The sequence below is a fragment of the Rhodococcus sp. ACS1 genome (assembly GCF_002300155.1).
Classification (GTDB): domain Bacteria; phylum Actinomycetota; class Actinomycetes; order Mycobacteriales; family Mycobacteriaceae; genus Rhodococcus_F; species Rhodococcus_F koreensis.
The window spans coordinates 288,357-346,027 of record NZ_NSDZ01000001.1 but is presented as its reverse complement, the minus strand read 5'-3'; the positions used below and the strand labels follow the sequence as shown (position 1 = coordinate 346,027).

Annotated in this window: 46 protein-coding genes and 1 pseudogene (2 of these 47 cut by a window edge); 30 read left to right on the top strand and 17 right to left on the bottom strand. The window is 63.7% G+C overall.

Annotation, left to right across the window (positions count from 1 at the left end; all coding sequences use genetic code 11):
- A protein-coding gene (locus CJ179_RS01595; RefSeq protein WP_095860530.1) for an AMP-binding protein crosses the window boundary here: on the bottom strand, positions 1-1,349 show its 5' portion. 313 nt of this gene lie to the left of the window's left edge; the window shows 1,349 of its 1,662 coding nt (coding positions 1-1,349); it begins with the start codon at positions 1,347-1,349; its stop codon lies off the left edge, out of view.
- A gap of 206 nt (positions 1,350-1,555) precedes the next feature.
- On the opposite strand from CJ179_RS01595, the gene CJ179_RS01590 reads away from it, so the two are divergent.
- The 3 genes from CJ179_RS01590 (at position 1,556) to CJ179_RS01580 (ending at position 4,340) form a co-directional block, all read left to right on the top strand.
- The gene (locus tag CJ179_RS01590) at positions 1,556-2,725 is read left to right on the top strand and encodes an acyl-CoA dehydrogenase family protein (RefSeq protein ID WP_095860529.1); all 1,170 of its coding nucleotides are present in this window, start codon (positions 1,556-1,558) and stop codon (positions 2,723-2,725) included.
- Positions 2,726-2,793: 68 nt separating this feature from the next.
- On the top strand, positions 2,794-3,648 hold the full coding sequence (locus CJ179_RS01585) for a MaoC/PaaZ C-terminal domain-containing protein (RefSeq protein WP_073362286.1): 855 nt from the start codon (positions 2,794-2,796) through the stop codon (positions 3,646-3,648).
- A gap of 2 nt (positions 3,649-3,650) precedes the next feature.
- A complete protein-coding gene (locus CJ179_RS01580; protein ID WP_095860528.1) occupies positions 3,651-4,340 on the top strand; it encodes an alpha/beta fold hydrolase in 690 nt (229 codons plus the stop codon).
- A gap of 410 nt (positions 4,341-4,750) precedes the next feature.
- On the opposite strand, the gene CJ179_RS01575 is transcribed toward CJ179_RS01580, so the two are convergent.
- Positions 4,751-5,920 carry a MaoC family dehydratase N-terminal domain-containing protein gene (locus CJ179_RS01575; RefSeq protein WP_095861027.1) on the bottom strand — a complete coding sequence of 390 codons (1,170 nt, stop codon included), beginning with the start codon at positions 5,918-5,920 and terminating at the stop codon, positions 4,751-4,753.
- Positions 5,921-6,192: 272 nt separating this feature from the next.
- Between CJ179_RS01575 and CJ179_RS01570 the strand changes: the two genes are divergently transcribed.
- From CJ179_RS01570 to CJ179_RS01560, 3 genes are all read left to right on the top strand, one after another.
- A complete protein-coding gene (locus CJ179_RS01570; protein ID WP_143048771.1) occupies positions 6,193-6,879 on the top strand; it encodes a TetR/AcrR family transcriptional regulator in 687 nt (228 codons plus the stop codon).
- A gap of 137 nt (positions 6,880-7,016) precedes the next feature.
- Positions 7,017-7,808: an enoyl-CoA hydratase-related protein gene (locus CJ179_RS01565; protein WP_073362279.1), complete on the top strand. Its 792-nt coding sequence runs from the start codon at positions 7,017-7,019 to the stop codon at positions 7,806-7,808.
- A 3-nt stretch (positions 7,809-7,811) separates the two neighbouring features.
- Complete coding sequence (locus CJ179_RS01560) at positions 7,812-8,510, top strand: TetR/AcrR family transcriptional regulator (protein ID WP_073362277.1); 699 nt, start codon at positions 7,812-7,814, stop codon at positions 8,508-8,510.
- 59 nt (positions 8,511-8,569) lie between these two features.
- On the opposite strand, the gene CJ179_RS01555 is transcribed toward CJ179_RS01560, so the two are convergent.
- A complete protein-coding gene (locus CJ179_RS01555) occupies positions 8,570-9,739 on the bottom strand; it encodes a CaiB/BaiF CoA-transferase family protein (protein ID WP_205415322.1) in 1,170 nt (389 codons plus the stop codon).
- A 133-nt stretch (positions 9,740-9,872) separates the two neighbouring features.
- On the opposite strand from CJ179_RS01555, the gene CJ179_RS01550 reads away from it, so the two are divergent.
- The 4 genes from CJ179_RS01550 to CJ179_RS52095 all read left to right on the top strand — a co-directional run bounded on the left by CJ179_RS01550 (position 9,873) and on the right by CJ179_RS52095 (position 15,832).
- Positions 9,873-11,087, top strand: coding sequence for an acyl-CoA dehydrogenase family protein (locus tag CJ179_RS01550; RefSeq protein WP_073362274.1), 1,215 nt, complete (start codon positions 9,873-9,875; stop codon positions 11,085-11,087).
- A 57-nt stretch (positions 11,088-11,144) separates the two neighbouring features.
- A complete protein-coding gene (locus CJ179_RS01545) occupies positions 11,145-12,785 on the top strand; it encodes a class I adenylate-forming enzyme family protein (protein WP_095860527.1) in 1,641 nt (546 codons plus the stop codon).
- A 1,617-nt stretch (positions 12,786-14,402) separates the two neighbouring features.
- The gene (locus CJ179_RS01530) at positions 14,403-15,578 is read left to right on the top strand and encodes an amidohydrolase family protein (RefSeq protein WP_073362267.1); all 1,176 of its coding nucleotides are present in this window, start codon (positions 14,403-14,405) and stop codon (positions 15,576-15,578) included.
- Complete coding sequence (locus tag CJ179_RS52095; RefSeq protein WP_073362266.1) at positions 15,575-15,832, top strand: hypothetical protein; 258 nt, start codon at positions 15,575-15,577, stop codon at positions 15,830-15,832. Before CJ179_RS01530 ends, CJ179_RS52095 begins: the two co-directional genes overlap by 4 nt.
- A gap of 732 nt (positions 15,833-16,564) precedes the next feature.
- Here CJ179_RS52095 and CJ179_RS01520 read toward each other — a convergent pair.
- A complete protein-coding gene (locus tag CJ179_RS01520; protein ID WP_073362265.1) occupies positions 16,565-17,314 on the bottom strand; it encodes an SDR family NAD(P)-dependent oxidoreductase in 750 nt (249 codons plus the stop codon).
- 195 nt (positions 17,315-17,509) lie between these two features.
- On the opposite strand from CJ179_RS01520, the gene CJ179_RS01515 reads away from it, so the two are divergent.
- Positions 17,510-17,896 carry a putative quinol monooxygenase gene (locus CJ179_RS01515; RefSeq protein WP_143048772.1) on the top strand — a complete coding sequence of 129 codons (387 nt, stop codon included), beginning with the start codon at positions 17,510-17,512 and terminating at the stop codon, positions 17,894-17,896.
- Positions 17,897-17,926: 30 nt separating this feature from the next.
- Here CJ179_RS01515 and CJ179_RS01510 read toward each other — a convergent pair whose 3' ends face one another.
- A complete protein-coding gene (locus CJ179_RS01510) occupies positions 17,927-18,184 on the bottom strand; it encodes a hypothetical protein (protein ID WP_073362261.1) in 258 nt (85 codons plus the stop codon).
- Between the two features lie 145 nt (positions 18,185-18,329).
- Between CJ179_RS01510 and CJ179_RS01505 the strand changes: the two genes are divergently transcribed.
- Entirely contained in the window at positions 18,330-19,154 is an 825-nt protein-coding gene (locus tag CJ179_RS01505; protein ID WP_257015244.1) for an enoyl-CoA hydratase/isomerase family protein, read from the top strand.
- 73 nt (positions 19,155-19,227) lie between these two features.
- Here CJ179_RS01505 and CJ179_RS01500 read toward each other — a convergent pair whose 3' ends face one another.
- A complete protein-coding gene (locus CJ179_RS01500; protein ID WP_095860525.1) occupies positions 19,228-20,427 on the bottom strand; it encodes an acyl-CoA dehydrogenase family protein in 1,200 nt (399 codons plus the stop codon).
- A gap of 260 nt (positions 20,428-20,687) precedes the next feature.
- On the opposite strand from CJ179_RS01500, the gene CJ179_RS01495 reads away from it, so the two are divergent.
- The 7 genes from CJ179_RS01495 (at position 20,688) to CJ179_RS01465 (ending at position 28,854) form a co-directional block, all read left to right on the top strand.
- Entirely contained in the window at positions 20,688-21,095 is a 408-nt protein-coding gene (locus CJ179_RS01495) for a Zn-ribbon domain-containing OB-fold protein (RefSeq protein ID WP_095860524.1), read from the top strand.
- Positions 21,096-21,105: 10 nt separating this feature from the next.
- Complete coding sequence (locus CJ179_RS01490) at positions 21,106-22,311, top strand: thiolase family protein (RefSeq protein WP_373560130.1); 1,206 nt, start codon at positions 21,106-21,108, stop codon at positions 22,309-22,311.
- A 38-nt stretch (positions 22,312-22,349) separates the two neighbouring features.
- Positions 22,350-23,291, top strand: a complete 942-nt coding sequence (locus CJ179_RS01485) for an SDR family NAD(P)-dependent oxidoreductase (protein ID WP_095860522.1) — start codon at positions 22,350-22,352, stop codon at positions 23,289-23,291.
- Positions 23,292-23,467: 176 nt separating this feature from the next.
- Positions 23,468-24,583: an acyl-CoA dehydrogenase family protein gene (locus CJ179_RS01480; protein ID WP_095860521.1), complete on the top strand. Its 1,116-nt coding sequence runs from the start codon at positions 23,468-23,470 to the stop codon at positions 24,581-24,583.
- A gap of 466 nt (positions 24,584-25,049) precedes the next feature.
- Positions 25,050-26,198: a substrate-binding domain-containing protein gene (locus CJ179_RS01475; protein WP_179377500.1), complete on the top strand. Its 1,149-nt coding sequence runs from the start codon at positions 25,050-25,052 to the stop codon at positions 26,196-26,198.
- The gene (locus CJ179_RS01470) at positions 26,195-27,706 is read left to right on the top strand and encodes a sugar ABC transporter ATP-binding protein (RefSeq protein WP_095860519.1); all 1,512 of its coding nucleotides are present in this window, start codon (positions 26,195-26,197) and stop codon (positions 27,704-27,706) included. Before CJ179_RS01475 ends, CJ179_RS01470 begins: the two co-directional genes overlap by 4 nt.
- A gap of 38 nt (positions 27,707-27,744) precedes the next feature.
- Complete coding sequence (locus CJ179_RS01465) at positions 27,745-28,854, top strand: ABC transporter permease (protein WP_095860518.1); 1,110 nt, start codon at positions 27,745-27,747, stop codon at positions 28,852-28,854.
- Between the two features lie 160 nt (positions 28,855-29,014).
- On the opposite strand, the gene CJ179_RS01460 is transcribed toward CJ179_RS01465, so the two are convergent.
- Both CJ179_RS01460 and CJ179_RS01455 read right to left on the bottom strand, forming a co-directional pair.
- Positions 29,015-30,022: a nitronate monooxygenase family protein gene (locus tag CJ179_RS01460; protein ID WP_095860517.1), complete on the bottom strand. Its 1,008-nt coding sequence runs from the start codon at positions 30,020-30,022 to the stop codon at positions 29,015-29,017.
- A gap of 119 nt (positions 30,023-30,141) precedes the next feature.
- Positions 30,142-30,894, bottom strand: coding sequence for a hypothetical protein (locus tag CJ179_RS01455; RefSeq protein WP_095860516.1), 753 nt, complete (start codon positions 30,892-30,894; stop codon positions 30,142-30,144).
- 168 nt (positions 30,895-31,062) lie between these two features.
- On the opposite strand from CJ179_RS01455, the gene CJ179_RS01450 reads away from it, so the two are divergent.
- The 3 genes from CJ179_RS01450 to CJ179_RS01440 all read left to right on the top strand — a co-directional run bounded on the left by CJ179_RS01450 (position 31,063) and on the right by CJ179_RS01440 (position 34,399).
- Positions 31,063-32,586: an AMP-binding protein gene (locus CJ179_RS01450; protein WP_095860515.1), complete on the top strand. Its 1,524-nt coding sequence runs from the start codon at positions 31,063-31,065 to the stop codon at positions 32,584-32,586.
- Positions 32,587-32,800: 214 nt separating this feature from the next.
- Positions 32,801-33,790 carry a PDR/VanB family oxidoreductase gene (locus CJ179_RS01445; RefSeq protein WP_257015243.1) on the top strand — a complete coding sequence of 330 codons (990 nt, stop codon included), beginning with the start codon at positions 32,801-32,803 and terminating at the stop codon, positions 33,788-33,790.
- 87 nt (positions 33,791-33,877) lie between these two features.
- A complete protein-coding gene (locus tag CJ179_RS01440) occupies positions 33,878-34,399 on the top strand; it encodes a VOC family protein (RefSeq protein ID WP_095860514.1) in 522 nt (173 codons plus the stop codon).
- A gap of 839 nt (positions 34,400-35,238) precedes the next feature.
- Here CJ179_RS01440 and CJ179_RS01430 read toward each other — a convergent pair.
- The 4 genes from CJ179_RS01430 to CJ179_RS01415 form a co-directional block, all read right to left on the bottom strand.
- Positions 35,239-35,832, bottom strand: coding sequence for a cysteine hydrolase family protein (locus tag CJ179_RS01430; protein WP_095860513.1), 594 nt, complete (start codon positions 35,830-35,832; stop codon positions 35,239-35,241).
- Positions 35,833-36,595: 763 nt separating this feature from the next.
- Positions 36,596-36,997, bottom strand: a complete 402-nt coding sequence (locus CJ179_RS01425; RefSeq protein ID WP_179377498.1) for a putative quinol monooxygenase — start codon at positions 36,995-36,997, stop codon at positions 36,596-36,598.
- 141 nt (positions 36,998-37,138) lie between these two features.
- The gene (locus CJ179_RS01420) at positions 37,139-38,668 is read right to left on the bottom strand and encodes an aldehyde dehydrogenase family protein (RefSeq protein WP_095860511.1); all 1,530 of its coding nucleotides are present in this window, start codon (positions 38,666-38,668) and stop codon (positions 37,139-37,141) included.
- A 124-nt stretch (positions 38,669-38,792) separates the two neighbouring features.
- Positions 38,793-39,533, bottom strand: coding sequence for a hypothetical protein (locus tag CJ179_RS01415; protein WP_143548863.1), 741 nt, complete (start codon positions 39,531-39,533; stop codon positions 38,793-38,795).
- Positions 39,534-40,268: 735 nt separating this feature from the next.
- Here CJ179_RS01415 and CJ179_RS01410 point away from each other — a divergent pair.
- Both CJ179_RS01410 and CJ179_RS01405 read left to right on the top strand, forming a co-directional pair.
- Positions 40,269-41,096 (top strand): SDR family NAD(P)-dependent oxidoreductase, encoded by an 828-nt coding sequence (locus CJ179_RS01410; protein ID WP_179377496.1) that lies wholly within the window; start codon positions 40,269-40,271, stop codon positions 41,094-41,096.
- Positions 41,097-41,190: 94 nt separating this feature from the next.
- Positions 41,191-42,027 (top strand): mycofactocin-coupled SDR family oxidoreductase, encoded by an 837-nt coding sequence (locus CJ179_RS01405; RefSeq protein ID WP_095860508.1) that lies wholly within the window; start codon positions 41,191-41,193, stop codon positions 42,025-42,027.
- A gap of 74 nt (positions 42,028-42,101) precedes the next feature.
- Here CJ179_RS01405 and CJ179_RS01400 read toward each other — a convergent pair whose 3' ends face one another.
- Together CJ179_RS01400 and CJ179_RS01395 are read right to left on the bottom strand one after the other, a co-directional pair.
- Positions 42,102-42,647: a cupin domain-containing protein gene (locus CJ179_RS01400; RefSeq protein ID WP_257015240.1), complete on the bottom strand. Its 546-nt coding sequence runs from the start codon at positions 42,645-42,647 to the stop codon at positions 42,102-42,104.
- Positions 42,644-43,825: an alpha-hydroxy acid oxidase gene (locus tag CJ179_RS01395; RefSeq protein ID WP_095860506.1), complete on the bottom strand. Its 1,182-nt coding sequence runs from the start codon at positions 43,823-43,825 to the stop codon at positions 42,644-42,646. Before CJ179_RS01395 ends, CJ179_RS01400 begins: the two co-directional genes overlap by 4 nt.
- Positions 43,826-44,143: 318 nt before the next feature.
- Between CJ179_RS01395 and CJ179_RS51225 the strand changes: the two genes are divergently transcribed.
- Together CJ179_RS51225 and CJ179_RS01390 are read left to right on the top strand one after the other, a co-directional pair.
- Positions 44,144-44,314, top strand: a complete 171-nt coding sequence (locus CJ179_RS51225) for a hypothetical protein (RefSeq protein ID WP_179377495.1) — start codon at positions 44,144-44,146, stop codon at positions 44,312-44,314.
- 438 nt (positions 44,315-44,752) lie between these two features.
- Positions 44,753-45,847, top strand: a complete 1,095-nt coding sequence (locus CJ179_RS01390) for a CaiB/BaiF CoA-transferase family protein (RefSeq protein ID WP_095860505.1) — start codon at positions 44,753-44,755, stop codon at positions 45,845-45,847.
- A 280-nt stretch (positions 45,848-46,127) separates the two neighbouring features.
- Here CJ179_RS01390 and CJ179_RS01385 read toward each other — a convergent pair.
- Positions 46,128-46,541: pseudogene (locus tag CJ179_RS01385) on the bottom strand (hypothetical protein); the annotation flags it as partial.
- Between the two features lie 303 nt (positions 46,542-46,844).
- On the opposite strand from CJ179_RS01385, the gene CJ179_RS01380 reads away from it, so the two are divergent.
- Together CJ179_RS01380 and CJ179_RS01375 are read left to right on the top strand one after the other, a co-directional pair.
- Positions 46,845-50,114 carry a protein kinase gene (locus CJ179_RS01380; protein WP_095860504.1) on the top strand — a complete coding sequence of 1,090 codons (3,270 nt, stop codon included), beginning with the start codon at positions 46,845-46,847 and terminating at the stop codon, positions 50,112-50,114.
- Positions 50,115-50,261: 147 nt separating this feature from the next.
- The gene (locus tag CJ179_RS01375; RefSeq protein WP_257015237.1) at positions 50,262-50,537 is read left to right on the top strand and encodes a hypothetical protein; all 276 of its coding nucleotides are present in this window, start codon (positions 50,262-50,264) and stop codon (positions 50,535-50,537) included.
- Between the two features lie 828 nt (positions 50,538-51,365).
- Here the strand turns inward: CJ179_RS01375 and CJ179_RS01360 are convergent.
- Positions 51,366-51,935: a TetR/AcrR family transcriptional regulator gene (locus tag CJ179_RS01360; protein WP_179377494.1), complete on the bottom strand. Its 570-nt coding sequence runs from the start codon at positions 51,933-51,935 to the stop codon at positions 51,366-51,368.
- Positions 51,936-52,203: 268 nt separating this feature from the next.
- Between CJ179_RS01360 and CJ179_RS01355 the strand changes: the two genes are divergently transcribed.
- Positions 52,204-53,154: an SDR family NAD(P)-dependent oxidoreductase gene (locus CJ179_RS01355; RefSeq protein ID WP_095860501.1), complete on the top strand. Its 951-nt coding sequence runs from the start codon at positions 52,204-52,206 to the stop codon at positions 53,152-53,154.
- 51 nt (positions 53,155-53,205) lie between these two features.
- Positions 53,206-53,982 (top strand): SDR family NAD(P)-dependent oxidoreductase, encoded by a 777-nt coding sequence (locus CJ179_RS01350; protein WP_095860500.1) that lies wholly within the window; start codon positions 53,206-53,208, stop codon positions 53,980-53,982.
- A 525-nt stretch (positions 53,983-54,507) separates the two neighbouring features.
- Here CJ179_RS01350 and CJ179_RS01345 read toward each other — a convergent pair.
- A protein-coding gene (locus tag CJ179_RS01345; RefSeq protein WP_095860499.1) for a serine/threonine-protein kinase crosses the window boundary here: on the bottom strand, positions 54,508-57,671 show its 3' portion. The gene runs 361 nt beyond the window's last position; the window shows 3,164 of its 3,525 coding nt (coding positions 362-3,525); its start codon lies beyond the right edge, outside the window; the stop codon is at positions 54,508-54,510.

The following is a 57,671-nucleotide window of genomic DNA, read 5'->3' as shown; positions in this document are numbered from 1 at the left end:
ACGAACGCGACTATGCTCTGTCCCCAGTCGGGGTCGGGTACCCCGATAACGGCGACGTCGTCGACCTCCGGGTGCGTCAGGAGACGCTCTTCGATTTCGCGGGGGTAGATGTTGACGCCGCCCGAGATGATGAGGTCGTCACGTCGATCCAGCAGGAAAAGGTATCCATCGCTATCCAGGTAGCCGATGTCTCCAGCGGTCGTCCATGGTCCCTGGCGGCTCGCAGCCGTCTTGTCGGGGTCGCCGTGGTATTCGAACTCGAATGATCCCCGCAGATACACCGGCCCGGGTGTATTGGGTGGTTGCGTGGCACCAGTTTCGTCGATGATCGCCACTGACACTCCGGGAGCGGGGCGACCGACGGTGCCGGGCCGGGTGAGCCATTCGTCGGGGCCCACGATGCTTACCAGACCGCCGTCCGTTGCGCCGTAGTATTCCCAGACGATCGGGCCGATCCAGGCGAGGATGTCCCGTTTGGTCTCGGCCGGGCACGGTGCACCGGCATGCACGAGGGCCTGCAGGCTTCTCGGATCGAACGTGCGTCGGGTCTCGGTTGGTAGCTGGAGTAGGCGGCGGAAGTGCGTCGGGACCATGTGACTATTGGTGACCCGGAAATGCTCGATGTCACGGAGGGTGACCTCGGGATCAAATCGCCGTCGGCACACGATTGTGTGACCGTCGTGAAGCGCTGCGGTGGAGAACATCCCGGGTGCCGAGTGGTACAGCGGTGAGCACACCAGGTGCACACCGCCGGGGCCGCCCAGCCCCCACCGAATCGAGCGGACGAGACCTTGTGCATGCCGCTCGGGGCCGATCCCGGCAACGCGTCGGCGGACACCGCGGGGTCGCCCGGTGGTCCCGGACGTGTATCCCATGACCGGGCCGTATCTTCGGTCGGTTGGAGTGTCCGTTTCGCCAGCACACAGGTCTTCGTATGGACGCCATCCCTCGACCGGGCTGCCGATCGCATACCGACTCTCGGGCAGGTCGACGTGGATCGACGTGAGTTGTTCGGCGAGATCACTGTGTGCCACCAGTGTCAAGGATCCGCTGTCTCGCAGTATGTATGCGATCTCCTCTGGCGTCAGATGCGTGTTGATTGGGACGATGTACATGCCGACCTGTCCAGTGGCGAGTTCCATCTCCCAGAACGCGGGCGAATTGTGGGTAAGCAGCGCGACAACATCCCCGGCATCGAGGCCTTCGCGACGAAGCCCGTTGGAGATGGCGTTCACTCGTGCTAGCAGGTCTCCGTACGTGCGATGTTCGGTTCCGTCGGCGTCGACGACGGCCGGTCGGTCCGGGTATCGCTGTGCGATCTCGTAGAAACTCTTTGGTGTCGTGCTCATCGCACCCTCCTCCTACCCATGCCGGATTCCACCCCTTGTGGAGTGGGCGCTCACCACGTCGTCGACCATCGTGTGTCCTCGTCGTTCGATTCGGTGAGTGCAATCCGAAAGGAGTGCACCTCAGCGATGGTGGTTGCGTCGTGCTGGACAGCTTCTGCTAACTATGTATAGTACCTACTAATATTATCCGGTCAATCGGAGGCACAATGGACTTCGACTTCACGCCCGAGCAGCTCGAACTCAAGGAGCGCGCCCACAAGGCGGGAATGGCCTGGCGCGGACGGCACACGAGTTGGGATCGCGACGATGCCAGCCCCTACCGTGAGGTCACCGAGTCGATGCGCGAGGCAGGACTGCTCGGGCTGACCATCCCCACCGAATACGGCGGCAAGGGTGGCACAGCCCTGGATTACGTCATCGTGGTCGAGGAACTGTTCCGCTCGTCGCAGAGTTGGATTCTCGGGGAACCCCCGTTCTGCACTACAGGTCCGGGACCCTCCATGGTCCTGCTCGCCGAACAGGAGGAGACCCGGCGTAAATTTCTCCCCGACATCGTCAACGGGTTGAAGGGCTGTGCGATCGCACTGACCGAACCCGATCACGGGTCTGATTTGACGGACCTCGAGACAACTGCGGTGCTCGACGGTGACGACTACATCGTCACCGGTTCGAAGCGGTTCATTACCGGGTCTCCCGAGAACGAGATCTACGCCGTATTTGCCCGTTTCGACGATATCCCCGGCGCGAAAGGCGTGGGGTGCATCCTCGTGGAGAAGGGGACCCCCGGGCTCGATCTGGAGCCCGGTGCGCAGTTCGTAGGATCGCGGGGGCTGCCTCACGGCGAGGTCCACATGCACGAATGCCGCGTGCCCAGGATCAACCTCATCCGTGGCGCAGGAGGATTCTCCGACCTGATGACCGCTTTCAACATGGAGCGGTTGCATAATTCGATCTACAGCCTCGCCTTTGCGGAGGCCGCATACGACGAGACCGTCCGATACTGCGAGGAACGTAAGTCCTTCGGACGTCCCATCATCGAGTTCCAGGCCACATACCACTCACTCGTCGACATGCACGTCGCGATCGAGGCGCACCGGCTGCTCACCTACAAGGCCGCGGTCACCGCGATCGATTCGCGATTCCCGCGACCGCTCGACTCCACGGTTTCCAAGCTGTCCGGCGCCACAATGCTCCCGAACCTGACACAGCAAGGGGTTCTCCTCCACGGCGGCGACGGTGCGACGCTGGACTTCCCGATACAACGTCTGCACCGCGACGCGATCGCTGCGATGGTCGCCGGTGGATCGCCGCCGGTGTTGCGTAACGCCATCGCCGCACAGCTATTCCCCGGCCACCGATTCCGGCAACACGCGTAGTCCGGCCCCGACTTCGTACCCGACCCGTGGCACAGACGTAATGCCCCCCGACTCACAAGGAGTGATACATGCCTCTCGATCCCGATCTCGCCGTGTCCACGCCGCAGAAGGATCATCACGACAGCTGGGACGCCGACCGGGTGTTGCTCTATCATCTCGGTCTAGGAGCCGGAGCAAATCCGGTTCATGCCGACGAACTCGGATACGTCAATGAACGGGTGCTCAAGGTGCTGCCGACGTTCAGCGTCATCCCCGGCTTCGAGGCCGTCCGACCCGCCATGCAAGGCCCAGGTCTGGACTACCACCTGTCGACCATGCTGCACGGCGAGCAGGAACTCGTGGTCCACAACCCGCTGCCTCCCGAGGCGGACATCGTGACGACCCCGGCGGTCGAGGCAGTCTATGACAAGGGAAAGGCCGCGCTGCTGGTCCTTCGTGCAGACACCCGCACGATCGACGGGACCGAGCTGTGCACAAACCGCTTCAGCCTTTTCATCCGCGGTGAGGGCGGTTTCGGTGGAGATCCGGGCCCGCAGCCAGCACCGTGGGAAGTGAACGGCGAACCCGACCTGCGTGTGGAAGTGCCGACGCTGCCCCAGCAGGCCGCGATCTACCGGCTCTCCGGCGACCGCAATCCGCTGCATATCGATCCGAAGTTCGCCGCCCGCGCCGGATTCGACCGTCCGATTCTGCACGGCCTCTGCACATACGGCATCGTCTGCAAGGCCGTCGTCGACCATCTCCTCGACGGAGACCCGACGGCGGTACGGGGGTGGTCGGGACGATTCGCCGGCTCGGTCTACCCGGGCGAGACCCTCGTGGTCTCGGCCTGGAAGTCCGGATCGGACCGGATACTCGTTCGTGTCGACGTAAAGGAACGGGACGTGACAGCCCTGAGCCACGGGGTACTCCGATTCCGTTGAACATGGACGCCGAACCGGGGGTGAGCCCACGCCTGACCATGATCCTCACACACGGCTACGGCGATTCACGGGCTGTGTGGGAGGCCCAGGTCCGTGCGTTCACACCTCGGATTGATGTCCGCACCTGGGACCTCCCCGGACACGGCGACCGCCACGGTTCGGTCGAAACCGACACCGATATCGGCAGGACGACCGCCGAACTCGAGGCTCTGGTAACTCAGGCGAGTCGGCCGGTTGTGTTAGTAGGGCACTCGGTGGGGGGCTACGTCGCGCTCCGATGCGCCTTGACAACGACCGCACCCGTCGTTGGAGTCGTGCTGATCAGTACCGGTCCCGGATTCCGTAGCCCCACCGGGATCACGCGCTGGAATCAGATGATTGATCGTATGACATCCGCGTTGTCGTTGCCTGCCGAAACGGCGCAGGTCGTCCGGATGACGGATTTCATTGTGGCCGAGCGCCTGTCCAGGTCTGACCTGCCGACACTTGTCGTACGCGGCGTAGAGGACCGACAGGTTTACCTCGACGGTGGCGCCTACATCGCGACCCGAATGACGCGGGCGCGTCTGTGCGACGTCGCAGGTGCAGGCCATGACCCACACCGCACCCACGCTTCCGAAGTAAATGCGGCGATCGCACAGTTCATGGCCGAGCTGTGGCCCGGCCCGCGGTCGTGCGGCATGCCGACCTGACGGGCGGATGACACGGCTGATGCCCGCCCCGACCTGCATAGGTGGGGACCGAATGGTTCCTGTGATGACGGGTCGGGGCGGGCGCGTGTCCGTCCAGGGCCCGATGTCACACGATGAGCGACGGCCAGGTGAAGCGGCCGGGGCGCCGGCTGCCTGAAGAATCCGGTGTCAGTGCCACGCGGGAGCGCACATACGCGCGATCGACCGGGCTGGTTCGAGACCAGTTGTCCGGGAAGAGTATCGCCACGTCCTGATCGACCGTTTGACTTCATGAGTAGGTCCGAAGTTGTACCAGTGTCTCGTTCGATCGGATCTACATCGGGCGAGCGCTGGAAATTGACGCGGGCATACGGCGGATCCGCCCCCATGCGGACACGGGGGCGGATCCGCCGTATGCGATCGTGCGATCCTCAGACGGCGCGATTGGGAAGCACGACGACTCCGGTTCCGATGGCGGACACGTTGCCGTGCTGGTTATGCGCCTGCTGCTCGATCGTGACGCATGAGCGCCCCTGCTCGTCAATGCTCTTGTCGGTTACTCGACCGGTAATGGTCACCGCGTCACCAACGATGTTGTGGTGACGGATCTGCGCCGTGTGCCGTGCGAGAAAACCGGTGTCGCCCATCCAGTTCGTGAGCTGGTGGGTCAGCCAGGAGCAACGCTCCGGGCCGTAGTCGTAGGCACCGGGTGTGCCGACATCGGCGGCGAGCTCCTCCTCCCAATGCACGCGCTCGGGGACGTCGGGGATGCCGAGCGCGTTGGGGATGCCGAGACCGGGGTGCTTCTTGATCTGCTGATACGCGATCTTGTTGGCGCGGATGTAAAGACCACCCCAACCCTGTGCGAACGCGATGAAGCCCGTCACCGTCATCGGGCCCTTGCCCATCGGGGCAAGCTCCTGCCCGACTTCCACGTCCTCGAAGTATCGCGGCTTCGCGCCCTGGATCGACTCCTGCTCGTACAGCGCGTAAATGCGGTCGAGATCGTCCTGGGTGTAACGAGTCTTCCCGAGAGCCTTCTGCTCGCTGTACTTCGAACCCCGCTCGCGCGCTGCGTCACGTTCGGTGCGGAAGCACCAGGAGTCGCCGGAGACCAGCGGCTCGCCGCCCTCGGACGTGATCTCGACGTGGTAGATCTGCTGAAAGGCCCGGCCCGCGAAGCGTGTGTCGTGCTCGACGAGGTCCTTCAGGTACGCCGACGTACGGACACGGGTGTCGCGCAGGATCGGCCGGTGCCAGGTGAGGTCCGCGCCGGCCCACATAGCGTGCACGCCGGGCAGTCCGCCGACGTACCCGGACAGGATCCGGCTCAGGGCGAACGCGAAGCTGGGCGGCGCGACGAGAGTGCCATGGTGTGTCGTGGCAGCGTAATCGGGATCCGACCACAGGGGGTTGTCATCGCCGATGCCGTGGGCGTAGTGGCGGATGTTGTCCCGGGTGGCCTCGTAGCACCACGGTTCGACGGTGTCGGTGATCGGAACCCCGATCAGGCTGCGTAGGTCGTCGAGCGCTCGGTCGGTGATTTTGGCGTACTTGTCCTCGCCACTACCGGTGACGTGGTCGACCACGGATTGCGACATCTGGAGCTCCATTCGGTGTGCTCGGTCGGGGAGTCATGCGTGTCGGCGTCGCGTCGAACGGTCGGGCCGTGTCGAGATCGCGCGCAGGGCGACCGGCGTCGGAGTGCCCATGCTGGGCCTCAACGTCCCGGATGGGAGCCGGTCTCGGATTCGAGCATGCCTCCACCTCGTAATATTGTCAAGTACTTACTATCAAAGTTGATGTGACTGAGCCCTAAATACGCGGTCTGCCTGGGATTAGCCAGCTTTATGGTGTGTCATTTACTACAATCGTGCATATTTCCGAAGCTTCAGCGGGAGGCACTGCTAGAGTTCGGGGGATGACCCGATCAATTGCGCCGGGCGATCGGCCGGAAGCGCGCAAGCGTCTCACCGCCGCTGAACGCCGGACCCAGATCATCGCCATGGCCCGCGAAGTCTTCGTCGAAGAAGGCGTCAACGGTGCACGGTCGCGCGACATCGCGGACCGCGCCGGCATCACCGAGGCGTATCTGTACCGCCACTTCCATTCGAAGGACGAGCTTTTCCAGCTCGCGATCGACGAACCTCTCGATCGAATGATCACCGTTCTCAGTAACGACACCCGCGAGCTGGCCGCCCGCAACGACGTCGATCGGGTCGAAGTGGTGCGGCGTACACACGAACTCCTCCTCGGCTGCATGGTCGAGATCGCCCCCCTCGTGGCCGCGGCGCTGCTATCGGGAGGAACCGGAAAAAACCAGTTCTACGCCGACTACCTGTTCCCCCGACTGCGCGACGTGCTCGCGCTTGTCATCCCCGACATCACCGGCTATCCAACGAAGGCAATCGAGCTCGATCTCTTCGTCGATGCAATGATCGGCATTCATCTCACCATCGCGCTTGAACACCTGCTCGAGGACAAGCCGGTGGACGTGCCTGTCGTGGCGGAACAGGTGACCACGATGTTCGCGGTCGGTGTGGGGAGACGACCGCGGTAGGCGCAGGCCGCCGCGATGCACGCGAAAAACATCGGCCCATGCTTGGATGTCGTGATCGACCCGCAGAACAGCCGTTCGTGTCATCGAAGTAATCGATATACAATCTTCCAGGCGGGAAACCAGAAGGTGGTGCAGTAGTGACGGTCAATTCACCGACCGATCAGATCCTCGTCGAGGTGACCGAACGCGTCGGCTGGGTTGTGCTGAACACTCCCGAACGACGCAACGCACTCACACCCGAGATGATGCGGGCGATCCCGCAGGTCCTCGACGACCTGATCGGCAGCGCCGGAGCCCGTGTAATTGTGTTTCGAGGCGCTGGCGGTCGTGCTTTCTGCGCGGGGGCAGACCTCAGCGCCGTCGCGGACACTCCGCAATCAGGGGACGCATCGTCGCTGGATACGCACTACGAAGCCATGCTCGCGCGAGTTCGGACGCTCCCCGTCCCGTCGATCGCCATGATCGAGGGAGCATGCCTCGGAGGCGGATTAGCATTGGCATTGGCGACTGACCTGCGGTACTCGACGCGGGACGCGCTAGTGGGGGTCCCCGCTGCGCGGCTGGGAATGGCCTATGTCGACGTCGATCCACTCGTCGCCGCCGTGGGATACCCGCGCGCGGCTGAACTGCTCTTCACGGCGCGCAAGTGGTCCGGCGAGCAGGCATATGCGGCCGGGCTGGTGAATGCAGTCGTGGCGCCCGGCGAACTGCTGACCACCGTGCAGGATGTCGCCGGTTCGATCGCCCGGAACGCGCCGCTCGCGATCGTCGCGACAAAGCGCGCCCTGGGTGAAAGTCGCAAATGCGCCGGCGACCGCGATGCGGAAGCCCTCGCAGCACTCGCTGCACAATGCCGACAGTCAGAGGATTTCGCGGAGGGCCGCCGAGCCTTCCTCGACAAGCGCAGCCCACAGTTCCAGGGACGGTGAGAAATGGCACGACAGACCGGCAGAACAGCGAAGGATTCCCACGCGGACGAGGACGCGTCTGCTGACTCGAGAACAGCGGTCGAGCGCCCCAAACAGGTGCGCCTATCGGCAGCCGAACGGCGCAAGAAGATCATCGCCGCGGCCAGCGAGGTGTTCATCGAACAGGGCTACAGCGGCGCGCGGACAAAGGAGATCGCCGAGCGTGCAGGCGTGACCGAGGCGTTCTTGTACCGTCATCTCGCCTCCAAAGAGGAAATGTACGAGGTTGCGATCGTCGAGCCGCTCCGCAGCGGTCTCGCCGCTCTTGCCTACGACATCCAGGTCTTCTACGACCGGTACGACGACCGAATCGAGTTCATGAACGCCGTGAACGAGCGGTGCCTGCGCTTCTACACGGAGTCAGCGGCGATCCAGGCTGTCGCCCTGTACTCCGAACTGGGCAGTGGTCGACGGCTCTATCAGGAATCGTTGAAGCCGATTCTGGACCGGATCGGTGTGCTCCTCGCGGATCGGATGGGGTGGGCGGACCGCGGCCTGGAACCGGACCTGGTCAGGCGGGCGATCCTCGGATCGCAATGGGCGATCGGACTAGACCTGATATTGCGCTACCGCAAGCTCGACCTGCCAGAGGCCTCCGAACGGCTGACGACGCTGTTCACCAGCGGTGTCCGAGAGAAGCAGCGGAAAAAGACCTCCAAGTAGCCGATCCGCGATGATCCCCCACGCTCGGCACGACCCGATTCGTGGGGGATCGCTACGCGCTATACGACGCCGTCGCTGCGAAGCTCAGCGATAGCCTCGGGTGTGTAACCGAGCTCGCGGAGAACCTCCCCGGTGTCCGCGCTGGGACCCGGGGCCGGACGCTTCGATACCGCAGAGGTGCGGCTCATCGTGATCGGGCTGCGAAGGACGCCGACGTCGCCACGGACCGGATGGACGATCTGTTCCACGACGCCGAGGTGGCGTACCTGTGGATCATCGAACGCCTCTTCAACGGTGTTCACCGGCCCGCACGGGACGCCGAACTCGTCAAGACGCGAAGTCAGCTCGGCACGCGTCTGCGACGAGAAGAACTTCTCCAATAATTGCTTCAGCCGCTCCCTGTTATGGAAACGGCTCGCGACGGTGGCGAAGGCCGGATCAGACAACTCCGCCGGAGTGCCGAGTGCCTCGCACAGTCGCGACCACAGGCGGTCGTTGGGTGCTGCGACGTTGAGATATCCGTCGGCGGTGCCGAACGTTCCCATCGGCGCGATCGTGGGGTGGTCGTTGCCGACCCGCTCCGGGACTTCCTGGTCGACGGTCCACCGGGCGGCCTGGAAGTCCAGCATCGACAGCAACGCCTCGATCAGGGACACCCGGACCCACTGCCCCCGTCCGCTGTCATGGCGCTCGAGCAGGGCCAAGAGCGTGCCATTGGCGAGCAGGTATCCCGCAGCCATGTCAGCGACCGCGATACCCGTCCGGGTGGGCGGGGCCTCAGCGGTCCCGGTAAGGCTCATCAACCCGGCCATCCCCTGGATGATTTGGTCGACCGCACCTTTGTCGCCGAGTGGGCCGTCCTGCCCGAATCCGGAGATACTCGCGTACACGAGACGCGGGAACCGCTGTGCGAGAGTCGGGTAGTCGATGCCGAGGCGGTTCTTGACCGGGGGCCGAAAGTTCTCGACCAGCACGTCAGCGGACTCGAGCAGTTGATCGAGGATGTGCCGTCCGCGGACATCCTTGAGGTCGACGGTCACAAGTCGCTTGTTGCCGTGCAGGTTGATGTAATCCGAGCTGTTGTGGTCGGCCGCAATTCCGCCGGTCTCTCCAGGGATCTCGATACGGATGACCTCGGCGCCCCACTCGGCGAGGAGGCGGACTGCCGCCGGGCCTGCCCGCGCCACAGTGAGGTCGACCACCCGAATCCCGTCTAGTGCTGACGTCACGATTTGTCACCTCTGCTGATAGGGGCGCGCGGTGCGCTGCCCGTCTCGAGTCCCCGCGGACCTTGACCGAGGGGCTCCTCACTCAGCAAGATGGTATATCACTTACTAACTTATGGAAAGCGAGCAAATCGTCATGACGAACCTCGTCGATGTGTCCTCCGAATTTATCGACACAGCAAGGCAATTCCTCGAATCGGCAGCCGATCAGTGGAGGGGTGACGGAGCTACCGAGGCTGACGCGTCCACGCCTGAACGCGTCGCACTGTTCCCTGATCTGACCCCCGACGAGGAAGCCGCGGAAATGTCCGCGGCACGGTCGTGGCGGCAACAGCGGTTCGACGCCGGATTCGGGTGGATCACCGGCCCGACCCAGCACGGCGGCGCCGGGATGACCTCCGCCCACGAACGCGCGTATCAGAGCCTCGAGCGCAATTACACGTTTCCTGCGCAACGCATCTACGACATCGGAATCGGTATGGTCGCCCCGACGCTGCTCGCATACGGGTCCGACACCGCCAAGTCCCGCTACCTGACTGCGCTGCACCGCGGCGATATCGTCGCGTGCCAGCTGTTCAGCGAGCCGGGGGCCGGTTCAGACCTGGCCGGAATCGCGACCCGCGCGGTCCGCGAGGGCGAGGGATGGCGCATCAACGGGCAGAAGATCTGGAGTTCGGGCGCACATCTGAGTGCTCTCGGTTTGCTGGTGTGCCGCACCGGCGACCCTGACAAGAGGCACGCGAACCTCACTGCGTTTGCGTTGCCGATTGACAGCGAGGGAGTCGCGGTAAAACCGATCCGACAGATGACGGGCGGATCATCGTTTAACGAGGTGTTTCTTACCGATGTGTGGATCCCGGACGAGCTGCGCTTGGGTGAGGTCGACCGGGGATGGGAGGTCGTGATCGCTACCTTGATGAACGAACGCGCCGCGGTGGGTGGTCCGGCCGCCGGCGGCAGCGGGATCTTCAGTACCGAACGACTCGCGTCGCTTCTGCGCCGATTCGGGCGAGCTGACGATCCGGTGATGCGGCAGGAGTTCATGCGCCTGCATAGCGAACTTGCGGTGGCGAAGTGGACCCGGTTGCGGAGTCAGGCACGGTTGCGGGCGGGGCAGCGTCCGGGTCCCGAGATGTCCATCGGCAAGCTCGCATTGACGAACAACCTGGCATCTCTGAGCCGGTTGGTATCGCATGCCTTGGGGCCCCGAATCGTCGCGAACACCGGGGAGCCCGCAACCTACATGTGGTCAGAACTCGTCCTGGGACAACCCGGTCTGCGCATCGGCGGTGGGACGGACGAGGTCCAGCGGAACATTCTCGCCGAGCGCGTTCTCGGGCTGCCCCGCTGACGCGTCCAGTGCAGCACTCTTGAAAAGTAAATACCCACTATACTAATATCGAGCACTATGACGGACATCATCGAATCCGGCGATTCATGGGGTAGCGACGTAGCGGAGATCGAGGTCCTCGGCCACCCGTGCCTCAGCTTCGTCAAGCGCCGGCATCACATCGCGGACCTACTCGCCGACGGGCGACGCTTCACCGATCGAAATTACCTTGTACAGGGATCACGACGCATGTCGTTCGCGGAACACGAAGTCGCCGTCGACCGGATCACCGCGCTACTCGATGAACGCGGCGTGCGCCCCGGGGATCGCGTCATGCTGTTCGGGGCGAACTCAATCGAGTGGGTCGTCGCGTTCTGGGCGGCGATCAGATCGGGTGCTGTGGTCGTGCTGGCGAACGCCTGGTGGAGCCGGACCGAAGTAGACCACGCGCTACGCACAGTGACGCCCCGCTACGTCGTCGCCGACGACGTGCGGGCGCCCCTCCTGCCGGACACCCAAGAGCGGATCGATTTCGCCGACATCACAAGCACACTCGAAGGCGACGCCGCCCCCGCGATCACCCGTCCTACCGCAACCGAGGACGACGCCGCGATCGTCCTGTTCACCTCCGGAACAACAGGCCTGCCCAAGGGGGCAGTCCTCTCACACCGAGGCGTCCTGGCGACCCTGCAGAGCCTCGCGCTGCTGACCCGCCGCCTCCCAGGGGCCAGCAGCAAGTTGCCCGCACCGAGCACTGCGCTGCTGAGTATCCCTCTCTTCCACGTCGGTGGACTGCAGCAGATCATCACCCCGATGCTCGCGGGCGGATCCCTCGTCTTCACAGAGGGACGGTTCGATCCGCAGAAGGTTCTACGATTGCTCGACGAGGAACAGGTATCAGTGTGGTCGACGGTTCCAACGCTGGTCAGCCGCGTCATGGACCACATGGAGGCAGTGGGGCACGAAGGTGCCTCATCAGTGCGAACGGTCGGTCTGGGCGGTTCCCCGGTCGGGGCCCAGCTGCGGAACAAGGTTCCGCGATGGTTTCCCAACGCCTCCCGGGGCGTTGCGGTCACCTACGGGCTCAGCGAGGGCGGTGGTGTCCTGGCCACCGGGATCGGCGCCGACCTCGTCAACAGGCCCGGTTCTGTGGGACGCCCACTACCCGTCGTCACCATCCGGATCGAAAACCCGGACGAGAACGGCGAAGGCGAGATCCTCGTCCGCAGCCCATCGGTAATGTTGCAGTACTGGACCGCGGAGGAGCGCTCACTCGAGCCCGTCGACGATCCGATCACACCGGACCGGTGGCTACGGACCGGCGACATCGGCCGGCTCGACAACGATGGGTTCCTCTATGTCACCGACCGCCGCAAAGACATCGTGATCCGCGGTGGTGAAAACATAGCCACACCCCACGTGGAGAACCGTTTGCTCGAGCACCCCGGCGTCCGGGAGGTGGCCGTGGTCGGGCTACCCCACCCGAACCTCGGAGAAGAGGTCGGTGCGATCGTCGTTCTCCGTGACGACTCGACCGTAACCGAGGAGGAACTGGCCGCGTTCGCACGCGAGCAACTCGCGTATTTCGAGGTACCTACCCGGTGGCGAATCAGTCTGAAACCACTACCTCAGAACGCCACCGGAAAGGTCGTCAAACGCACCGTGCGCGACGAGTGGATCGCCGAGATGTCCTCGGTCAGTACCCCTTCGTCGCACTGATCACCCGTCTGGCGCGAAACGAGCGAGGCTGACCACGTGCGGACGAAATCCACCGTGCGCGCGCAATTCACACGGCACATCTATTCCTGAGCAAGGTACGAAACCATGAACTGTCACGAGTATCGCCGACGGCGTCAGAGGCGCCGTGCCGCTTCGATCGACGTCGACCGCAAACACAGAAGTCCTGAGGCAGAGCTCCTCATCGCGTTCGCCAGCAAGTGGGCACCATACGGTGGCGCAACCGAGGCGGAAATATTCGTCCACTTCGGAATGACATCGCACCGGTTCATCGACCGTTTGTGGCAGGTAGTTCCTGAATCCGACTGTACTCGAGAAGAACTACGCAGCTTGGCAAGCGCATATCCGCACTACGGCCGAACGAGCGGCGCTCAGCCCGTTCCTTAGGACCCTCAATGTTCGATTTGGATCGACCAGGGCACCGAGCGGTCCGACAGATCCCACGAACAACCGCAAAATAGAGTAGGCAACGAGGCCGAATTCAAATGTGGCACAGCGATCGCGACAACGACATTCTCGACTTTGCGCTTCTCTGGGAACCGCTCGGAGGGCCCACTCCGGAAAACGTTGCAGCCGCCTTCGCGATCGATATCAGCGAGTACAACCGTCGGCTCCGAGCAGCTGCGAGGCTCCAGTTGGCTCGACTTCAACAAGGTGTCACCTCCTCCGAGCACATCTATGGGCTCTCCGTGATGGCCGCGCTCGATCGAGGCCTACCGCTAGAGCACACCGAGTGGCCGGATTCTTCTAGTGGCATGACGTTGAAGATGTTGGACGACATACCTTCCTGATCGCGGAGGCGACCTTCTGGGTCGCGCGAAGTAGTGCGCCACTGGTCGTTCCTTGACGAACGCGCTCATCCCGTCGGGTCCCTCCGCGGGGCGGACCCGACGGTGCCGCGTGGGATGGCTTTGCGCTTGCTGACGCCGAGCCGCAGCTCCGACGAGGTTCACCACCAACGGCGGCTCCGGGTTGAATGAGAGTGATACGGGCTTGGTGGCGGCTGCACCCGTACGCGCGAAACCCTCGGTAGGGTGCCGCGGTTGATCCGGAGGGGGAGCGCCAGCAGACGCGAACGCCTTTGACGCAAACTGTGCTTCATTTCAGTGGTGTGACAGACGTGGCGGTGATGATCTGGTCGCGATCCGCGGATGCCGGACTTGTCGCCGGCATATCCCACGAAAACACGGCCAGCTCATGCCGTGCTCGCCACCAAATTGGCATCTGGAGTGAAACACCTAGTTGCCGAACGATTCCCGCGTGCGACAACAGCAGACCTCAACGGAATGTCCGGGCATGAACGCAAGCATCAAAATCGGATCCGATCGACCGCGAGCGCACCCACCGGACAACTCCCCGCAGTGGATATCAGGAAGGTTCAACTGCTCGCAGCGCGGTCAACTCCGCCAGCATCAAACGAAGACATCATTCACCCGCCCGTCCTGAAAGCTGACACCGTGCTTTTCGATTGTGCTTGCGAACATGAAAGCGTCAGCAGCCCTTGATGATATAGACCACAAACGTCTAACATGTGTGATCGGCACCATATTTCGAGTCGAACAGACCCCCACACAATTCTGCTTGGCAAAAGGAGACTTCATGCCACTCGAATCACACATGCACCTGGTCTCAGTCGATGACCATCTCATCGAGCACCCCAATGTCTGGCGAGACCGCCTGCCGCAGAAATACCGTGACATTGGACCGATGATCGTGGAGACGACCGGCGACGAGATCGACTCCTACGGATTCGGGCAGAAGGTCTCGAAGGGCCGTCAGGTGTGGCAGCTCGACGGACAGATCTATCCCGAGCTCGGACTCAACGCCGTGGCCGGAAAGCCGCGCGATCAACTCGGCACCGACCCGGTCCGGTTCGACGAGATGCTGCCAGGCTGCTACGACCCGGCGGCGAGGGTCAACGATATGGATGTCGACGGTGTGCAGGCGGCTCTGCTGTTCCCATCGTTTCCGCGTTTTGCGGGCACCCTCTTCAGCACCCTCGCCGATCGCGAACTCGCCCGACTCTGCATCAGGGCCTGGAACGACTTCGTGATCGAGGAGTGGTTCACCCCCTATCCGGACCGATTCATCCCGATGGCGATTCTGCCATTCTGGGACCTCGATGAGTCGATCGCTGAACTCGATCGAATCGCCGACCACGACATCCGCTCGATCTCGCTTCCGGAGAATCCAGCCAAGCTGGGCTATCCCTCGTTCCACTCCACGCACTGGAACCCGCTCTTTGCGGTCCTGGAGGAACGCGGCATCGTGATCAATCTTCACTTCGGGACATCGGGTCAGGTGCAGCGAACGTCCGACGACGCACCCATGGCCGTCATGATGAATCTGATGGGGACTAATTCGATGGCCGCGACTTCGGATCTGCTCTTCTCTCCGGTGTTTCACACGTTTCCGAATCTAAAGGTCGCTCTCTCGGAAGGGGGGACAGGCTGGATCCCGTGGCTACTGGAGCGCGCGGACCTGATCTGGGAGCGGCATCGGTTCTATCAGAACATCAACCAGAGTGTGCGTCCCTCCGAACTGTTCCGGCGGAACATCTGGGGCTGCTTCATCGTCGACCAGTACGGCATCGACAACCGCCACGCGATCGGCGTCGATCGCCTGATGTGGGAGTGCGACTATCCGCACTCGGACTCGTTCTGGCCGAACAGCCGCAAGATCGTCGAGGAGATGTGCCACGCCGTGCCATCCGACGAAGTGCACCAGATCGTCGAGACCAATGCCCGCGAACTCTTCCGATTCCCGCGCGCATGAGTGAGGAAACGGTGATCCCGGCCGAAGAGATGCTCGGTGAATCTGATTGGGACGATCAGGACCTGCTCACTTTGGATGAGGCAGCGACCCGCCTCGACGCCGAGATAGCCGCATGTCGGCAACGACTCGATGACCTACGCAACACGTCCCACCCACCTGCCGACGACATCGGTCGCACGCAGCGGCGCCTCGACGCCCTCCTGAGCTGTCGCGACGCCGTAGCGCACGGGCCAACCGCACTGGCTAAACCCTAGCGAGAAGGACTCCAGCGTAAACGTGTGTTCGGCGCGGCCGATCGGTCTACGCGACCCCGCCGGTGAGTGCTCTACCGATTGTGTTCAAGGCTGGTCGCACAAATGGGAGGAAAGCGCGCGTCGGCCCCTCTGGAGCTGAGCATCAAGCACGGTCCAATCCGCCCGTTCTGCGACGTGCAGGTTTCGCCGACTCTCATACGTCGACGGTTGCGGCAGCGCCGAGGCAATCCGGCGCCGCCGCCACCGTCGTCGGCGAACTTCCGTCAGCCCGAGGGTCCGATCAGGTCGATGACTCAGAGCAGCGAATGGATGACCTGTGTGACTGCCCTAGAGCTCGGCCGGAGCACTTCCAGGCCGAGTGGATGCCCTGGTCAAACCGATCTCCGAAACTGAGGCCCACCAGCGACCGGCTAGAACATCACCGCCACCCGAATCCTCCGCGCCCTGGCCGAGGGGGACGGGAGCGGGAGCCTGGCAAACTCAGACTCACCGCTGGTCGTGCGCCCGACCTTGTCCGGCAGGCAGACAAAAGCAGTCGACAACTGCAGCCAATGCCTCGGCTACGGTGTGGTCTGCGAGGACCCCGGGTGAAAGCGAGCCGAGCAACCTCGATGGCGACCAACGACCGCGCTACGGTGGAGCGCAACGTGAGCCTGGGCAGGATCGACCACCAATGGGCGCAGCGCGTGACTCATCAAACGCCATCGCCTCGATCAGGCCGGGCGACGTTCGTCATGGAAGGACATCGAGATCGGCTTCACCTGGCCTGCCGCCGATCGGATCGCAATTGTCCGCTGCTCGACGGACGATTCCCACCTCGTGCTCCGCTCGGGTAGATGCCACCTCGCTGAACGTATTGTCGCTGTCGCGCCCGCATTCCCCCACGGTCTCGTGCACAGTGTGGACTCGGATTCCGTGCGGAACCAGCTGTCGGGCGAGGGCGTCGACATAACGCATGACCGCCCGTCGCGCCCATGTCCGACCCGTAGGTTCAGGTGCTGGCGTGCCCCTCGCGGTGCCCGGCGCCGCCGACGTGATGACAACGACGATCGACGAACCCGGCTTCAGGTGCGGCAGACACACCGCCACGGTATTCATCACCCCGATGAGGTCTGCGTCCACGGCGTCGACGAATCTTGCCCGGCTATCGGCGCCGGCAACTGGCAGGTTGCCGGTGACGGCGACGACGAGATCGAGGCGTCCGAGTCTTCGGACCCCATCGTCGACCGCTGCGCGCAGGCCCTGACGGTCGCGAACATCGACAAACGACGCCACAATTGTGCGCCCCCGTTCCTCCACCTGTGCGATCGTCCGCTCGAACTCGTCCACAGTTGCAAGTGGATGGTCGACGGTGTCGATCCGACCGCTCGCGTCGACAGCGACGATGTCGGCGCCGGCGGAAGCCAGTCGGACAGCGTGGCGGCGTCCTGGACCGCGGGTGGCGCCGGAAATGAAGGCGACCTTACCTTCGAGCCTCCCCATTGGGATATCTCCTGTTCTGTCGCAACGGTAGTGGCTTCGCGGCGGACCGGAGCATGGCGAGGCGACTCCGGTGCGATGATCGACTCGCCGGTGTGCCGGCCATAGTCGTCCCGCTCTGTACCCACGCCGCTGGAAAACCGAGCCTAATGACGCCGTCGCAGACAAGTCAAGTAGGCACTATACTTAGTGTGGTCCATGGAACTTGGCGACACCGCGCACGGCGCGGCGGCAATGGAGGCATTGATGGTTCACCATCCCGACGCATTCGTGACACTCACCCGCGTCACGGTTGACGACGCGAACCGCGACGCGGTGCTCGAGATACTGCGGGAGATTGTCGCGCTCGACGCGACTGAGCCCGGTACGCTGGTCCAGACCGTCCAGGTGGACGAAGAGAACGATCAACACGTGTGGCTCTACGAACTGTGGGCGAGCCCGCATGATCGGGATCTCCACCGCGACAACGGTGCCGAACTCCGGGGGCGCCTTGCGCCCTTGATCTCGGTGCCTTTCGAGGTGATCACCTGTCGACCGCTGTTCGGGCATGGTCTCGACCTGGCCCGCCTCGTCACGGGGGAGTGAGGGCTGCGCCCGATCGTGTGATGTGTCGAGTTACAGAACGTGCCTGACCTCGTGGATTTCGACGGTCATCGCGCCGGCGATATAGAAGGGCAGGTGTTCGATCTCGGCTCGCGCCGCCGCGGCGGACTCTGCCTCGACAAACGTGTACGACTGCGCGCCATCGACTCGCGAGTACACGCGTTCGATGACACCTCGGCTGTGCAGGCTCTGCACGGCGCGAGTCTCCTCTGCCTGTAGGGGAGTGCGGTCGACAGACGGCACGGGAGTCGCGATGACGACGAACTTCACGGTTCCACCTCTATTGCGGGGGCTAGTACCCGCTCAGTCTAGTACGGATAGTAGTTACTTCGATAACATCGGTTTGATGCCAATCGCTTCGACGCCCGCGGCCGTAGGCGTCGGTGAGCGACCAATCTGTGAAGAAAGAGATGCCGTGAGCACAACAACCGAAACCGCGACCCCCACCGAGACGGGGATCCTCCTCGCCAGGGACAACCGAAACGCCGAAGTCGTCACCGTGACGTTGAACAAGCCGAACCGTAAGAATGCGATGAGTTGGGCGATGTGGCAGGAGCTCCGAGCCGTCCTCGACGAGATCGCTCTCGATCCGGCGATCCGTATCGTGATCCTCACCGGTGCGGGGGGCTCGTTCTGCTCGGGTGCGGATCTCGCTGCCCCGTCGCCGCGGATGCACCCGCTGGGCCAGATGGAGGTGATCAACTCCGTTGTGCTTGCGCTGCATCGTCTGCCGAAAGTCACCATTGCGAGGGTTGACGGCGACGCGGTGGGGGCGGGTATGAACCTCGCTCTGGCGTGCGATCTCACCGTAGCGACGGAAAAGAGTCGATTCTCCGAAATCTTCGTACGCCGCGGATTGTCGATCGACTGCGGTGGATCGTGGATCCTTCCGCGGCTGATCGGATTGCACCGTGCGAAGGAGCTGTGCCTGACCGGTGACATCGTGTCGGCCGCGGAAGCCAGAGAACTGGGTCTGCTGAATCGGGTGGTACCGGACGGGGCGTTGGACGAGGCGATGGACCTACTCGTCGAGCGACTTCTGCTCGGCGCGCCGATCGCCCAGCTGGTCACCAAGCGCCTGTTGACTGCAGGCGGGTCGTCATCGCTCGACGAGAGTCTCGACCGTGAATCGATGGCGCAGATCGACAATCTCGGGTCGAGTGACTCAACTGAGGCACGGGCGGCGTTCGTCGAGAAGCGCGCCCCACGGTTCACCGGCGCCTGGCCGGGGCGATCGTAACAAGGCGACCGACGTAGGGGACGGCGGCAATTCGAAGGTTTCGGAAGCCGCCATCCCCGACGCCGGACAGGCGTCAGTTTCCGCGTGGAAGTCCCAGTACGCGTTCCGCGACGATGTTGCGCTGGACTTCAGCCGTGCCACCCCAGATCGTGCTCGAACGGCTCTGAAGCATGCTCGCCGTCCAATAGTCCGGTTCGTACCGACCGGCCGACTGCATCGGGAGGATCATCGCCTCCGCCCCCCGCACATTCGCCATCCGATCGAGGAATACGCGTGAATACTCCGACCAGAACATCTTGATGATCGATGCTCGTGCACCGGCCGTACGACCTGCGATCGCGTCGCTGAGGGACGCTAGGCCCTGATATCGCATGATTTCGACATGCGTATGAGCCCACGCAAGCTGCTGGCGTACTACCGGATCGGTGTTGGTCCCATTGGATTGTGCGAGCTCAATCGCCATCCGCAACTGGCGTGCAAAGGGAAGGTGCTGCGTTGTTGTGCTACCCGCACGCTCGCTCCCTAACGTCGTCATCGTGACGTTCCACCCGTTGTTCACGCCTCCGATGATGTTGTCGACGGGCGCACGCGCTTCATCGAGAAACGTCTCCGTGAAATCGGAGTCGCCGGTCATCTGTCGGATCGGGCGTAGCTCGATACCGTTCGCCGAGCCATCCGGGTGCCGCATCGGGATCAGTACGTAGGAGATCCCGCGATGCCGCGGAGCATCAGGGTCGGTGCGACACAGACAGAACAGCATGTTCGCGCGAGTGGCGCCGGACGTCCACACCTTCTGTCCGCTCACGACGATCTCATCACCGTCTATGCGCCCCGCCGTACGGAGTGAGGCAAGGTCTGAGCCGGCTTCCGGCTCGGAGAACCCCTGGCAATAAACGTCGGTGCCATCGAGAATCCGCGGAAGAAAGTACTTCTTCTGCTCGTCCGTACCCCAGGCCATGATCGCAGGCGCGACCAGCCATTCGCCGACGCCGCGGGTCGGTCGTGGGACATCAGCCCGTGCGAATTCCTCGTCCAATACCGACATCTCGATAGAGGAGAGGCCTCGCCCGCCATGTTCAACCGACCATGAAATGCACATCAGACCGGCCCGGTGGACAGTTTCGGCCCAGTCGGCCAATGCCGCATTCTGGGCGGTCGTGGCATGGTCGGGGTCCACGCCGATCAGTTCGGCAGGTCTGTTGGTCTCTAGCCAGTTCCGCACTTCTGCGCGAAAAATGTCGGCCTCGGGGCCGAGCTCAATTTCGAGGGTCACCGCGTCGCTCCCAAGTTTTCCGGAGTTCGATCGTCCCGTCGACGAATGAAAGTAGACACTACAGCAGTGCGCTTCTCTGTCTCAATCATCGAACGTGTCGGAATCTGCTGAGTCGCCCGATCGTGCACCCTCGAGTCGGTGTTTCCGCACGTCTGTGCACCACGTCCCGAAGTGAGAATTGCCACCGCCGAAGGTCTGGGTCCGCAGCTGCGTGAAACTTATAGTTGTGGAGTACTTACTTTACTACCTAGGATGAGGTCATGACCGTAACAACTGCCAAGATCCCCATGGTCGGCTATCTGGTGCTCGACGATGAACCGCACCTGGTCGCGCAGCGCTGCGTCGCGTGCGGCGCGTTGTTCTTCGATCGCAGGAATGGTTGTGCACGCTGCAGTGCAACCGAATTCGAGCGGCACCCGGTCGCGAACACCGGCTACATCCGCAGCTACACGATCGTGCACCGCGCGGCGCCGAAGGTGCCCGCGCCGTACGTCTCGGCGGTGGTCGAACTCGACGGCGGCGGAGTGATCAAGGCCAACCTCGTCGACGTCCAGCCGGACCCTGACGCCGTGAACATCGGCGGGCGTGTCCGGCTCACAACATTCGTGGCCGGCGTGGACGACGACGGCACGGAGGCCGTCGCATTCGGATACATCCAGGAACAGTGAGGGAGTTCGACTGATGAGTAAGCAATCCACCTGGATCGTCGGTGCAGCAATGACACGGTTCGGCCGTCTCCCGGACATGGACCTGATCGATCTCGGTGCCACCGCAGCACAGGCCGCGCTCGCGGACGCCGGCATGACGATGGGCGACGTTCAGGTCTTCGCCGTGGGTAACGCCTACGAGTCGAGCGGGATGGTCGCCCAGAGAATCCAAAAGCAGATCGGTCAAACGGGAATCGAGACGTACAACGTCTTCAACGCCTGCGCGACGGGCGCGACGGCCGTGCGAGCCGCCCACCTGGCGATCCAGGCGGGCGAGGCCGATGTCGCGCTCGTCGTCGGCGTTGAGAAGATGGGCAAGATGGGGATGCTCGGGGCGGGCGCAAAGGCTCGTTCCGACCGCAAAGTGTATACCCCGGGTGGCCGATTTGACGCGGTAATGGGAACCGAAGGGATCCTCGGGACCGGCCTCATGCCGGGGGTGTTTGCCCAGGCCGGCATGGACTATGCCCGCCAGCACGACGTCACATTCCGGCAGTTCGCCAAGGTCGCCGAGAAGAATCACTACCACTCCTCGCTCAACCCGCTCGCCCAGTACCGCGATGTCTATGACGTCGAAGCGATCATGGCCGCCGAGATGATCGCCTATCCCAACAGCGTCCTCATGTGTTGCCCCACCGGGGACGGAGCGGCCTCCCTGGTGCTCGTCTCGGACGAGAAGCGTCGGTCCCTCGACGCCGCGCAACGCGACCGAAGTGTCAAGATCAGTGCCTCGATCCTCACGACCGACCCCTACACCCCAACCGGTCACGCGATGCCCGACATCAACACACTCACCCGCCAGGCAGCCGACAAGGCCTACGAGGTGGCCGGTGTCGGACCAGCCGAGCTGGACCTGGTGGAGTTGCACGACTGCTTCGCGACCGCGGAGCTGGTGCACTACGACAACCTGCGCCTGTGCGAGCCCGGCGGCGCCGGCGAGTTCATCGACTCGGGTGCACCGCGCCGTGACGGATCGACCCCGGTCAACGTCTCCGGCGGCCTGATCTCGAAGGGCCACCCGATCGGAGCCACCGGCGTGGCCGGCCTCTACGAGGTCGCCACCCACCTGCGCGGCGAGGCAGGCGAACGTCAGATCGACGGTGCACGGGTCGGCCTCGCCCATGTCATCGGGCTGGGTTCCGCATGCGGCATCCACATCCTCGAACGCGCAGCGTAATTCAATTTTCACCCGAACCGAGAACGGAGACACAGAACATGGGACAGCTCGACGGCAAGGTAGCAATCGTCACCGGTGCTGGACGTGGCATCGGACGTGAGGAAGCCCTCGCATTGGCCGCGGCAGGCGCGAAGGTCGTCGTCAACGACATGGGCGGCGACTGGAACGGCGAAGGCAGCGACGAAAGGCCCGCTGCGACCGTGTGCGACGAGATTCGCGCGCTCGGTGGCGAGGCCACACCGAACTTCGACAACGTCGCCGATCCGGCCGGGGCCGAGCGACTGGTCAAGCAGACGCTCGAAACCTATGGCGACGTCGACATCCTCGTCAACAACGCCGGAATCCTCCGCGACAGCATGGTATTCAGCTCCGAACCAAAGCAGTGGGCGTCGGTGATCGATGTGCACATCCTCGGCCACTACCTGCCGACGCGCGCGGTAACCGCGCATTGGCGCGAGCAGTCGAAAGCGGGTACAACCAAGCACCGCGCGATCGTGAACACCACGAGCGAGTCGGGGTTGTTCGGTAACGCCGGCCAGTCGAACTACGACGCGGCAAAGTTGGGCATCGTGTCGTTCACCATCGCGGTGGCAAAGGAAACGGCCAAGTACGGGGTCACGGTCAACGCGATCGCACCGCGCGCGCGAACGAGACTGACCACCACGACCTTCGACGGATCGAACCGTGCGGGCGAATTCAAGGTCGTCGACGGTGTCTTCGACGCGATGGATCCGTCGAACATCGCACCGTTCGTCGCGTTCCTCGGTACCGATGCTGCCGCCGAAATCACTGGCCAGACCTTCATCGTGTACGGCGGGATCGTTGCACACGTCAGGTTGCCCCATGTGGCCGACCTGATCGTCAAGGACGGTCAGTGGACAATCGACGAACTGGTTGCCGAGCACGGCGGACTGTTCAAGGACGTCGGGTCCAACGTGTACGAGGGACCGCGAGGGTACGCGCGGTTGCCCAAGCAGTAGTACGCACCCGGGCCCTGCCAGCGAATTCGACGGGGCCCGGGGCAGCCGCTGGCCGCGTGACCGCTCGATCACCGTCCAGCGAATCCGGACAGGCTTTGTGAACCCCGTACGACGGGGGAGAGGTGGACCAGCCGCGGGCGGTCCCCGACATTCGACCGTAGGAAGCGGAGACAGCAATGAACTTCACCTTCGATGCCGACCAGGAGGAACTGCGCGCAACCGTCCGCAGATTCCTGCAGGCGAAGTCGCCGGAGTCGGAGGTCCGCCGGCTGATGGAGACGGTTGAGGGCTACGACCCCGCCGTATGGCGACAGGCAGCCGAACAGATGGGCTTGCAAGGGCTTGCAATCCCCGAGGAGTTCGGAGGCGGTGGATTCGGCTACCCAGAACTGGTCCTCGTGTTTGAAGAGATGGGACGGGCGCTGTACTGCGGACCATTCTTCTCAACCGTCGCGCTCGCCACGAACCTCTTGCTGGCCGTCGACGACGACAGCGCCCGCGCGGACTACCTGCCAGGCCTCGCCTCGGGAGAAACCATCGCGACAGTCGCTCTCGCCGAACATTCCGGACGCTGGGATGCCGAGGGTGTACAGCTGAGCGCCATTGAGACGGACGATTCCTGGCAACTGACGGGCGAGAAGTTGTATGTACTCGACGGGGCGGTCGCCGACTTGATCCTCGTCGCTGCACGCACGGCGGCCGGGGTATCGGTGTTCGCGGCAGCGGCGGGGGCGCCGGGGCTCGTGGTGGAACCGCTCACAACCATGGACCAGACGCGAAAGCAGGCCCGAATCACGTTTACGCAGACGCCGGCGCGGCTGATCGGTCGGGACGGAGACGGCTGGAGCGCACTCTCGCACATGCTCGATCTGGCCGCCGTGGCCCTCGCCGCAGAGCAGGTCGGCGGCGCCCAATTCGTATTGGAGATGTCCGTCGAGTACGCGAAAACGCGAGTGCAGTTCGGCAAGCCCATCGGTACATTCCAGGCGATCAAGCACAAGTGCGCCGATATGCTGCTCGAAGTCGAGTCGGCAAAATCCGCCGCGTACTACGGCGGATGGATCGCCGCCAGCGGGGAAGACGAACTGCCGGCGGTCGCGAGCCTCGCCAAGGCCTATTGCTCCGAGGCATACCTCCATGCGGCCGCCGAGAACATCCAGATCCACGGCGGTATCGGGTTCACCTGGGAGCACCCCGCGCACCTGTATTTCAAACGTGCCAAGACGAGCGAACTGCTGTTCGGTGACCCGACCTACCATCGGGAACAACTCGCCAGCCGTATCGGAATCTGATCCGCAGTTATCGGTACACGCTCGGGCGCCTGAAGTTCTCGCACGTTGAAACCGCCTCGTCGGCCATCTGACGAGGCGGTTTCAACGTGCGACCCTCTCGGTGTCCGAGCATCCTTGCGGAACTCGCGGGATGTGCCTCGAATCCGATGACCAGCGAACGTGAATGGTCCTAACCAGCGCGACCCCGCGCGCGACGAATCGTCCGGGGAGGCGTCTGCGCTGCGCGGCGACGTCCTTTGGTATCTGCCTTCTCTCGGCGACTGCACGTGACGTGAGAGCGGAGTTCTTAAGTGGGACTATCGCTCCACTCGATTCGATTGTGATCGCTCAAAACGACTGCTGAGCACCAAACTTCAATTTCGATAATGAAGGATAGTACTTACTTGACATGTGGATCTCGGGCGTCATAGTGTGTCGTACGACACACTCGGCCTGCTGGGCTCGAGAACGACTCAGAGGAGTGGCAGTGCGAACAATCGGCCGCCGGATCGGCACAGTCATCACGGGAGCAGCACTGGTGATCAGTGCGAGCGCAGCATGTTCGAGCTCCGGAAGCAGTGCAGACAGAGGGACCACACCCCAGGAAAACATCGACAATGCGAGGGCACGGGTCGCCCAACTCGAACAGCCACCAACCGTCGACTACGACCCGGGTCCGCTCCCCGGGAACCCCGCCGGCAAGCGCATCGTCGTGGTCTTGCCGACAACCGCGAAAGGCTCGGCCAACGACGCATTGTTCCGACACGCGGCGGAACAGCTCGGCATCGAAGTGGAGATCCGCAACGTCGACACGACGTCGGAGAAGATCACAGACACGTTCGATGAGATCGCCCGCGACCCCAACCTTGACGGACTCTACGTCAACAGCCGCGATCCCAGCCTGTGGCAGGCCCAGTTCGACCAGATCGCCGGCCGCGGCGTTCCGATCGTGCTCGGCGCGATCACGGACGACCCAGCGTGGACGTCACGCTCGGTCAACGTCATGTCGTCGAGCCGGGTAGTCAAACAGATCACCGAGGACGCGGCCGACTGGATGGTGGCCGACAGCAACGGAACTGGATCAAGCGTCGTATTCACAATCCCCGTGCAGCGGACGCTGTCGGCAATCGGCGATACCTACCGCGCCCGCCTGAACGACACGTGCCCCGGATGCGGAGTCGAGGTCGTCGACGTCAAAGGTTTCTCGTCGATAGGCAAAGACCTGCCAGGCACGGTGGTCAGCTACCTGCAGTCGCATCCCGACGTCAAGTACGTCTTCCTGGCGTTCGGAGACATGGTCACAGGCGTGCCCGACGCACTGCGTGCCGCGGGCCTGAGCGACGTCAAGCTGTCCACCCAAAGCGCCGGAGCCAGCAACATCCAATACCTCAATCAGGGTACCGAGGCCGCCGACCTCGCCTACACCCATCCGTACATGGCATACGTCGCGATCGACGCGCTGGCACGGGGCATGCTCGGCGGCTCCATGCAGACGGCAGACGAGTGGTTGATGCCCACCCAGTTGCTGACCCCGGCGAATGTCGGTAGCGCCAACGTAAACCAAGAAGGAACGATCGTCCTGCCAGAGCTGGACGAGCACTTCGCCCGAATCTGGGGGAAAGGCACCCCACAATGAATGAGTCGCCTGAATCCGTGCCGCTCGCTCTCGACATCCGAAACGTCTCGAAGGCGTTCGGCGGCAACACCGTTCTCGATGCGGTAAACCTCAAAGTCCGCTCCGGAGAGATCCACGCGATCGTGGGTCAGAACGGATCCGGCAAATCCACACTCGCCAAAGTATTGTCCGGATTCCATACACCCGAACCCGGGGCCACGGCGTCGGTGTTCGGACAAGAGTCGGGCTTCCCACTCAACGCCGAGGCACGCACACGGACACACTTCGTCCACCAAGACCTCGGTCTAGTGGAGTCGCTGAGCATCCTCGACAACATAGGGTTGTCACACGGCTACCGCACCAACCGTTTCGGCAAGATTGATTGGCGCCACGCCCGCGCCCGCGTCCAGTCAGTTCTCGACGGATTCGACTTGGGCCACCTCGACCTCGAAGCGCCGATCACCACGCTGACCGCCAGTGAACGGGCGATCGTCGCAATCGCACGCGGTCTGCTGGGATGGAAAACGGAGTACGGGCTCATGGTCCTCGACGAGACGACCGCGGCACTGCCTCACGACGAGGTCGAGGTCCTGGTCAAGTCGATCCGCTCGGTTGTCGCACGAGGGGCAGGTGTCCTCTACATCACCCACCGTCTCGACGAGGTCTTCGAGTTCGCCGACCGGGTGTCAGTCATACGGGACGGACGTCTGGTCGGCACTCGCGAGACGGACGTGCTCACCCGCGAGGAACTCGTCACGATGATGATCGGGGACCGACTGTCCACGCCGCGCTCCCTGGCCACGCCGCGCTCCGGCATTGCACTGCAATGCCGCGGACTACGCACTCCCGGGCTCGAAGACATCGACATCGACGTAAGATTCGGTGAAATCGTCGGTGTGGCAGGAATGTTGGGGTCTGGCCGCGAGCTCCTCGCCGACGCAGTCTTCGGCGCCAATCCACGAACAAGTGGAGTAGTAGAGATCGCCGGGCATCCGGTCACAGCGGATTCACCTCGGCGATCGATACATCAGGGCATCGCCGTCGTCCCGAGCGACCGGCTGCGCCGCGGCGTGATACCGAATCTCACTGTTCGCGAGAACATCACACTTGCCCAACTGAGACCGCTATGGCGCCACGCGACACTCAGTCGGGCGACCGAGACGAATGAAGCCCAAAAGTGGATCGACGCAGTCGGCCTGCGACCGTCCGACCCAGAGCGAGTTATCTCGACCCTCAGCGGCGGCAACCAGCAGAAAGCCCTGCTCGCACGCGCCCTACGCCTCGACCCGAAGGTGCTCGTCCTCGACGAGCCGACCCAAGGGATCGACGTGGGCGCGAAGAGCGCCATCTACGAACTGTTGCGCGAATCGGCCGCCAACGGCACAGCGGTCCTGTTGTGTACTGCAGAGCCGGAAGACTTGCCGGACGTATGCCATCGCGTTGTCGTCATGCGCCGAGGAAAGGTCGTCGACGAGCTGTCCGGCGATCGTCTTACCCAGCACGAATTGCTTGCCTCCTGCGCTTCCTGAACACATCGAGCCGGCCCGGCACTCTCCGATAGGTCATCATGAGCGAACACCTCGTCAACGACTCCACAACGACGCCCACCACTGATCCCTTGCCCGATCACGGCGTGAAAACGCCATCGCCACCGCGGAAGACACTCTCGCACGTCCTGTCCGTACTCTCGCCGAGTAAGGTCAGCGCCCTATATGTCGCAGGTTTCGCGATGATCGTGTTCGCGGTCTGGATTCCCGACCTCTTCTACACCGAGACGACCTTCAAATCGCTCCTGTACCAGCAGGCGATCACAGCACTCGTCGCGCTGGCCTTCCTCATCCCCTACACGACGCACAACTTCGACCTGACCGTCGGCGCGACCGTCGGCGTCAGCTCTCTCGTGTGCGCGTGGCTGATGACCAGCGGGAGCGTGCCCTGGCCGGCGGCGATCGTGATCGCGCTCGCCTTCTGCTCACTGATCGGTGTGCTGAACGCATTCCTGATCACCGTCATCCGCATCGAATCGGTGATCGCAACCATTGCGACGATGTCGATGATTGAGGCAGTCGGGTCAGCCGCGTTCAACGGTCAGCAGATCTTCGGATTGCCCCAGAGCTTCCTCGCCCTCTCGCAAAATGAGATCTTCGGTGTCTCGGTAGTCTTCTACTATCTGATCATCATCGCCGTCGTGCTGTGGTACGTGCTCCGTCACACCCCACTCGGCCGCTACCTCTACGCCATTGGCGGCAACACCGAGGCGGCGCGGTTGGCCGGGTTGCAGGTACGGCGCCTGATCTTCCTGACATTCGTCGCCAGCGCGTTGCTCGCAGGAATTGCAGGCGTCCTGGTGTCCTCACGAGTGGGTACCGGAGACTTCGCAATCGGCCCGCACTATCTCTTCCCGGCGGCGGCCGCGATGTTCTTCGGCTCCACCCAGGTCAAACCGGGCACTTACAACGTGTGGGGCACACTGCTCGCCGTCTACACCCTCGCGATCGTCGTCAAAGGGCTCGAACTCGGTGGCGCGCCGTTCTGGGTGACCGAGGTAGCGAACGGAGTTGCGCTCTTGATCGCGGTCGGGTTCCAATCCGTGCGCGTGGCGCGGTCGGGGATGCCCACGTCCGGAAGCTGGATGCATCGCCTCACGCAGGTAGTAGCACCGAGCCGACGTCACTGAGGACCTCGGCAGCCACACCCAACGACGCCTCATCCCTCACCGGCAGGGATGAGGCGTCGTTTCGGTTGCTCCCTGTCGCGCGGTTTCGCCGGATGCCCCAACGACTGGCGGCACCGTCCCCATACGGAGTCGGTGCCGCCAGTTCCGCTGCAATGCTCGGTCAGGACGGTTGCGTCAGGCGCCCGTACTCGCTGCTGCCGACCAATCGGCGCCGCGCCTCGGCGTACTCGTCGACTAGCCTGTCCACGACAGCGGCGGTTGGCTGAATTGAATTGACCGCGCCGATACCCTGCCCGGCACCCCAGATATCGCGCCACGGTTTCGATTCACTGACGATACTCACCTGCGACTTCTCCGCAAAGTTCATTGCGGTCGGGTCGGAGGAGGGCAGGTTGTCGGGATCGAGACCGGCGGCGACGATGCTCGGTCGCAGATAGTTCCCATGGATGCCGGTAAACAGATTCGAATACACGATGTCGGAAGCGGTGGAGTCCACGATCATCTGCTTATACGCGATATCGGCGTTGGCCTCGTCGGTCGCTATGAAGGTCGAGCCGATGTAAGCAAGGTCCGCGCCGGCGGCTTGGGCTGCGAGTATCGCGCGCCCGTGCGAGATCGCACCAGAAAGCACGAGTGGCCCGTCAAACCATTCGCGGATCTCCTGAAGCAGTGCGAACGGCGATTGCGTGCCTGCGTGTCCGCCCGCTCCTGTTGCGACGGCAATCAGGCCATCGGCATTCTTCTCGACGGCCTTATGTGCGAATGCATTGTTGATGACATCGTGCAAGACGACCCCGCCATACGAATGGATTGCATCGTTGACCTCCGGACGGGCGCCGAGTGAGGTTATGACGATCGGGACTCGGTGACGGACGATGGTGTCCAGGTCGGAGTCGAGGCGGTCGTTGCTGCGATGCACGACCAGGTTGACTGCGTAGGGCGCGGATGGGCGGTCGGGGTGAGCGGCGTCGTGTGCCGCCAGTTCGTCCCCGATTCGGGCGAGCCAGTCTGCAAGGACGGCTTGCGGGCGCGCGTTGAGTGACGGGATGGAGCCGACGACACCGGAAGTCGATTGCGCGACCACCAGTTCGGGGCCTGACACGATGAACATCGGTGAGGCGATTACGGGCAGGCGTAGGCCTCTGCTCAGGGAGACGGGCAAACTCATCGGGGGTCCTCTCGGTCGTGGCAGGGGGATTGGCGGGGTACGCCCTCCGGTTGTGCACACGCGACTGTGACGCCGTCCGACCGGACTGATCGGGCGGACGGCGTCACAAACGGATCTGCTTAGGTCGGATCCACCGTCACGGTGTCGGTGGCGGGCCATGGAAAGTCGAGCGCGATCAAGCTTGCGCCGTCCGCGCCTGCGGTGAGCGTCGCGACATCGTCATCGTCATCGTCAGAGTGGTCCTGCCAGCCGATCGACCGGGGGCCTCTGGATTGGTCGGACGTAAGGATGTCACCCGCGAGTACGCACCACGCGCGGCCAGCCGTTGCGGACGTCGGCGGGGTAGCGTACGTCGCCCCAGCACCGAGCCGCACGAGTGTTGCCGCAAGACCGTCCTGGTCGCGAGGGAAAATCTCCACCGTCTCGTAGGTACCAGTTCCGGGGAAGTCGCTCGGTTGCCAACCATCCACAGACTTCGATAGCTGGCGCCGGCCGACGTGCGGTCGCTCGGTGCGCGCGCCCGGCATGACACCGCCATAGTTGCTGGACTTCGCCCTGATCGTTGCATATAGCAACGGCGCGTCCGGTGCGGCGGAAAACGGACCGTAGGACGAGTATGCGTCTGTGTAGTGCACAAACACCGACGGAATGGGCTTGCGCTGGAACACCGCCCCTTCGGTGCCGAAGAAGACCTGGAACTGATCGATGCGATGGAAATGTGCGGCTAGTTTGACACCTGGGTCGACTGCGTTGATGTAGATCTGCGGACCGGGCCCCTCCGCCTTGCGGTCCCCGAAGAAGACGTGGCTGTCGAAACCATGGGCATCTTCCCGGACGTAGCCGGCCTGATCGAAGGCGACGAATTTGAACACCCCAACCTCCTTTGCTGGAGTTTGTACTATACATACTTAGCTGAGCGATAGTCCAGCCTTTCGGGTCGTCCGATGTGGTACCGACAAGTTCTATCGAACCAATTCGCGCCGTTCAATGGACATCTCCGATAGTGAGTGCTAAACAAATTGCGTGGAGGATGCACACCGATGGAAACCGTGACACATGCCTGGCCGGCCACTACGGCCACGGCCCGACACCTACCGCTCGACGTGTTGGCAACTGACGTGCTCAGCGAAGAATCGCTGCCGCGCGCGTGGCGCGCGCGATGGTTGGAGAATCCCGATGCGGTGGTCGCCCGAGCGGAGGACGGCTCGCAGATTCGCGCCGAGGAACTCGAGGAACGATCCGCCGCCGTCGCGGCCCGACTGGCAGCTGCCGGTCTGGTCGCAGGTGACCGGCTCATCCTCTCGTCCGGCCCTTCGATCGACATGCTCGTGGCGTACGTTGCCGCGCACCGAATGTCCTTGGTGGTTGTGCCAGTCAACACGGCGTACGGGCCGACTGAGATCCGACACGTCGTCCAAAACACGACTCCACGCGCCGCCATCGTCGACGACAAGCGACGGGGACAACTGGTATCCGAAGCGTCGACCGAGCCGATTGTCATCACCGGATGTGATGTTCGCCTGCCGGTCAGCGGTGGGGTACCCACACTCGACGCCGCTGATCGCGACACGCCGGCGTTGATCTGTCACACCTCAGGGACGACCGGCGCACCCAAGGGTGCCGTCCTGACCAGCGGAAACCTGCTAGCGTCGGCTGAGTCGGTGCGGCAGGCCTGGCGGTGGAGCCCAGAAGACCGACTCATTCTCGCGCTGCCCCTGTTCCATCTGCACGGGCTCGGGATGGGTATCAATGGCTCGTTGGTGTCAGGAGCGTCAATAGAGTTGATTCCCAGGTTCTCCCCGGGAGCTGTCGCGGACGCGGCCCAGGCGGGCGGCACGATGTTCTTTGGCGTACCCACCATGTACCACAGGCTCGCGAATGGACCCCAACTCCCCGCGCTGCGTCGATTGAGGCTGTGCGTATCTGGATCCGCTCCACTCGCTGCGCAGCTTCATGCCCAAATCGAGAGCGGCTGCGGCCAGCGCGTCCTCGAACGGTACGGAATGACGGAGACGGTCATCACGATATCGAATCCGTATGACGGCGAGCGTAAGCCGGGAACAGTCGGGATCCCACTCCCCGGTGTCGAGGTGCGCCTCGCAACCGATGGCCTGGGCGGTGCCGGTGAGATCGAGCTGCGCGGACCGAGTGTGTTCGGTGGATACCTGAACAACCCGACTGCTACGGCGGAGTCCTTTACGGACGACGGCTGGTTCCGGACCGGTGACCTGGGGGAGTTCGACGCCGACGGCTACCTCGCCATCGTGGGGCGGTCGAAGGAGCTCATCATCTCGGGAGGCTACAACGTCTATCCCCGCGAGGTCGAGGAGGTGATTGGTCGTCATCCAGCCGTGGTCGAGGCGGCAGTCGCTGGCCGCCCGTCCGAGGAGTGGGGTGAGTCGGTCGTTGCATTTGTCGTTGCTGACGGGCTGTCCTCTGACGAGGTGATCCACTGGGCGGCAGAGCGCTTAGCACCGTACAAGCGGCCAACCGAGGTTCGTTTCGTCGACTCGCTGCCACGCAACGATCTGGGCAAGATTCGCCGCGATCAACTGCTTTCCTGAAAGGCGTCAGCATGGCGGTGTCGACCTTGACGGTGTGGTATCGGCCACTTACTGTAGTAAGTACTAACCAATCTGAATTGGGGGCGATCCGGAACTCCCGCGCCGACTCCGCGGCTAGCCGCTGGGCCGGGCGCACTGTTCGCCCTGCGATGCGGACGGGAAGCCCTAAGGAGATTGTGGTGATTCGCGACTTCTCGAAGAAGATTGTGGTGGTGTGAGCGTGATCGACAAAGAATCTACCGAGAACCCGACCAATGCCAATGCGGTGGTTCCGGTGCAAGTCGTCGGTCGAGAACACGTGGCAGTGGATGTCGTCGCGCTGGAACTGTGCCCCACAGACGGTTCACAGCTACCCCCATGGTCCCCGGGCGCACACGTGGACCTCGTACTTCCCTCCGGGCTAACCCGCCAGTACTCATTGTGCGGCAATCCAAGCCGTCTTGACACGTATCACATCGCGGTACACCGGGTCGCCAACGGCCGTGGCGGATCGATGGAGGTTCACGAGCACCTACTGCCCGGCGCGCTTGTGGGGATCCGGCCGCCACGAAACCGGTTCCCCCTGGTCAACGCAGAGAAATACGTGTTCGTTGCCGGCGGAATCGGAATCACCCCAATTTCTGCAATGGTAAGAGAGATCGAAGCACGTGGTTTGCCGTGGCGTCTTGTCTACGGGGGGCGCTCCCTCGACCGAATGGCATTCACCGATGACCTCACTGCGTTGGGTAGCGACCGCGTCGAGCTCGTCCCGCAGGACGACGCAGGATTCCCAGATCTGCGAGCGGTCGTGCGAGACGCCCCAACAGGGGCAGCAGTGTACTGCTGCGGACCAGCACCAATGCTGGCGGCGATCGAGCATGAAGTGTCCGCGACCCGCGACGACATCGAGCTACGCATCGAGCGGTTCGTAGCGCCCGACGAGCCGCAGGGGGAGCGGCAAGCGTTCGAGCTGGAACTTCGTCGGTCCGGAGTAACGGTCACTGTGCCCGCAGACCGATCGATACTTGATGTCGTGATCGACGCAATCGGCGATGTTGAATTCTCCTGTGAACAAGGCATCTGCGGGGCATGTGAAACGAAGGTACTCGCGGGGCGACCCGAACATCACGACGAATTGCTGTCCCCGGAAGAACGAGCAGAGGGCGCCACCATGATGATTTGCGTGGGACGGTCGAAGACCCCACGCCTCGTACTGGATTTGTGACAACGGAATTCGCAACGTTCGGGAGTTCACAGCCCATATGCCCGATCGTCTGTCAAAAGAAGATATCACCGAAGACTGGAGTGAAAGATGGCAGTAAAAGTCAAGTTCCATCACATCGGCATCACCGTTACAAGTCTCGAGCGCACTCTCGCGTTCTTCGAGGATGCGTTCGGCGTGGTCCCCGGGATGGCTCTGCACGTGAAGTCGGGAGCAGACACGGCTCAGGCCCTCGGCCTGCCCGAACACGAGCAGCGAGTTGCGCTCCTAGCCATCGGGGATGTGATCTTCGAGCTGATCGAGTTCCACCCTGTCCGTCGTGCCGCATTCGACGGACGTCAGGACGACATCGGCTATGCGTACCCGTGCCTGTCGGTCGAAGACATCGATGCGGCATACCACGAGTGGACGGCAAAGGGATACACGATCCACGCAAAGCCTCAGGTGACCGAACACGGACCTGTTGCGGGATCGAAATTCATGATCCTCAAGGACCCCGATGGCAAGAATATCGAGATCGTCGAGACAGGAAAGTATCTGGTGGCATCGAACATCCGCGCCGGGGAGGGCACCGCATCGCTCGACGACCCAGTCGTAATCGGCAAGCACTGATCTGCCGGAGACCGCAGCCCGGCGGCCGAAATCGGTGATGAGGCCGCGTTCGGCACGAAACCCAGACGGGCACAGTCGATGATCGAGGAGGCTCTCGACTCGGGTGTGCCTTTCGGGTGGTCGAGCAACCTGCCACCGGATGGCAGCCGGATTGACTGCATCGACGCCGACTTCGACCCGTTCGTCCTTGGCGTCGAATCGGTCAACCGGTCACAGATTGTGCTGTAGATCGGGGCGTAATTCCGCGAATGCGCTGTCGAGTACGGTGAACACTAGCACCGCCCTTCGCCGTCTGACGCCGAGCTCGGTGGTGGCCGGCGATGCACAGTTTGGCGTTGACGGGAAGGGCGACAGCCGGATCGACGCGCTGCTGTGCAAGTGGCTGGCGATTCTCCGCTGGGTCATTGCACCGATGCCGATCGGGATGTCGGCTACCGCTACGACCTGTCCATCCTGCAGGCGGAGTTCTCCCTGATGCAGATGTTCGACGCCCCCGGCCTCGGGACGGGTCGATCTCTTCGTCGCCGCAGCACAATTCGAAGCCTGAAACACATCAAGCAGCCAAACACGACCCGAACACCGAAAACTTGACCCAGAATCTGGCTACGCCGATTCCCGCTATAGCTGAGTTTCTCAGCTACTTGGGGTTGCACTACGCCGTCCGACATGATGACGGCATCCTGAACAGCACCAGAAGCCCTCTAGAACAAGGCAATACACATATCGGTACGTTGCGGAGATGCACCGACTCCACGGTGGGCGTCCTGCGCGCCGCGCGGATGGTGAGAACACATCGATCGGCGAGCGCGTTAAAAGAACAGGTCGGATCCAAGTAGGGTTCAGAGTCCGGTGAATAAGATGCGTAGCCTGTCGACGTTGATTACACGCGCGCGGGTAGGGAAGACCTTCTCAACGAGAACCCGATGGACTTCGGGGTCCATGTCGGCGACGGCGTCGCTGAGGACGTACACGCCATAATCGCGGTCCGCCATGTCTGCGACTGTGCTGAGTACGACACCGCCCGTGCTGATCCCGGCAAGTACGACGGTAGTGATGCCCCGACGCGTGAGTTGGTCATCGAGGTCGGTGGTGGACAGCGCCCCGATCCGTGTTTTGCGGACGACCAGATCACCCGGCGCAGGGGTCACGCGGCTGTGGATCCCCGTAGACGGGTCGCCCTCGACCAGCAGCTTCGTCCCGGCAATGGCGGTGAATGTGATGTTCGTTGGTGGAACGGCGGTGCGGTCCCGTTCGGTCAGCGCCACCCGCACATAACCTACCGTGGCGCCTGCGGACCGCGCGCAAGTGATCGCCCGGAAAACGGAGTCGAGCAACGGCTGCGGATCGGGCAATGACTCGACGATACCGTCCTGGATGTCGAGGACAAGTAGCGCGGTAGACCGCGGATCCAGCCCTGTCTTCCTGGTCGTCATGAACCTTCCTTGGGCATTCTATGGTGCAGCCCGACCTGAGCATGGGACCGTGCTGACCTGATTTCGGCCATTGTCATGGGACCATTCGGATTGCATGTCATGGGACCACTCGGCGCGGCCCGTCGGAGTCCCTTCGGATGGGTCGTTTGATCGTCGCGTCGGTATTCCCGGCAACGGAGGGACGGGCATCGCGTTTCGAGAGGCCAATGATCGGCACGTCAAAGATGTGCTCCAGGGTCTGGATCGGATGCCCGGATCCAGCCCACCAGCGGTTGGGCACGATTGCGGCGCAGTGCTAGGCGGACCGTAAGACCGCGCCTGGCATGTCGAGGCCGCGCAGGCCGCGGGTCTGCAGCACACCGACGGGAATCGAGGCGCTGGACGATGGCTGATCGGGGCGGTGACCGCGGCGACGCGGCACGATCTGTCCGAACGGGCACGGTGCCGCTGGAGATCAACAGTTGCGATTCGAGGACCAGATCCGGACGCGGGTGGCAGGCGCCCGCGCGCATCCAACAGTGACGATCACCAACCGCCAGCCGGGTACTCCCGGCGAATCGCGCGGCAACGGACACTGCGCGTATGCGTTCAGCCGACGTCCTCCCATCAAGGACGAGAGCCCGAGCCGCCACGAGATGAAGGCGGACGGGGCCAGTATGTCCCTGGCGCTGGTGCCCAATGGCGATGTGACACCACAGTCTTATCCCGCCCGTCCATCCACCTCGGCAGCGAACATACGGTGCTCGATGCCGGTGATCGTGAATCAGCTAGTGGGAAGCCCTCGCGCGGTGCGGAGCTCGTCGATCAAGTGGTACATGTCGGACCGTTCGTCGCGATCGGCAAGCCGGTGCTCGGTGCGGTTGCGACCGCGCTCGATGTGCCCCTCAGCACGGCTCCAGTGATGGACGTAAACATCGCGCATTCCATGCTCTGACCCCAGAGCAATGATCTCGACGTGATCGGGGTCGGTCAGGTGGGCGATGTGGTCGTCCTCGGTCTCCCAAACCTCGGTGAGCACGCGTGCCTGCGGGTCACGCGGGTCATGCAGTACCTGGTACATGACATTTCCGGGTAATGCGCGCTGCTTGTCAGCCAAGGGCAGTAGCCAATTATCGAACGCCTGCCCGTCTCCTTCGACGCGAAAGCGCGACAGTGTGATGTACACGAACGTTTCTCCTTTGTTGTCCTCGACGGATTCTCGTCGAGCCTGATTGGTGGGTTCGATCGAGCGGTGTTGCAGTACGGCGCCGGCCCACAGTGACCACTCGTGCCGCTGTGGCTCGGGTGTGCTGCGGGCCGGTGTGCATTACTCCGCGTCGGCGAACAGCTCTGTCGGCCGCCACGCGCGGCCGCCGGCACGGAGGTTGACCAGCCGGCTGGTCCGGAAGTTCTGATATCCCGCTGCCCCGGTCACCGAACCGATTCCGGAATCCTTGTGTGGATCTCGCGGTGCAAGCAGATTCGTGGTGTACCCGTTGATCGTGACGCTGCCCGTGTCCAACTGTGCGGCGACTACCCGGGCCCGCTCGTCGTCGCGGGAGAACACGCTCCCGCCGAGCCCAAAGGGGGAGTCGTTCGCAATAGCGACCGCCTCGTCGACGTGATCGTATGGCAGGATCGTCACCACCGGACCGAAGATCTCCTCGCGGGCGATCGACATCGAGTTTTCTCCCACGAACAACGCCGGCGTCACATACCACCCCTGCGCCGGCTCGGTCGGCCGTTCGCCACCGAAGACCAACCGGCCGCCCTCCTCCCGGCCCGCGCGGACTCGTTGCAGAACCCTCTGATGATGTTCGCGGGTGGCCATCGGGCCCATCGTCGTCGTGTCCGCGAGCGGATCACCCACGACGACGCTGTTGGCCTTCACACGGAGCATCTCGACGACATCGTCGACCGCGTGAGCGGGAATCACGAGGCGGGACAACGCACTGCAGATCTGGCCGGAATTGAAATACACGCTTGCCGCGACGCTGTCCACCGCGAGTTGCAGATCGGCATCGTCGAGCACGACCGCCGCTGACTTGCCACCGAGTTCGAGAACCACGCGCTTGAGGTTGCGCCCACACAGCTCGGCCACGCGCCGTCCCACCCCGGTGCCACCGGTGAACACGACCAGGTCCACCCCGGGGTGTTCCACCAGGTGCTCGGCGACCGACGGATCGGCCGCGAGGACGCTGTAGACGCCTTTCGGCAGGCCTGCGAGCTCGAGGGCCCGCGCCCACTCCACCACCGCAAACGGTGCGGTCGGTGGCGGCTTACTGATCACGCTACAACCGGCCAGCAAGGCTTGCGCGGACTTCATCATCGTGGCTGTAAATGGACTGTTCCACGGAACGATGTCCACCACCACACCCGCGGGATCGCGCTGGATCTCGAAGTCCCACAACCCAGTGCCTGGCTCGACGTCGGGAACGGATCGGGCCAGCTCACCCATCCCACGGACGACGTCGAGGACGACGCCCGTCATCATCCGCGTCACCTGGACCGGTGCGCCCATCTCATGCGCGGCGATCTCGGCGATCACGCCTGCTCGTTCGGCGATGAGGCCGCAGGCACGGTTAATAATGGAAACCCGCTCGGCAACGGGAGTTGTACGCCACGTGCCCGTCTCGAATGCTCGGCGAGCCGCAGCGACAGCGGCGTCAGCGTCGGCGATCGTCGGGACGACGGCGTGCGCGTAGTCCTGTTCGGTGGCCGGCGCGACAAGAGGTGTCGTCGCCGCGGTCGACCGGGACGTCCACTCACCCCCGATGTAGAGGCCGCCGCTGTTGTGAGCAATCGCGGATGCGACCGACTCGGGTCGCTCGGCGACCGTGGAGTCCTGGACCGTCATGCGTTCATCACCTCGGATTCAGGGATCGTCGAGAACCGCTCAAAGGCGGTGTGTCGACGACCGTTCAGGCGGGGGGAGTTGTCCTGCCGTCGGACCGACGTCGGGCGCGATACCAGGCATCGGATCATGATCCGACCACTGCCACGCCGCGGATCTCGCCGAACTCACGTTCGCTTAGCTGCCACGACGAGCCGCCGTCAGTAGTGGTCGCGACCTGTCCGAACAGCGTGACCGCAGCGAGCACGTTGGAGTCGTGCGGGTGTCCGGCGATCTTCCACACCACCGAGCGCAGGACTGGGCTGACCGGCCGCCAGGTGAGGCCGCCGTCCTCGCTGCGGTGGATGCCACCCAACGACCCGTGGTCCGGTGGGCGACGGCCCACGCCCACGATCAGCACGGAAGGATCGGCGGCGTTGGCGTGCAGGCTGCGGGTATAGAAAAGTGATGACTCGTACGTGTCGTCGACCGGGTACCGCGTGCACCGCCACGTCTGATTGCCGTCGTCGGATGCAAAGAACCCGATCGGGGTGGCAACGAAAACGCTGCGCCTTCCGTCGGCGCTGCGTCCGGCAACTACATCATGTATGTCGGCGTGGCGTTCGTCCTTCCAGATCTCACCCTCACCGAGGAGCGACTTGCCTCCGGATACCTCGAATCGTCGCCAGCTCCCGCCTCCATCAGTGCTGTGGTAGAGCCCGTCAATCTCGACCGACACCCAGATCTCCCCGGGGACATCGGTGTATCGGATCGCAGTCACCCGGGTCGCACCGATGCTGCACTCGAGCGACACTCCGACGGGAAGTTCGGTCCAGGTGGCGCCGCCGTCGGTGCTGCGGAAGACTCCCCCCGGCCGTGTGCCGGCCAAGATTGTCTGTGGAGAGTGCGGGTCGATTGCCAGGCTGAGGACCTGCCTACCCGGGGCTGGAACACCTACGTACTGGTACGTTTCGCCGCGGTCGACGCTCCGGGCCAGAATGTCTTCGCCACGTTCGTTATCGATCGTCGCCCATACCGCGCCGGAATCGTCAGGGGACGCGGTTATCGCCCGGACGCACAGTTCGTAGGGATACTTCGGATTGTCGCAATGCGACAGGATCCAGCTCTTGCCACCATCGTGACTCGTCCACAGCCCGGCTCCTGTCGTGGCCAGACAGATCGAATAGTCCACCACACCCTCATTTCTCCGAGAAACACGTCTTCGGTGTTCCGACCCAGTCGGCCGAAACGACCCTTATCAGGTAAAGGTAAGTAGATACTCTATATACTCGCCGTGATGGAGGTGCAAGCCTTGCATCAACGGGTCATTCTAGTATAGTCGTTACTTACTTGGTAGGAAGTTCTTTGGTCCAAAGCGCCGAAGCGGCATTGCCTGATCGGGCGGCGATCACTACAGATCTCGGCGACCCGAGGTCGGTTCCCGCACTCGAGAGGGCCTCGGCGATCTGTCGGTGCGGGGTCCTATCGCCCCACTCGCCGTCCGAGCGGTTCGCATCTCGTCAGTCAGGTCCGAGTTCGAACGGCGTCCGGATAGCGGCGTGACGCATAGTTGGACACGGTACTCGGCAACGCGCTCGAGCCACGACAACAATGGAGTTGAATCGTGAAGTTGATAGCAGGGCAGGTTGCGGTCGTCACCGGTGGCGCAAGCGGTATCGGCTTCGCACTGTGTGAGCAATTCGCGCAGCGCGGCCTCGACGTCGTGATTAGCGACATCGATGAGGCGGCACTCGCATCCGCCGCGGAACAGCTCGTCGGGCAGCCCGGTAGGGTCCTGACAGTCCCTACCGACGTGACCGATCCGGAGGCGGTCGATCGCCTCGCCGCTAGGACGCTCGAGCACTTCGGCCGAGTGGATGTGGTCTGCAACAACGCCGGCACCGTCGGCAAGAACATGCCCCTGTGGGAATTCGAGCACGTGGAGTGGAAGTGGCTCCTCGGCGTGGACATGTGGGGCGTCATCCACGGGATCTCCTCCTTCGTGCCACATCTGGTATCCCAAGGCTCCGGTCACGTCATCAACACCGCATCAATGGCGGGAATTGCGAGTGTCCCCCTCAACGGCCCATACAACGCAGCCAAGCACGCAGTCGTGTCGATCTCCGAGACACTCGCGCTAGACCTTGCCGAGCGAGGTGTCGACGTCGGCGTCACCGTCCTGTGCCCGGGGCCGACACTGACTCGATTGATGACGGACGGTCCGCGGGACCGCCCCGCACACCTCAGGCCCAAAGCGGACCGAGGGGTTGACCCGCGCTCAAACCCCGGAACCTTCGCGGCGTCCACCGGGCAGCTCGCCCAGGCATCAGAGGTGGCTCAAGCGACTGTGGCAGCTGTAGAAGAGGGACGATTCCTGCTCGCCCCCCATCCAGGATCGCGCGACCGATTCGATCAGCGAATCGAGAGGTGGCGTGCCGATCTTACGGGTTGAGCACAGGCCCCACGATCACTGCCCTGAGGCGAACGGCCGGGGCGACACAACACAGCAAACACAGCAAAATGGATACAGCACCAGAGGGAGAGTCATGGGAAGGTTGACGGACAAGGTCGCACTCGTGAGCGGCGTCGCGCGTGGGCAGGGTCGCTCACACGCGCTCCGTCTTGTGTCGGAGGGTGTTTCGATCATCGGGTTCGACGGACTGTGCACGTACGACACCGTCCCCTACAAGCAGGCCACCCAAGAAGATCTCGATGAGACGGTCAGGTTGGTCGAGGCCGCCGGAGGCAAAATCGTCGCGGGCAGGGCCGACGTCCGCGATCGTGAGCAGATCACCGCAATTGTGGATCAGGGACTCAGCATGTTCGGCAAGATCGATATCGTGATCGCCAACGCGGGGATCGGTATCAACTCGCTGCCGTTCTGGAAGGTGTCGCAGCAAGAATGGGATGATGTTCTCGCAGTATGCCTGACCGGAGTATGGAACACGGTCTCAGCAGCGGTCCCTTCGATGATCGACGCGGGCCGTGGTGGCTCAATCGTAATGACAAGCTCGGCGGCCGCGATCAAGGCCGCCCCCCAGCTGGCTCCATACATTGCGGCGAAAACCGGAGTCATCGGAATGATGAAATCGATGGCCAATGATCTCGCGCCACACAAGATTCGAATCAACTGTGTCGCCCCAACTGCTGTCCCCACCGACTTCGTTCTGAACGATCGGCTGTATCAAATCTTCTGCCCAGATAAGGAGAACCCGACCGTCGACGACGCCGCAAACGTGATGCGCAAGATGCATCCCCTCGATGAGCCCTGGATCGAGCCGGCCGATATCTCCGCGGCAGTAGCCTATCTCGCATCCGACGAGGCACGTTATGTCACGGGCATCGTGCTGCCAGTGGACCTGGGTCTATCATTCGCTTGGTAGACCGCGAACCAATCGCAGACGCCCTGTGCCGTAATCCGATTCGATGATCGGAAGCACAGGGCGTCCGCAATTGGTCAAGCTCGTGGTGCGAGGCCGTCGTGCTCGGTACCGACGAGGAACACCCCAACTCGAGCGACCTGATCCGTGTGGTTGCGCCATCCGTGCATGGTCCCGTTCTGCACCACGCTGTCACCCTGCTTGAGGTGCAACTCGACGCCGTCGGAAAGTTCGAGCCAGACCTCGCCCTCGATCACCACGCAGCAGTCGACTGACGCGGTGGTATGCATTCCCGGCCTTTCGCCCTCCGCGAGATGCACGTTCTCAACGTTATCGGTTGCGTCGTCGGCCTTCCCATCGGGCAGAACCACCATCTGAACGAATCTGATCCCGCCCACCGGAGGGAAGGGCACGACACTGTCGTCGGCACTACCATCGTCCGGAAAGTGCGGCAACGAATCGGCACCCCAGAGTAGGTGGAAGTTGGTTCCCGCAGAAGGGACCGGAAATCGGCGCACCTGCCGATCGTCACGAACTACACTACGTCCCCGGTCGTCGTGGCCCGTCACTACAACTCGGACCCCATCTGTCATGTTCGATACCACTTTCCATCCCTTCGTCAATTGTGTTCGCTACGCAAGCTGGCCCAGTCTGTAGGAATTCGGACGTGCGAAAGGTCGAGTTCATCAATCGACGCGCAGCCGAGAAACGCCAGCGCACGCTGGATATCATCCTGAAGGATGTCGAGGACACGCCCGACGCCGGCGGCGCCACCAGCAGCGAGACCCATCACATAGGCGCGGCCGACGAGAACGGCGTCAGCACCCAACGCCACCGCCTTGACAACATCGTTTCCGGAGCGGATTCCACCGTCGATAAGTACCGGTACTTGTCCACCTACCGCTTCCACGACTTCCCGCAGCACGCTGAGAGTGGCAGGAACACCGTCGAGGGTGAGTCCGCCGTGGTTGGAGACGACGATCGCTGCGGCGCCGAGATCAACTGCTCGTCGTGCGTCGTCGGCCGTCATTATGCCCTTGACGACGATCGGCCCGCGCCACAGCTCGGACATCCAACGTAGGTCATCCCATGCAAGCGGACGTGCCTTGGGGTCGGGGGTTGCTCCGACGGCCCGATTCGCGACGCCCAAACGCATTCCATCGCGCACAAACTTTGCAGTCCAACGCGGGTGCCGGATGAGGTCGGGCGCAAATCCGACGACCGTCCGGGCGTTCAATCGAATCGGTGGAACTTTGGGTCGTAGCGCTGAATCTACAGTGACAACGAGCGCGTGGTAGCCCAATTCGTCCACCATGGCGATCTGCTTCTCGGCGCCATCTCGACCTCCGATCGCAGTTGTGACCTGGGACCATAGTGGTGTGGAACCGGAGCTCGATGCAAGCTCGTTGAAGGAGTGTCCCGAGGCCGGGCTGATAGCGCAGATTGTGCCGAACCGTCCAGCTGCGTCCACTGCTGCGGCGGCCCCCTCGGGGTGCTGCAGCCTGAGGGCGCCGACCGGCGCCAACAACACCGGTGCAGTGATCTGAACGCCGAGAATGGTCGTCGATGTCGCGCGGCTCGGCTGGACGGTCGCCGCTCGTGGGCGGAATGTCACGTCACCGTATGCCTGCCCGTTTGCGAGCATCGTTCGGCTCTCGCCAGCACCGCTATTGAGGCGGAGGTACATCGCGCGGGGAAGGACTTTGCGCGCCAGGGCCTCTGCTTCGGCGACCGAATCGAACTGCCAGCGATACGGGAGGCGATAGTCGCCCTGAGTGCGCCCTCGACGGTCAATGGACAACTCGTACCTCCCAGCATGAAACTACAATGATAGTGAGTACTATACAGTGTTACTGCCTCGATGCCTACGCAAATGGGGTGTGCGGAGCGTCGGCGACAGACTTCTTCGATCCGGTGCTGATTGGAATCTGGGGTCGCCGTGTGTGAGCAGGCGTGTGTCATCTGAACCGAGCTTCGGTGTGTGGGGTGAGCTGGGGGAAATCGCGGCGAAGCACGGATTGGTGTAGTCCGGAGTGACGTGTGTCGTTGGCGGGTTTCCGCTGTGAGGCCGAACGGTTGCCATAGGGCGAGCTAGCCGGCCACGTTGTATGTAGCCAAGGTGTCACGTAGGTACACGACCCGCTTCGGTCGGCGGTCGGTCTCCTACCTGGTGCACCGCAGTTTCCGTGTCGGCGGGAAGGTCCGGCACGAGACGATCCTGAACCTGTCCGCGCGTCCGGGCGGGGCGATAGAGACGGTGCGCGGCACCGGTCCGGCGCCGCGCCGGTGACGACCGGGGCGGTGGAGCTGACCCGGTGAGGTTGCCCCCTTGGAGTGGACACCCCTGACAATGGTTCTAGGAGAGCCAGGAGGGATGTCGAAGTGGGACGCCGTCTCCATGAGTCGGCGGACCCCCGATTCGGGAGTCCTCGCTTCGAGGAAACGACACACGGACGTTCGCAGTTCATCTTGTTCTGCATCGAAGGCCGCATTCATCAGCTGCTCTGCTTCCTTGCGGGGACTCCGATGTGGGATCGCGCGGCTGGCGCCGCGATCACGGCACAATCACCGAAACAGTTGTATAGTACTTACTTGCAATGTCAGGCAATGATCGGGCATCATCGCCGGTTCGGTGGTCGGGTTCCCTCTGCGGTCAGCAAACGCTGCGACGCGACGGAACGGGTTTGTGATCTCGGCGGTTGGTCGAGTTCGGCGTGAGGAGTTCTGATTGAACGAGAGATCGTATGTGGCCGGCGACGGCCCGCTCGCCGGCCTGCGGGTGGTGGAGTTGGCGGGCATCGGGCCGGGCCCGCACGCAGCGCTTTTGCTTGCAGACCTGGGCGCGGAGGTAGTCCGTGTTCAACGTGGCGGACGCGTCGCGTCGCACGACCAGCAGTTGCGCGGCCGGCATGCGTTGGTCCATGCCGACCTCAAGAAGGAGTCGGACGTCACCGAGGTACTCGACCTCGTCGATCGTGCCGATGTGCTGATCGAAGGGTTCCGGCCCGGCGTGACTGAACGACTCGGCCTCGGCCCCGACACGTGTCTTCGCCGCAACGCGGGCCTGATCTACGCGCGAATGACGGGGTGGGGTCAAGACGGGCCCTTGGCCGAACGCGCCGGTCACGACATCAACTACATTTCGCTCACCGGTGTCCTGCACGCCATCGGGCGACGCGGTGAACGTCCCGTTCCACCGCTGAACCTGATTGGCGATTTCGGAGGCGGCTCGATGCTGCTGATCGTCGGTGTGCTTGCCGCGCTGGTCGAGCGGCAGCGGTCCGGACTCGGTCAGGTGGTCGACGCCGCGATGGTGGACGGTGCCCTCGCGATCTCGCACATGATCTGGGGACTGCGCGCTCGTGGGCAGTGGTCGGACGAGCGCGGTGTCAACGTGCTCGACGGCGGGCATCCCTACTACGACACCTACGAGACCGCGGACGCGAAGTACGTGGCGGTGGGAGCGATCGAGCAGCCGTTCTACGCCGAGCTGCTGCGCGGGCTCGGGTTGAACCCCGAGGAGCTGCCCGCGCAGTACGAGACATCGACGCACCCCGAGTTGCAACGAATATTCGCCGATCGATTTCGGTCGAAGACACGGGACGAATGGGTCCGGGTGTTCGGCGCAACGGACGCATGCGTAACTCCGGTGCTGACTTTCGCGGAAGCGAGCGAGCATCCCCACATCAAGGCGCGCAGCTCGTTGATCGAGCTCGACCACACCACGCAGCACGCACCGGCTCCACGGTTCAGTCGCACTCCGAGCGCCATCCCGGCCGCCCCACCGACCTCGGCGACCCCCATCAGCGATGTCTGGCGCTAGCGCACCTTGATCGCTAGCTCTCACGGTTTTCAGACCGCGGCGAGTCGTGCTGTATCGACGTAGCCGCGGACGTGGTGATCGATGGTTTCAGAGCTTGACGCAGATCCGGCGGTGCGGGCGGGTATGCGCTGCCAGCAGTGGACGTAGGAGTCGGGTGGACCTTGATGTAGATGATCGCGCCGCGCCGCGCCGCCCGCCGCCGGAGGGGCCATAGGTGTTGGTGTGCGGTAGGCGTTCGATGAAGTCCGTTGCGCGGACGCATTCAGTTGATTCACTTCCCCGCGGTTTCGGGCAGGTCGGCGATCCTGGCGTGGGTTCGGCGCTGACGCAGCTTCATTGAGATCATCATCGGTGACTTCGGGATGGCGAGAGCATGGGCCACACCACGGGATTCGAGTCACATCCGGAGCACGCCGACCTTCCCGTAGGCCTCGTCGCCGGTAAACCACCGGAACGGCAGCCCGGGCGTCGAGGGCTCTTTTGTTTCAGCAGCCGCTGCATGCCCTCCGGGCCCGCATCACCGGCCGCCCCCCGCCAGTGTCCATCCGTTCTTGCGCTCGACCTCATTCAGCAGTCCCGCGCACGTACGCGCCCATCCGCCGCCGCGACTCAACCCCCGAAACCGATGCGCAAATAGCACATAGAATGCACTGAACCCACCGGTCGCTGCAGCAACTTTGACTCCGCATCGGATCAGTTACCACGCCAGTCTCATCAGTCGCAGACTGGCGATGCAGTACTAAAGAACTGCGTGATGCCTTCCGAGTGCGCGGCGCGTGCTCTCGCGCCGGAGCGGGCGAACCCACAGGACGTCGAGGTACTCGCGGGTTCTGCGCGCGTCGTTCGGTTAGGCGCCGATGGCCGATGTGACCGGTCACAGTCAGAGATATCCTCTGAGAGGACACTATCGAGAGGTGGGTCCACGGTTGTATTTGCGCTGGTCGTGCCGTCGGGACCACCGCGGAGCCACGAGTCGGCGGAGTGAGTAGACCGTCCGATGGGTGAAGGTGACCCGCTCGACACGCAGCGGTACCCGCCGTCCCCGGCCGCCGAACTGGGTGGAGCTGGTTTCGCTGACGTTCAGGAGATCGGCCGCGGCGGGTTCGGCGTCGTCTACCGCTGCACGCAGGCAGACCTGGATCGCACGGTGGCGGTGAAGGTCCTCACCGTCGAACTCGACGACGAGAACCGGGCCCGGTTCTTCCGGGAGCAGCGGGCGATGGGGCGGCTGACCGGGCACCCGAACATCGTCAACATTCTGCAGGTCGGTGCCACCGACAGCGGCCGTCCCTACATCGTGATGCCCTACCACCCGCAGGATTCGCTCGACGTGTGGATCCGCCGTCACGGTCCGTTGCCGGTGGACGAGGCGCTTCGACTCGGTGTGAAGATGGCGGGCGCGGTGGAGTCGGCGCACCGGCTCGGGATCCTGCATCGGGACGTCAAACCGGCGAATATTCTGCTCACCGATTACGGCGATCCGGAGTTGGCCGATTTCGGTATCGCGCACATCAGCGGCGGCTTCGTGACCGCGACCGGTGCGGTCACCGGGTCGCCGGCGTATACCGCGCCGGAGGTGCTCGGGGGTGATTCACCGAGTCCGGCCGCGGACGTCTACGGTCTCGGTGCCACCCTGTTCAGTGCTCTGACGGGGCATGCCGCGTTCGAACGTCGTAGCGGGGAGCAGGTGGTCGCGCAATTCCTGCGGATCACCACGCAAGAGGTGCCCGACCTGCGCGAGCAGGGGGTCCCGGATGATGTGTCCGCGGTGATTGCCCGGGCGATGTCCCGCGGGCCCGGTCAGCGCCCGGCCGCCGCCGCCGACTTCGGCGAGGAACTGCGAACCCTGCAACGGGCCCACGGCTTCCCTGTCGACGACATGGCGCTGCGCGCCGGACCGGACACGCAGGGTGATGGAGTGCAACCGGTATCGCATGGCGGGCGATCACCGGCTCCCTCGACGGTGGGCGTGGCGGGAAGCCTCCCCTTGGAACTGACCAGTTTCGTCGGTCGCCGACACGAGCTCACGGAGTCCAAGAACCTGCTGGCCGGGTCGCGGTTGGTGACGTTGACCGGGATCGGCGGTGTGGGCAAGACGCGGCTGGCGATGCGGATCGCAGCGGCCGTGCAACGCGAGTACTCCGACGGTGTGCTCCTGGTGGAGTTGGGTGAGCTGCGCGACGCGTCGTCGCTGGTCGACGCGGTGGCCGGCGCACTGGGATTGCGAGACCATTCGGCGCGGCCGTTGCGTGAGGTGCTGGTCGAGTTCCTCGTGCCGCGGGAGGTGCTGTTGGTCCTCGACAACTGTGAACACGTGGTGGACGCGGTCGCCGAACTCGTGGGCCTCCTCCTGCGGGCCTGTCCGCGGGTGCGGGTTCTGGCCACCAGCCGCGAACCCCTGGTCATCGGTGGGGAGGCGGTGTTGCGAGTCCCGCCGCTGGCGGTCCCGGATCCGGAGCGGCCGACCTCGATGCGGGGGTTGCCCAAGTACGATGCGGTGACGTTGTTCGTCGACCGCGGCGCTGCCGCGGTTCCGGGGTTCGAGCTCACCGAGGGCAATGCGGCGACCGTGGCGGGGATCTGCCACCGGCTCGACGGGCTGCCGCTACCGATCGAGTTGGCCGCGGCCCGGCTGCGGGCGATGTCACCCGAGCAGATCCTCGAGCGGCTGACCGACCGCTACGCCCTGCTGACCCGCGGCAACCGCGGCGCGCCGACGCGGCAACAGACCCTGCGGTTGTGCATCGACTGGAGCTTCGAGTTGTGCACCGCCGAAGAGAAACTGGTGTGGGGTCGGGTGGCGGTCTTCGCGGGAAGCTTCGAACTCGACGCCGCGGAGCAGGTGTGCGGCGCCGACCTCGACCCCGGCGAGTTGCTCGACACGCTGACGTCCCTGGTAGAGAAGTCGATCCTGATCCGCGAGGAATCCGGGTCGGTGGTGCGGTTCCGGATGCTCGAAACCCTCCGCGAATACGGCTACGAAAAACTCGAACAGACCGGCGAGGCTGTGGCTTTGCGTCGCCGGCACCGGGACTGGTACGAGTCCTTGGCGCTCGAAGCGGAGGTCGAGTGGATCAGCGCCCGCCAACTCGACTGGATCGCCCGCCTCAAACGGGAACAACCGAACCTGCGGGAAGCCCTCGAATTCAGCATCGACGACGACCCCGCCGCCGGACTACGCACCGCCGTGGCACTGTTTCTGTTCTGGGGTTCCCAGGGCCTCTACAGCGAGGGGCGTCGTTGGCTCGACCGACTGCGAGCTTGCCAGTCAGGTCCGCCCACCCTGCCTTGGGTCAAGGCGTTGTACTGCGCCAGTGCAATGGCCGATGCGCAGGGTGACCTCCAGGCTGGGACCGCGCTCGTCGAGGAGGCGCGCACGCTCACCGCGCAAACCAGCGACCTGATGATGCGCGCTGTCGTCGAGTGTGCGGACGGCATGCTCTCCCTCCACAGCGGTGATCTTGGACGTGCCCGCTCTCACTTCGAAACCGCGCTCACGGCATTCACCGGACGCGGGGAACGCACACTCGAAACCGGTGTGCTGTACTCGTTGGGCTTGGTATATGGGCTGTCCGGCCTGACTGGCCAGGCGATCGAATTCCTCGAGCGTGTTCTCGCGATCACACAACGATACGGCGAGAAGATGTACGGGTCGTACTCGCTGTGGGCCTTGGGGATTGCCGTGTGGCGACAGGGCGACACCGATCGTGCGGTCTGGCTGCTCGAGCAGTCGCTGGAGCTGTCTCGGCAAGTGCACGGCCCACGTGTCGCCATCGCCTGCCTCGGAGCGCTGGCCTGGATCGCGTGCGAGCGGCGCGATCCAGATCGGGCCGCAGTGTTGATGGGAGCTGCGGACGGGTTGGCGCGGTCGGTGGGAAGTGCCGTCGTCATACATTCCAATTTGGTTTCTTACCAACAGAACTGCGAACAGAAGGTTCGCCAGGCACTTGGGGGTAAAGCATTCGCGTCGGCCCACCGCAAGGGTGAACAGCTCGGCTTCGACGCGGCCATCGCTTACGCCCTCCACGAACATCCGCCCAGCCCTTCCACGTCCGACGCCGACGCGTCGACGCGACTGACCAAGAGGGAACGCCAGGTCGCCGGCCTCATCGCCGAAGGTCTGACCAATCAGGCCATCGCCGACCGCCTCGTGATCTCACCGCGCACCGCGCAAGGCCATGTCGAGCACATCCTGACAAAGCTGGGTTTCACCTCCCGGACACAGGTCGCTGCCTGGGTTGCGGAACAGACACGCGATCAGAACTGACATGTCTGGTTCGGGACCGTGCGGTCGGTCAGTCATATTGCCTGCGGTTGAGCGAATTTCGGTGAGGTCGTGGATCGTCCTGCCGCAGCGCACTGTCTCGAGCGAAGATGCTGTGCCGGTGACGAGAACCTGGCCCTGAGCTCACGAGTGCGCCAGACCGGCGTCACAATTTCCCGTCGTCGCTGGCGCGCATGGTCGGCGAATGACAAAGCGACCCCGGTCTGCGAACTCGATCTCAAATCCCTGGTACGCGGCGCCAACACCATCGTCGGTGTCCGCGGCCGCTCCCCCGATGCCGTCACACGCAGCATCGAACTCCTCGCCGACGGGCGATCAGGCTTGGAGATCGTGACCTCCGTCGACGTCGACCTGGATCAGGTCGACGACATGCTGGGACGGATGGCCACCGGACAGGGCCGGTGAGCCCGCACGTTGTCATCCGCCCGCAGCTGCGCCGCCCGACCGATCAGAAACGAGGAACGTTGTCATGAGCGAGATGACACCACACCGACTGTCCTAATGGCACGAATTATACTGGTGCCCTTAGGAGAATCGGGTCACAGGCTCTTCGACCAGGTGGCTGCGGCCGGGCTGACCGAGGTGCAGGTGGCGCCGAGCACGCGCCGAACGAGGCAGCCGTGCGCGACATCAACGCCGACACGACCACCGTGCGGCGGGTGTTGTCCCGGGCGAAGACAGTGATGCCGTCGCATGGTGTTGGTGTGGGCGGATGGCGGCTACGCCGGACGTCTCGTCGGGTGGGTCGCGGAGCATTGCCGGATGACGCTCGATATCGTGCGGAAACCCAAGGGGTAGCTCGGTTTCAGTGTGTTGCCACACCGTTGGCTGATCGAGCGGACCCTGGCGTGGATCGTGCGTTGCCGTCGACTCGACCACGACGACGAACGCCTCCCGGCGCACTCGGAGGCGATGATCACATGGGCAATGATCGGATTGATGACCCGACGACTGGCCCCCGCACGCGGACGACGCCCGTGGCAGTCGACCCGCGCGGCGTGACACTTTCAAAACACTTTCTGAGCCTCGTCAACGCCGGCAAGATCATCTCCTGCGCATTCGACGTCTTACGACACGCGGACCCGCCGACCGTTACGGGAAGTAATACGGGGCCATCTTTTGAGCCTTCGTCGACGAGTAGTTCCTCCACGACCTCGGTGGCCAGCTCGGGTTCGCGACGCAGTTGGTTGGGCCGGTCCGGATGGTGCAGCACGGAGCTGTCAGCGTTTCCGTCTAGGGTCGGATGCGGATCCCCTCATACAGGAGGTCAAGCACCCGACCTAGCTGATCGCGGTCCAATACGCTTGCGATCATGGCGATGCCACTGAGTGATACCACCACATCGTCCGGTTCGACCTCGGAACGTGTGACCCCTGCTGCTGCGGTTGCCGACAGCAGGGCGCCGACGGCGTCATTGAGTCGCTCGCGGCTTTGCGCGAACGGATTCCCGCCCGCAGCTACGACGGCTCGTATCGCCTCCGCCAGACCGATCTTGGTGGCCCAGTAGTCGACGAAACGGTCCATCCAGATACGCAGGGCGTCCCGGGGCGGCACCTGTTCGAGTAACTCGCCGGCCGCAGCGCACACGGCATCCAGTTCCGAACGGTAGGCCGCCTCGATGAGGGCTTCGCGCGTCGGAAAGTGGCGGTAGACAGTGCCGACACCGACACCGGCTTCCTTGGCGAGCTCAGTGAAGGGGACATCCGGGCCCCGCTCTACGAACAGGTGCAGCGCCACCTCGAGGAGGCGCGCGCGATTGCGTTGCCCGTCCGCGCGCGGTCTGCGCTGCGTTGTCTCGGTCATAGTCACCCCCAAGAAGCGGAATCGTTTCCACTAAATCGTACACGCAGGCCACGACCATTAACCCGGGCCGCAGATTGGACGCACCCGGGAAATGTCCGCCGCGACACGGAGGCCCGAGCACGAACCCGCGCCCCGCGCCCCGTCCTTGCAAACGGAACATATTCCGGTTAGTGTGCTCTTACCGGAATATGTTCCGGATAATGCTGGCTCCCCAACGCGAGAGCGGCCAGGAATCGATGGGGAGCGCCGACACGAACGGAGCCCACACATGAACACGCACGAGCGCTTCACGACGCCCTACGGCTTTCACACCACAGCGAGCGAGGTCATCGAGGGTGTCGACCTGACCGGTCAACGCGCGATCGTCACAGGCGCCGCGTCCGGAATCGGCGTAGAGACGGCACGTGCTCTGGCCAGTGCCGGAGCCGACGTCACTCTCGCCGTCCGCAATGTCGAGGCGGGCAACCGTGTCGCGCAGGAGATCACAGCCACTACCGGCAACTCGAAGGTGGCCGCCGCGCCGCTGGAGCTGACCGTCCGGGCCTCGATCGCGTCCTTCATCCGTGCCTGGGAGGGCCCGCTGCACATCCTGGTGAACAATGCCGGGATCATGGCGCTGCCGGAGCTGCACCGCACACCCGAGGGCTGGGAGCTGCAGTTCGCCACCAACTACCTCGGCCACTTCGACCTGACCCTCGGCCTCCACGACGCGCTCGCGGCTGCCGATGGTGCACGCATCGTCTCACTCAGCTCCAGTGGCCACCTGTTCTCGCCGGTGGTCTTCGACGATATCCACTTCGAGCGACGCCCGTACGAGGAGTGGGCGGCCTACGGCCAGTCGAAGACCGCCAACGTGTTGCTGGCAGTAGGAGCAGCCCATCGGTGGGCCGACGACGGAATCACGGCCAACGCGGTCATGCCTGGCGGTATCCGCACCGGCCTCCAGCGCCACCAGGAGGACAACATGACGCCGGAGACCGAGGAAGCCTTCGCCAACTTCAACTGGAAGACCGTCGAGGAAGGCGCCGCAACCTCGGTACTGGTGGCCGCGTCGCCCCTGCTCGGGGGTGTCACCAGCCGCTACTTCGAGGACTGCAACGAGGCCGAGCTCTACACCGACCCCAACCCCTACGCCGACAGCGGCGTGCGGCCCTACGCACTCGACTCGGGTAACGCGGAGCGGCTCTGGGACGTCGCCACCGAGATGCTCCGCGCCTAAGACACGCCGTACGCCCAAGACCCGCTGTATTTGAAGGGAAGCTCCACTGCTATGAACATCCACGGAAAAACCGCCTTGATCGCCGGAGCCACGTCTGGGCTGGGCCTGGGGGTAGCCCGCTACTTCGCCGAACGGGGAGCGAACGTCGTCCTCGTCGGACGCCGTCGTACGCTCGCCGAGAAAATCGCAAGTGAACTCGGCGACAACGCCCTCGGCCTCGGTGCTGACATCACCGACCCCGATCAGGTAGCCGCTGCCATCCGGGCGACCCTCGATCAGTTCGGCAGGATCGATGTCAACGTCAACACCGCAGGCTACATCGCCGCGGTCCCGCTGACCACGGCCGACGGAAAGCCCACCGACCCGGCCCACTTCACCCAGCTGCTCACCACGAACCTCATGGGCACCTTCAACGTCATGAGCCAGGCCGCCGCGGCAATGCTGAACAACGAGCCCGACGACGACGGCGAGCGAGGCATCATCATCAACACCTCGTCCGCCGCCGCCCACGACGGCACGGTCGGCATGGTCGGATACTCGGCGACCAAGGCCGCGCTCGTGGGTATGACGCTCCCTGCCGCCCGCGAGTTCGCCGGCCGCGGCATCCGAGTCAACACCATCGTGGCCGGCGGATTCGACACGCCGATCTTCGACGGCTTCACCGACGACGCGGCCATCGCCCAGCAGGTTCAACATTTCGCCGGCCCCCGCCGCCTGGGCAAGCCCGAAGAGTTCGCCGCGTTCGCCGCCCATCTGGTGGAGAACGGCTACTTCAACGCCTCCAGCCCACGACTGGACGCCGGTTACCGCATTCCCCTCCAGTTCTAATGCGGCATGGCGCGGCGTCCCTGGCCAGAGAGAGGCTGTGAGCCTCGTCACCCCGATCACGATGACAAACGTAACCACGTCCTCGCCCGGTTCAGCGTCGGCGGCAACGACGCGGGACCTACGGTGCAGCGCGTCGGCGATGTGCGGTCGCCAGGCCTTTGAAGGAGTACGGATCCGAGGGACCCCAGACCGTCGTCTGGACTGCGTGGCGCAGCGACCAGCCGTGGCGAACCGGCGTTTGGTGGCCGGGCGGTGGCTGGCACGGCGCTGGGCACGGTCGGACCGGGGACCGCTGACTCGTTCTTGCCGGAGTCGAATGTTCGCTGGGAGACTCCGGGCAACGCGGCGGGCGGGTGGGCGCCCCTGACGGGCACGGCCCCCGTTGGCGCCATAGGCCGATCTCCATGTGCGTATTCACAACATCTCCGACGCGGGCCGCCAGCCCGTCGTGCCGCTCAGTGAAGCGCTACTCGGCTCCCGCTTGGTAGACGTCGTGCCTGACCTTCGAGAGTTCGTCCAGACGCGTCATGCTGTGCAGTCGGGGCGGATGAGTCGTAGAAGGCGGTCGATGAAACCAGTCATCGCCGCACTCATCTCGTGCGTGTCGCTGATTCGCTGCACAAGCCCACATACAGCTGGACCCGCGTCGAGAATCGGCAGGAAGAGCCCGGCTCGTGCACACTGCTCGAGTAGCGGAAGCAGCGTGCGTTCCGCCTCGGGACCCGGGCGGAGTGTTGCTTGGCATTCGGCCAGCAAGAGACGGCCGTAGAGGGAAGCTCGCGGCCTCCGGCTGGTGTCGATCGATTCGACGAGGTCACGGGCTCGCGAACACGCTTGCTTCACCGACCGACCGTCGCCGGATGCGAGTTGGAGCCGAATAGATGACTCCTGCCTGATCTCAGCTGTGATTCGAGCGATGCCGCCCAATTCGGCGCGCCCGAGCTGGCTGGTAAGGGTGGCCGGAACAGCGACATGTGCTGGTCCCAGTCCGTGGCGGATGCGCTCATTGGCAACGTGCGCCCCCAGCCGCGGCAGCTTCAGCGCGACCGCGAGGCGTTCTCCCTCCTCGAGACGTTCCTCCGCCGCGTGGGGCCGACCAAGCCGAAACTTCAGACGCGCCCCCACCGCGTAGGTGGCGACCATGAAGTCGACCGTGCCACCCTGGATGCCCAGGGTGTAGCTCTGATCGAGGCGGTACTCGGCTTCCTCGAGCTGTCCCCGCTCATAGAGAAGGTCTCCCAGAAGCGCTGCGGCGAGCCGTGAACTGTAGGAAAGGTCGTCTCCGGGGCTCGTTGAGAAGTCGACGGCATGGCGGACGCTGGCCTCAGCGCTTGCGAGGTCGAGTTGCTCCCTCGACGCCAGCCCGTCCAGGCAGTATCCATAGACGACGCTGAAGGGTCCGGCCGCCCGGTGTTGGTGCGGACGTGCCCATTGCTGCCAGCGTCGTGCTTCGGTGAAATCGAAGCGGTTGATCGATCGGAACGAGGCGGCATCGGCTGTCCCACAGAGAACCCACGGGCGAAGTCTGTGTGCCCGTGCCATGCACGCGTCGATGGCTTCGTCGAGGTCGTTGAGCCGGTCGTCGTAGACACTGATGGCGGCGCGGATGAGCGACCCCTCCGCGTAAATGTCGGCATCGTCGTCGGCAGAACCCGAGGGCAGTGCCGCTTCGACGTGACCGAGCGCTTCGACCGCAGCCTCCCGGTGGTGCAGGAGCGCGTGAGCCCAGGCCAGGGCCATCTGCAGGCGGGGGCGGGCAGTGGCAGTGGCAGGCAGTTTTGCGGCGAGGCCGAGCAGTGTGCTCATCTGCGACTGTTCGAGAAGCAACAGCGCTTCGCCTTCGACGGCGTCGGTCGCATCGTCATCGTCACCGGCGGCGAGGAGATGGTTGACCGCCGGGCTGAGCATGTGCTGACCTCCGAACCACCGAGATGCGAGTCGGTGCAACTCGGTCAGTCGTGCAGGATCGTCGCGTTCCAGGCGACGACAGAGGTGTTCGGCGAACAGGTGGTGGTAGCGGAACCATTGCCCGTCCTCATCGAGTCGTGACAGGAACAAGTCCCGTTCTTCGATGTCCTCGAGTACCGTTTGAGCGTGCCGATGACTGGTCAAGGCAGCAGCCAGCGGTGCGCAGATCCGTTCAGTGACCGATGTGGCCAGAAGGAAGTCGAGCAAAGCGGGGTCGAGACTGTCGAGGACGTTCTCGGTGAGATACTCGCCGATGGCCCGGTGTCGGCCGGACAAACGATGGATGGCTGCCTGAGGATCGCGGTGTTCGCGCAGGGAAAGCGATGCAAGTTGCAGGGCCGCGACCCAACCATCGGTTGATTCCTTCAGTTCGGCGAGGGCTTTCTCCTCCAGCTCCAGACCGGCAGTCTCAGTGAGAAGCTCGCGGGACTCGTCGAGGTCGAACCGAAGCCCGACCGTGTCGATTTCGATCAGCTCCTTATGCACTCGCATAGCGCTCAGAGGCAGCCCTTGCCTGGTACGACTGGTGACCACCAGCTGCAGATGGTGGCAGCCGTGCTCGAGCAGGAAGCGAGCGACTGCGCGGCTCGCCGGGTTCGTGACACGGTGCCAGTCATCGAGCACCACGGTGATTTCATTGCCCGCCGAATGGGTTCGATTGATCAGTGTCGTCAGAACGAAGCGCTCGGCGCCGGCACCATGTCCTTCGAGAGCCTGGGCCAGTTCCGATCCGAGACCGGGAAGAGGTAAAGCGATGGCCTCGGCGAGATGCGCAAGAAACCAGGCGGGCGTGTTGTCGTCGTCGTCGAGAGACAGCCACGCTGTTGTGCGTCCCGCACCCTCGAGGACCCTGAGGTACTGGGCGGCCAAGGTGGTCTTGCCGTATCCGGCGGGTCCATGAATCAGGATGAGCCGCGCACTTGTGTCGCTGCGGAATTGGTCGAGTAGCCGAGTTCGCTGGACCGTCGGGTGAGCAGGGGATGGCGGGCGGTACTTCGTGTCTGCCGTAGGTGGTCGGGGGAGCTCGCGGTTGAGTGCTGTCAGCGCGGAGTGAAAGGTTGTCCGCCTGGGTTCACGTTCGCTCGGTCGCATGTCAGGTTCGTCGTCATCCCATGCCACGGGCAGGGGGACGTCCGGGACGGCATAACCGAGATCAGTGCCGACACGACGGAGCGCCTCGCCCATCGCAGAGGCTGTATCAGGGCGACTGGTCGGATCCCGTGCCATCGCTTGTTCGACTACTGCGCGGACGCTGTCGGGGACATTGCGACCACCGATGTCGGGTATCGGTTCGGTGCTGATCCGAAGCAGTTGTGAGAACAGCTCCTCGCCGCGGCGGCGGCCGAAGGCCGGACGACCGGCCAAGGTCGTGAACAAGGTGGCGCCGACACTGTAAATGTCCGAGGCAATCGTCGGCGGCTGTCCGTGAAGCAGCTCCGGGGCGGTGTACGCGGGAGATCCCACCACGATGCTCCGAGTGGTGTCCTGCTGCTCGGCCAGCCTGGCGATCCCGAAATCGGTGAGCTGGGGTTCGCCGTACTCGGACATCAGAATATTCGCCGGTTTGATATCTCGGTGTAGCACGCCTGCGCGGTGTGCTGTCTCCAACGCTCCGGCGACCTTGATGCCGATGTCGAGCGCCTCGGCGATCGTGCGCGGTCCCCTCCTATTGATCCATGCTTCGAGCGAGTCTCGGCGGTGAAACGGCATCACGAGGTATG

Bases quoted from the DNA above. Each gene is read 5' to 3' on its own strand.
- CJ179_RS01350 (WP_095860500.1), top strand. From the start codon at position 53,206: ATGAACATCCACGGAAAAACCGCCTTGATCGCCGGAGCCACGTCTGGG.
- CJ179_RS01405 (WP_095860508.1), top strand. From the start codon at position 41,191: ATGGGAAGGTTGACGGACAAGGTCGCACTCGTGAGCGGCGTCGCGCGT.
- CJ179_RS01460 (WP_095860517.1), bottom strand. From the start codon at position 30,022: ATGAGTTTGCCCGTCTCCCTGAGCAGAGGCCTACGCCTGCCCGTAATC.
- CJ179_RS01550 (WP_073362274.1), top strand. From the start codon at position 9,873: ATGACGAACCTCGTCGATGTGTCCTCCGAATTTATCGACACAGCAAGG.
- CJ179_RS01430 (WP_095860513.1), bottom strand. From the start codon at position 35,832: ATGACGACCAGGAAGACAGGGCTGGATCCGCGGTCTACCGCGCTACTT.
- CJ179_RS01450 (WP_095860515.1), top strand. From the start codon at position 31,063: ATGGAAACCGTGACACATGCCTGGCCGGCCACTACGGCCACGGCCCGA.
- CJ179_RS01520 (WP_073362265.1), bottom strand. From the start codon at position 17,314: ATGGGGAGGCTCGAAGGTAAGGTCGCCTTCATTTCCGGCGCCACCCGC.
- CJ179_RS01575 (WP_095861027.1), bottom strand. From the start codon at position 5,920: ATGTCGCAATCCGTGGTCGACCACGTCACCGGTAGTGGCGAGGACAAG.
- CJ179_RS01470 (WP_095860519.1), top strand. From the start codon at position 26,195: ATGAATGAGTCGCCTGAATCCGTGCCGCTCGCTCTCGACATCCGAAAC.
- CJ179_RS01530 (WP_073362267.1), top strand. From the start codon at position 14,403: ATGCCACTCGAATCACACATGCACCTGGTCTCAGTCGATGACCATCTC.
- CJ179_RS01355 (WP_095860501.1), top strand. From the start codon at position 52,204: ATGAACACGCACGAGCGCTTCACGACGCCCTACGGCTTTCACACCACA.
- CJ179_RS01420 (WP_095860511.1), bottom strand. From the start codon at position 38,668: ATGACGGTCCAGGACTCCACGGTCGCCGAGCGACCCGAGTCGGTCGCA.
- CJ179_RS01495 (WP_095860524.1), top strand. From the start codon at position 20,688: ATGACCGTAACAACTGCCAAGATCCCCATGGTCGGCTATCTGGTGCTC.
- CJ179_RS01585 (WP_073362286.1), top strand. From the start codon at position 2,794: ATGCCTCTCGATCCCGATCTCGCCGTGTCCACGCCGCAGAAGGATCAT.
- CJ179_RS01560 (WP_073362277.1), top strand. From the start codon at position 7,812: ATGGCACGACAGACCGGCAGAACAGCGAAGGATTCCCACGCGGACGAG.
- CJ179_RS01590 (WP_095860529.1), top strand. From the start codon at position 1,556: ATGGACTTCGACTTCACGCCCGAGCAGCTCGAACTCAAGGAGCGCGCC.
- CJ179_RS01545 (WP_095860527.1), top strand. From the start codon at position 11,145: ATGACGGACATCATCGAATCCGGCGATTCATGGGGTAGCGACGTAGCG.
- CJ179_RS01380 (WP_095860504.1), top strand. From the start codon at position 46,845: ATGGGTGAAGGTGACCCGCTCGACACGCAGCGGTACCCGCCGTCCCCG.
- CJ179_RS01360 (WP_179377494.1), bottom strand. From the start codon at position 51,935: ATGACCGAGACAACGCAGCGCAGACCGCGCGCGGACGGGCAACGCAAT.
- CJ179_RS52095 (WP_073362266.1), top strand. From the start codon at position 15,575: ATGAGTGAGGAAACGGTGATCCCGGCCGAAGAGATGCTCGGTGAATCT.
- CJ179_RS01465 (WP_095860518.1), top strand. From the start codon at position 27,745: ATGAGCGAACACCTCGTCAACGACTCCACAACGACGCCCACCACTGAT.
- CJ179_RS01485 (WP_095860522.1), top strand. From the start codon at position 22,350: ATGGGACAGCTCGACGGCAAGGTAGCAATCGTCACCGGTGCTGGACGT.
- CJ179_RS01580 (WP_095860528.1), top strand. From the start codon at position 3,651: ATGGACGCCGAACCGGGGGTGAGCCCACGCCTGACCATGATCCTCACA.
- CJ179_RS01480 (WP_095860521.1), top strand. From the start codon at position 23,468: ATGAACTTCACCTTCGATGCCGACCAGGAGGAACTGCGCGCAACCGTC.
- CJ179_RS01515 (WP_143048772.1), top strand. From the start codon at position 17,510: ATGGAACTTGGCGACACCGCGCACGGCGCGGCGGCAATGGAGGCATTG.
- CJ179_RS01440 (WP_095860514.1), top strand. From the start codon at position 33,878: ATGGCAGTAAAAGTCAAGTTCCATCACATCGGCATCACCGTTACAAGT.